Consider the following 47085-nt stretch of genomic DNA (forward strand, 5'->3'; position numbering starts at 1 on the left):
TGCAACAAGACCGTCGGTAGATGTGCAGTCTGTTCCTCGTTTCGTTGCGCCTCGATCCTCAATGCCTCGCAAGCGATACAGCTTGGTAGAAAAACCAACCCAAACCCGTGCTTGACTGCGCGAGAAGTCCCGGTACAAGGGGGAGGCCGMAGGCCGGAGGACATTCGCGGAGCAAGGTACCCCGTCGGCGGGAGCGCGCCCTGAACTGAGCAGCAGCAGCGCCCGAACCAAGGCACCAGCGCAAGACTCAGCCCGGCTGTGCAATCAGCGCCAGCGCATCGGCAATGGACTGGCTGTCTTCGGGACGCACCAGCTTCGCGACCTGCTGGCCGTCGCGCATGAACACCAGCGTGGGCCACAGCCGCACGTTGAACGAGCGGCCCAGCGGTCGTCCGCTGCCGTCCTCGACCTTGATGCGCGGAATGTCCGGGTACTTGGCAAAGGCCTCGGCGATATGAGGTTGGGCGGCCTTGCAGATGCCGCACCAGTTGGTGCCGAACTCGACCACCGCCGGGCCCTTCAGGGCATCGATCTCGGCGCGGTCGGGCTGCTCGGTCTTGTATTCGGAAGTCATGGGATCCGGCTCCTTGTGGACTGGCTTGCTTGATGCCATTGCAGCAGAAACGTCGCGGGCTTGCTGGCGGCAGGGGCTTGGTTTTTCCAGGCCTGCTTTTCAGGCCGGCTGCAGGCCGTGCGAAGCGAGCAGCGCGGGCAGTTCCCGCATGTCGCTGAACACCTGCAGCGCGCCGACGCTGCGCAGAGCCTCGGGGCCGCTGTGGCCCGATTCGCCGGTGCTGTAGCCGAACACCGTGGCACCCGCAGCCACGCCGGCCATCGCGCCCGTGACGGTGTCCTCGACCACCGCGCAGCGCTTCGGATCGACACCCAGCGCCTCGGCAGCGGCCAAGTAAACGTCGGGGTAGGGCTTGGAGCGCGGCATCTCGTGGCCGCTGAAGATGCGGCCTTCGAAACACTCGAGCAGACCGACCTTCGCCAGTTGCAGTTCGACCTTGTGGCGGTCGGCGCCCGAGGCGCAGGCGATGCGGCCCCGGAGCCGCGCATGAATTTCGCGAATGGCCGCGGGGGCGTGCGCAATGGCCGCGAGGTCGCGCTCGAGCGCTTCGTTGCGGCGGGCCCTGAAGGCCTTGAGCCAGTCTTCGGTGATCCTGACGCCGGTCTTCGATTCGATGAGCGCGGTTTCGTCCTTCACGGCCTTGCCGGTGAAGGTGTTCATCGACTCTTCGGTGGTCAGGTGCCAGCCGAGTTCGCCGAGCATCTCGGCGAGCACGCGGTTGGTGATGGGTTCGGAATCGACGAGGACGCCGTCGCAGTCGAAAAGGACGGCGTCGAAGGGGAATGGGGTCATTGCGCGGAGGGGTTCGGGGGAATCCCCCATGGTAGCAATGACCCCGGCCGGGCTCAGGACGCGGGCTGGATCGGGATGTAGATCTCGCCGCCGCCCGCCATGAACTCCCTGGACTTCTGCGCCATTCCTTCGGCCATGGCTTCCGCCTCGGCCACGCCCTTCTTCGCCGCGTACTCGCGCACTTCCTGCGTGATCTTCATGGAGCAGAACTTCGGTCCGCACATCGAGCAGAAATGCGCCACCTTGCTCGAATCCTTGGGCAGGGTCTCGTCATGGAATTCGCGCGCCGTGTCGGGGTCCAGGCCCAGGTTGAACTGGTCCTGCCAGCGGAATTCGAAGCGCGCCTTGCTGAGCGCATCGTCTCGCGAGCGCGCGCCCGGGTGCCCCTTGGCCACGTCGGCCGCATGCGCGGCGATCTTGTAGGCAATGATTCCCTGCTTGACGTCGTCGCGGTCGGGCAGGCCCAGGTGCTCCTTGGGCGTCACGTAGCAGAGCATTGCGGTGCCGGCCCAGCCGATCATCGCGGCGCCGATGGCGCTGGAGATATGGTCGTAGCCCGGCGCGATGTCGATGGTCAGCGGGCCGAGCGTGTAGAACGGCGCCTCGTGGCAGTGCTTGAGCTGCTCGTCCATGTTGGCCTGGATCATGTGCATCGGCACGTGGCCGGGCCCCTCGATCATGGTCTGCACGTCGTGCTTCCATGCGATCTGCGTGAGCTCGCCCAGCGTGCGCAGTTCGGCAAACTGCGCTTCGTCGTTGGCGTCGGCGCCCGAGCCCGGGCGCAGGCCGTCGCCGAGCGAGAAGCTCACGTCGTAGGCCTTCATGATGTCGCAGATGTCCTCGAAGCGCTCGTAGAGAAAGCTCTCCTTGTGGTGCGCGATGCACCACTTGGCCATGATCGAGCCGCCGCGCGAGACGATGCCCGTCATGCGGTCGGCCGTCAGGTGGATGAACGGCAGCCGCACGCCGGCATGGATGGTGAAGTAGTCGATGCCCTGCTCGGCCTGCTCGATCAGCGTGTCGCGGAAGATCTCCCAAGTCAGGTCCTCGGCCACGCCGCCCACCTTCTCGAGCGCCTGGTAGATCGGCACGGTGCCGATGGGCACGGGACTGTTGCGCACGATCCAGTCGCGCGTGGTGTGGATGTTCTTGCCGGTGGAAAGGTCCATCACGTTGTCGGCGCCCCAGCGGATCGCCCACACGAGCTTTTCCACTTCTTCCTCGATGCTCGAGGTGACCGCCGAGTTGCCGATGTTGGCGTTGATCTTGACCTTGAAGTTGCGGCCGATGGCCATCGGCTCCACTTCAGGATGGTTGATGTTGGCCGGAATGATGGCGCGGCCGCGCGCCACCTCGTCGCGCACGAACTCGGGCGTGATGATGCGCGGAATGCTCGCGCCCATCGGGTTGCCGGCCACGCGCTTGGCGCGCTCCTCGTTGGCGAGGTATTCGGCCATCCACTCGCGCTTGCCGTTCTCGCGCAGCGCCACGTATTCCATCTCGGGCGTAATGATGCCGCGGCGCGCGTAGTGCATCTGCGTGACGTTGGCGCCCGCCTTGGCGCGGCGCGGCGTGCGCTGCAGCGCCGAGGCGCCGGCGCGCAGTTCGGCCAGGCGCTGGGCATCGTGGTCGTGCGCGTGCTTCAGGCCCTCGTCGAGCGCCTGGTGCGAGCGGCCTTCGTAGCTTTCGGTGTCGTTGCGCTCGGCGATCCAGGCGCCGCGCACGCCGGGCAGGCCGCGGCGCACGTCGATCTCGACCTTGGCATCGGTGTAGGGGCCCGAGGTGTCGTAGAGCGACACGGTCTCGCCGTTGGTCAGCAGCACGTCGCGCACCGGCACGTTGAGGTCGGGCCGGCTGCCCGGGATCAGGCACTTGTGCGATGCGGGAAAGGGCTCGCGCGTGAGCGAGAGCAGGGAGGTGAACTTGTCTGGGGCATTCATGCGGGGCACTCCTTGTTGAGGGAAAGGGTGCTCCGCAATCGCTCTGAGGACTTTGGGCCGCCACGTTGGTGGGTGGGTGGCGGGACCGGAGTCGGGGAGTGCAGCTCTTCTTACGCCGGTATGACCCGGATCAAGTTCGCGGGTCGGCACTTTGCCATCTCAGCACGCCACATGCGTGCACCCCGGAGCGGGGACTATTGTGCGGGCCGTGGCCCGGTGCGTCAACCGGGGGTCTGCAGATCGCCTTCGAGGTAGAACCAGCGGTCGCCCTCGCGCACGAAGCGGCTGCGCTCGTGCAGGCGCGTGGCGGCGCCGGTGCTGCTGCGCTGGCGGGCGACGAATTCGACCTCGGCATGGTCGGCGTCCAGCACCGAGCGCGAGCGGATGTCCAGGCCCAGCCACTTCACGCCGGGTTCGAACTCGATCGACGCCGGCCGCGTCGACGCATGCCAGGTGGCAAGCAGGTAGGGGCCGCGTTCCAGCACGAAGGCGGTATAGCGCGAGCGCATCAGCGATTCGGCGTCGGGCGCGGGCGTGCCCTCGAAGTCCTCGAGGTAGCGGCCGCAGCACAGGGCATAGCCGATGGGCTTGTCTCGGCGGTCCGTGCGGCCGCAGGGGCAAGGTCCGGTGGGGGGAACAGTGGCGCTCATGAAGGCCTCTATTGGAACATCCTCCGGGCCCTTCGACCGATGGGGCAAGCCCGGGGCGCCGTCCAGGAGCCTTCCGAGCGCCCGGTTCAGGCCATTGCGCGCTGGATCAGCAGCTTCTGGATGTCCGAGGTGCCTTCGTAGATCTGGCACACCCGCACGTCGCGATAAATGCGCTCGAGCGGAAAGTCGTTCACGTAGCCATAGCCGCCCAGCGTCTGGATCGCGGCGCTGCAGACGCGCTCGGCCATTTCGCTTGCGAACAGCTTGGCCATCGCGGCTTCCTTGAGGCACGGGCGGCCGGCGTCTCGCAGGCTGGCAGCGTGCCAGATCAGCTGGCGCGCGGCTTCGAGCTGCGTGGCGCACTCGGCCAGCCTGAAACCGACGGCCTGCTGGTCGAAGATCGCCCCGCCGAAGGCCTGGCGTTCCTTGGCATAGGCCAGCGCCACGTCGAAGGCGCTGCGCGCCATGCCCACGCTCTGCGCCGCAATGCCGATGCGGCCGCCCTCGAGCGCGCCCAGCGCGATCTTGTAGCCCTCGCCCTCGGCGCCGATGAGGTTTTCCACCGGGATGCGGCAGCCGTCGAAATTGATCTGCGCGGTGTCGCTGCTGTGCTGGCCCAGCTTGTCCTCGAGCCGCGCCACGCTGTAGCCCGGCGCATCGGTGGGCACGATGAAGGCGCTCATGCCGCGCTTGCCCGCGCCCTTGTCGGTCACCGCGATGACGATGGCGACCTGGCCGTTCTTGCCGCTGGTGATGAACTGCTTCACGCCGTCGATCACGTAGCCATCGCCGTCCTTGCGCGCCGTGGTGCGCAGGCTCGATGCATCGCTGCCGGCCTGCGGCTCGGTGAGGCAGAAGGCGCCGAGCATCCGGCCCTGCGCCAGCGGCTCGAGCCACTGCTTCTTCTGCTGCGCATTGCCGTAGCGCATGAGGATCGCGTTGACCGGGCAGTTGGTCACGCTGATGGCGGTGCTGGTGCCGCCGTCGCCGGCCGCGATTTCTTCCAACACCAGCGCGAGCGTGAGGTAGTCGAGGCCCGCGCCGCCGTGCTCCTCGGGCACGCAGATGCCGTAGGCGCCGAGCGCCGCGAGGCCCTGGTGGGCTTCCTTCGGGAAGCTGTGCTCGCGGTCCCACTTGGGGGCGTTGGGCCAGAGCTCGGCCTGCGAAAAATCGCGCACCGCGTCGCGGATGGCTTCCTGGTCGGCACTGAGCAGCATGGCGTTGTCTCCTGTCCTTTTTCTTGCTTACTTGCCGGCGCCCAGGTCCATGATGAGCCGCGCCGCCATGTACAGGCGCCTTGGAATCGCGCTGATGTCGACGTACTCGGCCTTGTCGCTGTGGTAGCCGAAGCCCGGCAGGCCCAGGCTCTCGATCACGGGCTTGCCCGAGAGCGCCGCGTAGGCCGCGTCGGTGCCGCCGCCGGTGCGCTCTTCCACGCCCAGCGTGCCGCCGGCTTCCTTGTAGTAGGCCACGGCCTTGTCGACCAGCTTCTTGCCGCCTTCGCCGGCGTTGAAGGCCGGACGGCCGCGCGTGACCACCACCTTGACATCGGATTCGGGCAGCTTCTTCTGCTGCGCCTTTTCTTCGAGCGTCTTCATGGCGGCCTCGAAGTCCTCGTTCTGCGCATAGCGCACGTCGGCGTTCAGCGTGGCACTGGCCGGAATGATGTTCGACACGTTGCCGGCCTTGGACATGGTCCAGTTGAAGCGCAGGTGCCTGGCCTTGTCGTCGATGCTCATGGTGCGCAGCACGAGGTCCGACGCCTCGACCAGCGCGTTCACGCCCAGGTCGGGCGCGGCGCCCGCATGCGAGGCCTTGCCGGTGATGTTGACCTGCACGTAGGCAATGCCCGAAGTGCCGAGCGAGAGCTTTTCATCGCCCGCGCTCGTGGGTTCGAACGAGAGCACGTAGTCGGCCTGCTTGGCTTCTTCCTGGATCAGGTCGCGCGAGCCGAAGGAGCCTTTTTCCTCGTCGGTGTTGAACAGCACGGTGATGGTGCCGTAGTCGCGCACGCCGTAGTCCTTGAGCAGCTTCAGCGTGTGCAGGATGACGGCGTTGCCGCCCTTGTCGTCGGCAATGCCGGGGCCGTAGGCCTTGTTGCCTTCGATGCGGAACGGCGCCTTGGCGAGCGTGCCCTTGAGGTACACGGTGTCCATGTGCGACATCAGCAGCAGGTTCTTGCCGCCCCGGCCCTTGAGCTTGCCGACGATGTTGTCGCCCACCACGAGGCCGGCCGACTTGCTGCGCGTGACGGTGAAGCCAAGATTCTTGAGCTCGCCCTCGAGGTAGTTGCCCGCGGCCGCAATGCCCTCGGCATCGCCCGTGCCGGTTTCGATGTTGACCAGCTGCTCCAGCGTCTTGAGCACGGCGGGCTGCGCATCGGTGGCGGCCTGGAACAGCACGTTGTCGCGCTTCTGCGCCCAGCCGGCGGCTGGCGCCAGCAAGGCGGTGGCCAGCAGGGCTGCGAGCATGGTGCGTTGATTGAATGGGCGCATGAAGAATCTCCTGGCGTCTGTCTGCAGTATTCGTAGAGAGAAAACCACGAAGCGCCCCGGCAAGGGGCGCTTGCGGCGTTTGTTTTTTGTTAAAGCAACTCGAGTGCCACCGCGGTGCCTTCGCCCCCGCCGATGCACAGCGTGGCCACGCCGCGCTTCTTGCCGCGCGCCTTCAGCGCATGGATCAAAGTGACCATGATGCGCGCGCCGCTGGCGCCGATCGGGTGGCCCAGCGCGCAGGCGCCGCCGTTCACATTGACGATCTCGTGCGACACGTCGAGCTCGTGCATCAGCGCCATCGGCACCACCGCGAAAGCCTCGTTCACTTCCCACAGGTCCACGTCCTTGACGGTCCAGCCGGTCTTCTTGAACAGCTTGGCCACGGCGCCGACCGGCGCGGTGGAGAACCACTCGGGCTGCTGCGCATGCGTGGCATGGCCGACGATGCGGGCGATCGGCCTGGCGCCGATCTTCTTGGCGTGCGACTCGGTCATCATCACCAGCGCGGCAGCGCCGTCGTTGATCGACGAGCTCGATGCGGCGGTGATGGTGCCGTTCTCTTTCTTGAACGCGGGCTTGAGCGTGGCGATCTTGTCGAGCTTGACCTTGCCCGGGCCTTCGTCGATGGAAATGACGGTGTCGCCGCCGCGGCCCTTCACGGTGATGGGCGTGATCTCGTCCTTGAACGCGCCGGATTCGGTGGCGGCCTTGGCGCGCTGCACGCTGGCAATGGCAAACGCATCTTGCTGCTCGCGCGTGAACTTGTACTTGGCGGCGCAGTCCTCGCCGAAGGTGCCCATCGAGCGGCCCGGCTGGTAGGCGTCTTCCAGACCGTCGAGCATCATGTGGTCGAAGATGCGGTCATGGCCCATGCGGTAGCCGCCGCGGCCCTTGAGCATAAGGTAGGGCGCGTTGGTCATGCTCTCCATGCCGCCGGCCACCATCACCTCGTGCGTGCCGGCCAGCAGCAGGTCGTGCGCGAGCATCGCGGCCTTCATGGCCGAGCCGCACATCTTGCTGAGCGTGACCGCGCCCGCGCTGTCGGGCAGGCCGCCCTTGTAGGCCGCCTGGCGCGCCGGCGCCTGGCCCTGGCCGGCCATCAGGCAATTGCCGAACAGCACTTCGCCCACGCTGTCGGGCGCGATGCCGGCGCGCTCCACGGCGGCCTTGATGGCGGCGCCGCCGAGGTCGTGCGCGGCAAGGGAAGAGAAGTCGCCCTGGAAGCTCCCCATGGGGGTGCGGGCGGCGCCGACGATGACGATGGATTCAGGCATGGTGATCTCCTTCGGAAAAGTGGAAAGAAAAAAGGAAGCGGTCGTTGCCGACCGGGGCTCGATCAGAAATGGGTCGCATGGCCCTCGTGCGGAAAGCGCTGCGACTCCTCGTACGGGAACACGTCGAGCATCTGGCCGGCCCGGATGCGTTCCTTGTGGTGCTGCCAGAAGGCAGCGTCGAGCAGGTCGGCATGGTGCGCCATGAAGGCTTTGCGCACCGCGTCGTTGCCGAGCAGGAAAGGCTCGAAGGTTTCCGGGAACACGTCCTTCGGGCCCACCGAATACCAGACCTCGCCGCTCATCTCGTCTTCCTCGTTGCGCGGCGCGGGCACCTTGCGGAACTGGCAGTCGGTGATGTATTCGATCTCGTCGTAGTCGTAGAAGACCACCTTGCCGCCGCGTGTGACGCCGAAGTTCTTCCACAGCATGTCGCCCGGAAAGATGTTGGCCGCCACCATGTCCTTGATGGCGTTGCCGTACTCGACCACCGCGTGCTCGAGCTGCTCCTGCGCGCGCTTGGCGTGGGCCGGGCTTTCGGGGTTGGCGAGCGTGTCGAAGGCCTCCTGCAGGAAGATGTTGAGCGGGATCATGCGGCGCTCGATGTAGACGTGCTTGAGCACGAGCTCCATCTCCCCGTTGCCGTCGCGGTCGCCGATCTCGAGCTGGCTGGGCGCGAATTTGCGGATCTCGTCGATCAGCTCGGGCTCGAAGCGGTCGAGCGGAAAACCAACGTCGCTGTATTCGAGCGTGTCGGCCATGCGGCCCACGCGGTCGTGCTGCTTCACGAGCATGTACTTGCCCTTGATCTGCTCGCGCGTGGTGTCCTTCTGCGGCGGATAGAAGTCCTTGATGACCTTGAACACGAACGGGAACGACGGCAGGTCGAACACCAGCATGACCATGCCCTTGATGCCGGGCGCGATGCGGAAGCGGTCGCTCGAGTAGTTCAGGTGCGAGAGGAAGTCGCGGTAGAACAGCGTCTTGCCTTGCTTGGCAAGGCCCAGTGCGTTGTAGATTTCGGCGCGCGGCTTGCGCGGCATGAGCGAGCGCAGGAACTGCACGCAGGCCGAGGGCACTTCCATGTCGACCATGAAGTAGGCGCGCGCAAAGCTGAAGAGCATCTGCAGGTCGTCCTCGCCGAAGAGCGCCGCGTCCACGTAGAACTTGCCATGGCTGTCGTGCAGGATCGGCAGCGAGAACGGGAGTTCGACGAAGCCGTTCATGATCTTGCCGACCACGTAGGCGCCCTTGTTGCGGTAGAACAGCCCCGAGAGCACCTGCAGCTGGAAGTTGGCGCGCAGCTTCACCTGGTGGAAGCGCCCCATGATGGCGTGCGCCACGCGCTCGGCATCGCGCCGCTTGTTGGCAAAGCCGCCCTGCAGGCCGTAGTCGTCCAGCATCTGCTCGATGGTGTCGGCCAGCGTGTCGTGCGAGGGGTAGTAGGGCCTGTACGTGGGCGCGCCGCGCGGCTCGATGTACTCGGTGCTGATGGCCGGGCGAACGAAGATGAAGTCGTTCTGGAAGTAGGCCCGGTGCAGGATCTTCGTGGTCACCGAATTGAAGAAGCTCTCGGCCAGCTCGGGCTGGTGGTGGTCCACCAGCAGGCCGATGAAGTGCAGCTTGACCTGGTGCCACACTTCCATCGGCTGGTCGCCGGCCTTGAACTCTTTCTCGAGCCGGGCCACGGCCTCGTTCACGCGCATGTCGTAGAACTCGATGCGCTCGCGCTGCGCGCGCTGCTGGCCGTGCCAGTCGGCCGTTTCGAAGCGGTGCTTGGCGCGCGCCGACTCGGCGCGGAACAGGGTGTAGTGGCGATTGAACCCGTCGATCATCGCCTTGGCGATGTCGTAGGCCAGCGGTGAATCGAGACGCTGCGGGAACATGGGTTCAGCCGGTTTTCGTTCCGGTGCTCTCGATGGCCTGGGCAACGGCCGCGGCGGCATCGATGCCTTCGGTCCCGTCGGCCCCGGCCTGCGCCGACGGCGAGGCTCCCGCGGGCTTGCTCCACTTGTAGCGGATGCGCTGCACCGCGGCCTTGTAGACCGCGTCGAGCGGCCTGGCGCCATCCACGTTCAGGCCCAGGTCCTGCAGCAGGCCGTCGTGCACGCCGAAGGTCCAGCCGTGGATCTTGACCTTCTGGCCGCGGCCCCAGGCATCGACCATGACGGTGCTGACGGCCACGTTGACCACCTGCTCGGCCACATTGAGCTCGCACAGCGCATCGACGCGCACGTCCTCGGGCAGGGAATCGAGCATCACGGCGTGGCGGTCGCGCACGTCCTGGATGTGGCGGATCCAGTTGTCGGCCAGGCCGATGCGCTTGCCGCTGAGCGCCGCCTTCACGCCGGCGCAGCCGTAGTGGCCCACCACCATGATGTGCTCGACCTTCAGGTGCTCGACCGCGAACTGGATCGCCGAGAGCGCGTTGAGGTCGGAGTGCACCACGATGTTGGCGACGTTGCGGTGCACGAACACCTCGCCCGGCTCCAGGCCGGTGATCTGGTTGGCGGGCACGCGGCTGTCGGAACAGCCGATCCACATGTAGCGCGGCGTCTGCTGCTTCACCAGGCCGGTGAAGAAGCCGGGCCGGTCGCGTTCCATCTGTGCGGACCAGGCACGGTTGTGGGCAAACAGGTCATCAAGATTGTCGGACATGGGCGTGATTGTCGATGAGTCGTGGTGGTTCGGTCGGGATCTCAGGCCGCTCTGGCCGCTTTCTGTGCCTTGGCCAGGGCCGCGCGGCCCTTTTTCTCGTGCTCGCGCACTTCCGCCAGGTTGGCCTGCAGCTCGGCCAGCTGCGCCTCGAGCTGGGCGCGGTGCGCACCCAGCACGCCGAGGAACTTCTGCAGCTGCGGCACGGTGTCGCGCGGGCTGTCGTACATGTCGAGGATGTCCCTGGCCTCGGTCAGGCTCAGGCCCAGGCGCTTGGCACGCAGCGTGAGCGTGAGCCGCGCCCGGTCGCGCGCGCTGTAGACGCGCTGCACGCCGGCGCGCTCGGGCGTGAGCAGCCCCATGTCTTCATAGAAGCGGATGGCGCGCGTCGTGAGGTCGAATTCCTTCGCGAGCTGGCTGATGGTGAAGGTTTGCGCGGACATTGGACTGGGATCTGCCGAAAAAAGCCGTCTGGAGGGGCGTTGCGGCGGCGACAGCAGGATGGCCCCGCTCTGCCTACAATGATGCCCTCAACCCATGACGTTTACGTAAACGTCAATCTTACATGAACCTCCTCGAACGCGAACTCCACTACCCCCTGGGCGACACCCTGCCCGCCCCCGGCGAAGCACTGGAAGTCGCGCCGGGCGTGCGATGGATCCGCATGCGGCTGCCGTTCGCGCTCGACCACATCAACCTCTGGCTGCTGCGCGACAGCCTCGACGGCGTCGAGGGCTGGACCGTGGTCGACTGCTGCATCGCGCATGACGAAGCCCGCGCCCAGTGGGAGCAGGTGTTCGAAACGCAGCTGCAGGGCCTGCCGATCCTGCGCGTGATCGTCACCCACATGCACCCCGACCACATCGGCCTGGCCGAATGGCTGTGCACGCGCTGGAACGCGCCGCTGTGGATCAGCTCGACCGACTACCACGTGGCGCGCGTGCTGAGCACCGCCGGCGACACGCTGGCGGGCGGCGACGCGGCGGCGAGCTTCTTTGCCTCGCACGGCCTCGTCGACCCCGAGGCGGTGGCCAAGATCCGCGCCCGCACCAACTACTACGCCAACATGGTGCCCTCCGTGCCCGACCGCTTCACGCGAATGATGGACGGCGACACCGTGGCCATCAACGGCCACGCCTGGCGCTGCATCAGCGGCTACGGCCATGCGCCCGAGCACATCGCGCTGTACTGCGACGATCTCAAGCTGCTGCTGGGCGGCGACATGATGCTGCCGCGCATCTCGACCAACGTGAGCGTGCATGCAGGCGAGCCCGAAGCCAATTCGCTGCGGCTCTTCCTGGACAGCATCGACAAGTTCAAGGCGCTGCCGGCCGACACGCTGGGCCTGCCCTCGCACGGCAAGCCATTCACCGGCATTCACCGCCGCGTCGACCAGCTGCAGGAGCACCACCGCGACCGCCTGGCCGAACTGCTCGAAGCCTGCACCGCGCGCCCGCTGACCGCGGCCGAGGGCCTGCCGATCCTGTTCAAGCGCGAACTCGATCTGCACCAGATGACCTTCGCCATGGGCGAGACCGTGGCCCACCTGCACCTGCTGTGGTTCGCGGGCCAGGTCCGGCGCGAGCTCGGCGAGGACGGCATCTACCGCTTCGGACCCCGCAGCGCCACGGCCCGGGCACTTTAGACTCGGTGGATGGACACGCTGGCTGAGCTGCGCGCGGGCCGGCTGGCAGGCGCAAGACGAATCGACCTCTCGTGCGGACTCACCGAGTTTCCGCGCGAGATCTTCGACCTGGCCGATTCGCTCGAGACACTGAACCTCTCCGGCAATGCGCTCGACGCATTGCCCGACGACCTCGGCCGGCTGCACCGCCTGCGCGTACTGTTCTGCTCCGACAACCGCTTCACGCGGCTGCCCGAATCCATCGGCCAGTGCCAGGCGCTGGAGATGGTCGGATTCAAGGCCAACCGCATCCGCACCGTGCCTGCCGCCGCGCTGCGGCTGCCGGCGCTGCGCTGGCTGATCCTCACGGACAACCAGATCGAGACCCTGCCCGAGGCGCTGGGCCAATGCACCGCCATGCAGAAGCTCATGCTGGCCGGCAACCGGCTGCGTGCGCTGCCGGAATCGCTGGCGGCCTGCGGCCGGCTCGAGCTGCTGCGCATTTCGGCCAACAACTTCGAGGCGCTGCCCGCATGGCTGCTGGCGCTGCCGCGCCTGTCGTGGCTCGCGGGTGCAGGCAACCCCTTTGACATGCAGGCCGAGCAGGCAGCCATCGCCGCGCAGTCGGTGCCGCATGTCGACTGGCGCGACCTGGCGCTGGGACAGAAGCTCGGCGAAGGTGCATCGGGCGTCATCCACCAGGCGGTGCTGGGCCCCGCGTCGCGGCCGGTGGCCGTCAAGCTGTTCAAGGGCGCAGTCACCAGCGACGGCTGGCCGCACAGCGAGATGGCCGCCAGCATCGCGGCCGGCGCGCATCCGACACTGATCGCCGCACAAGGCCGGATCGATGGACATCCGGATGGCACCCAGGGCCTGGTCATGGCGCTGGTGGATCCGTCTTTCCGCACGCTCGCCGGCCCGCCGAGCCTCGCGTCCTGCACGCGCGACGTCTATGCGGCCGATGCGCAGTGGACTTCCGCCGTGGCATTGCGCATGGCCCGCGACATCGCTTCCGCCATGCGGCACCTGCATGCGCGCGGCATCCTGCACGGCGACCTCTACGCGCACAACATCCTCTGGAACGCGCAAGGCGGCGGACTGCTCGGCGATTTCGGTGCGGCCTGGATGACGGGCGCACTCGACACGGCGCAAGCCCAGGCACTGCAGCGGCTGGAGATGCGCGCCTTCGGCTGCCTGCTGGAAGAACTGCTCGAGCGCTGCAGCGACGCGCCGCCGCACATCATCGTGGTGCTGAAGGACCGCTGCCTGCAGGCCGATGCGTCCGCGCGGCCCTCGTTCGCCGAGGCCTTGGCGCTGCTCGAGGGCGAGCTCTCGCCATGACGGGCCAGCGCCTGCCCCTGCCCACGCGCGACGGCGTCGGCCCGAGCTGCGTCGGCCTTCCGCAAGGCGCATGGCCCACCATCGCCGAGTTCCTGATCGAACGCTTTCCGGCAATCACGCGCGAGGCCTGGCTGGCCCGCATGGAAGCCCGCGACGTGGTCGACGAGCACGGCGTCCCCGTGACCGCGCAGCGCCGCTACCAGGCGCCATTGCGCGTGTACTACTACCGCACGCTCGATGCCGAGGTGCGCATCCCCTTCGACGAGCAGGTGCTGTTCCAGGACGACCAGCTCGTGGTGGCGGACAAGCCCCCTTTCCTGCCCGTGACCCCCACCGGCAAGTACCTGCAGGAGAGCCTGCTGGTGCGGCTCAAGCGCAAGCTGAAGCTCGACGACCTGGTGCCGCTGCACCGCATCGACCGCAGCACCGCGGGGCTGGTGCTGTTCTCGGTGCGTCCCGAAACGCGCGGCGCCTACCAGGCCATGTTCCCCGAGCGCCGCATCGACAAGCACTACGAGGCCGTGGTGCCGTGGCAGCCCGGCGTGTCGTCGGTGCCCGGCACCTACCGCAGCCGGCTGGTCGACGACGACCATTTCATGCGCGTGAAGGAAGAGGCCGGCGAGCCCAATTCGGAAACGCGCATCGCCGTGGAACAGGCGGCGGGCGGCCATGCCCTGCTGAGGCTCTCGCCCGTCACCGGCCGCAAGCACCAGCTGCGGGTGCACTGCATGGCGCTGGGCATGCCGATCGTCAACGATCCGTTCTATCCCACGCTGCTGCCGCCCGACAGCGACGACTTCGACAAGCCCTTGCAGCTGCTGGCCAAGTCGGTGGCGTTCCAGGATCCGGTGAGCGGCGAGCTGCGCCGTTTCACGAGCCCGCGCAGCCTGGCACTGCCGCCAAGGTGACGCCCCGCGGGCACGCCGCGCACTAAGCTCGTTTCCTGAAATCTTTCATTCAGGAGACACCTGCACCATGGACACCACCCAACTCTTCTCGCTGAAGGGCCGCAGCGCCTTGATCACTGGCGGCTCGCGCGGCATCGGCCGCATGATTGCCGAGGGCTTCCTGGCCCAGGGCGCGCGCGTGTACATCTCCGCCCGCAAGGCCGCAGCCTGCGACCAGGCCGCCAAGGAGCTTTCGGCCTTCGGCCATTGCGTGTCGCTGCCGGCCGACGTGTCCACGCTGGAAGGCGCGCAGGCGCTGGTCGCTGCCTATGCGAAGCATGAAGACGCGCTCGACATTTTGGTCAACAACGCGGGCGCGGCCTGGGGTGCACCGTACGACGAATTTCCCGAGAGCGGCTGGGACAAGGTGGTGGACCTGAACCTGAAGACGCCCTTCTTCCTGACCCAGGCGCTGACGCCGATGCTCAAGAAGGCGGCGACCGACCACCTCGCGAAGGTGATCAACATTGCGTCCATCGACGGCATCTCGGTGAATCCGCAGGAGACTTATTCGTACGCGGCGAGCAAGGCCGGCCTGATCCAGCTCACGCGGCGCATGGCGCTGCGGCTCGCGCAGGAGCGGATCGTGGTGAGCGCGATCGCGCCCGGGGCGTTTGCCTCGGACATGAACAAGCTCGCGCGCGACCATGGCGATGAAGTGAAGGAGCGGATTCCCGCGGGGCGCATCGGGGTGCCGGAGGACATGGCGGGGGCGGCCATTTATCTCGCCTCCCGGGCGGGGGACTATGTGATGGGGTCTACGCTGGTGGTGGATGGGGGGGTTACGCACGCGCGGTGATTTTTTTGAGGTGGGGGGCCGGGTCTCGCCCCGGCGGGCGACTCACTTTCTTTTGCTTCGCCAAAAGAAAGTAAGCAAAGAAAAGGCGACCCTACTGTCTGCGTCCCTCCGCTTCGCTACGGGCAACCTGCGGTGCTCGATTACGGCGGGGGTCCGCAGAACTCGCTTCGCTCAAACAGCTGCGGCCCTGATCCCGCCTCCATCTGCGCTCCTCGGCGCATACAGAAGGGGTGGGAGCGGGCAGCCTTCGCTTCGCTCGGCCCCAATATCCAACAGCCAATAACAACAGCCCAACCACCGCGGCGCTGCGCGCCGCGGTGGCTTGGTGGCCGAGCGAAGCAAAGGCCCGTGTGGTTTGCCCTCCCCTCTGTATGCGCCGAGGAGCGCAGCGTTTCGCGGATCAGGGCTCGCAGCTGTTTGAGCCGAAGGCGAGTTCTGCGAGACCCCGCGAAACGCGAGCACCGCAGGTTGCCCCGTAGCGCAGCGAAGGGGTCGCAGACAGTGGGGTCGCCTTTTCTTTGCTTACTTTCTTTTGGCGAAGCAAAAGAAAGTGAGTCCGCCGCCGGGCGGAATCCCGGCCCCGGAAAACAAAAAAACAAACCTCAAGACCACCGAGGCACAGCCTCATCCTTGAGCTGCCGCCGCAGCAGGTCATAGTCCGGCACCACGCTCTCCACCGTATCCCAGAACCGCTGCGAGTGGTCCATCACCCGCAGGTGCGCCAGCTCGTGCGCCACCACATAGTCGATCACCGGCAGGCGAAAGTGGATCAGCCGCCAGTTCAGCCGGATCGACCCATCCGCGCTCGCGCTTCCCCAGCGAGTCGCGGCATTCGACAGCGACAGCTTCTGCCACCGCACCCCCAGCCGGGGCGCGAAATGGTCGAGCCGCTCGATGAACAGCCGGCGCGCCTGCCGCATGAGCCAGGCTTGGGCGGCATCGCGGATCTGCGAGGCCTCGGCGTTCTGCGCCACGGCCAGGCGCAAAGTGCGCGGGCCGGCGGCGTCATCGCTTGCATCGAGCGTGCCGCCGACGCTTGCAAAGCCGTGCTTCGGATCGAGGCGGATCACGACCGTCTCGCCCATGAAGGGAAACTCCGCGCCGTCCTTCCAGTCGATGCGCGTGGCCTCGACGCGTGCGTGGCGCTGCTGCGTCTCCAGCAGCTTGCGCAGGATCCAGCCGGCCTTTTCCTGGATGGCGGCATCGACGTCGCGCAGCGTGACCCAGCGCGGCGCGCGCACCGACAGGCCTTCGGCGCCCACCACGAAGCCGATGGTCTTGCGCTTGCCGCGCTTGAACTCGTAGGCCACGCGCGCCGATCCCAGCACCGCTTCGCGCGTGGCCTCAGGGTGCACGAAGCTTGCGAGCGCGAGCGTGTCGCGCAGCGGGACGGCGGGCTGCGCGGGACCGGCGTCCCCGGCCCTGCCTGTTGGCTGCGCATCGGCGACCGGGGGTGCGGGCACGGCCGGCGGCGCCGCCTTTTTCCGAACCTTCTTGCCGCGCGGCTCGCTCGGCTTGGCCGGCGCAAACTCGTTGCCCAGCCCTTCGAACAGGTCCATCGTGAACTGAAGCAGTCCCCGCATCTCGGGCTCTTTCTTTTCTTCTACTTCAGCGCCTCTTGCGGCGCCTGCGGCAGCGGCAGGCTGTCGCGGTAGGCCTCGGGATCGAGCCGGCGCATCTCGGATTCGATCCAGGCCTCGACCTCGCGCATCAGCTCGTCGGGCTTGCGGCCCACGCTGGGAATGGCCGGGCCGATCGACACGTCGACCACGCCGGGACGCTTGATGAAGGCCTTGCGTGGCCAGACCTTGGCCGAGGTGACGGCCACCGGGATCACCGGCACGCCGGTCTCGCATGCGAGGCGCGTGCCGCCGCTCTTGTAGGTGCCCTTCTGGCCGCGCGGAATGCGGGTGCCCTCGGGAAACATGATGATCCAGATGCCCTGCGCCAGCAGCTTGCGGCCCTGGTTCACGACCTTGTTGAAGGCCTGCGCGCGCTGGCTGCGGTCGATGTGGATCATGTCGAGCCGGGCCATCGCCCAGCCGAAGAAGGGCACGTAGATCAGCTCCTTCTTGAACACGAAGGCCAGCGGATGCGGCATCAGCGTGGGCATCAGGAAGGTCTCGAAGGTCGACTGGTGCTTCACCAGCAGGACCGCGCCGGCCAGCTTGTCGGCGGGCAGGTTTTCCATGCCGGTCACGCGCGTCTGGATGCCCAGCAGCACGCGCGCGCCGCCGATGGCCCAGCTGAGCCACTGCACCGCCATCCAGTAGAGCGGAATGCCGCGCTTCCAGAGCGAACTGACGCACATGATGATGCCCCAGGGCACCACGGTGACGAGCATCCACAGGGCATGGACAACGGAACGGATAAAAGCCATCAGACAGCCACCTGCAGTGCAGCCTGCGCTTCGCGCGCAAGCAAAAAGTCGACAAAGGCGGCGAGGTTCTCGTGAACCACGGTGTTCGCCGGGTATTCGGGAGGCAGCGGATCGACGCCGCGGCAGGCCGCGCCCATGCCGGTGAGCAGCAGGTGCGGCTCGCAGCCGGCGGCCGCGCCGGCCTGCAGGTCGCGCAGGCTGTCGCCCGCGGTGGGCACGTCCTTCAGGTCGATGCCGTAGCGGTCGGCAATCTGGCGGAACAGGCCCGGCGCGGGCTTGCGGCAATCGCAGCCCTCATCGGGGCTGTGCGGGCAATAGAAGACCGCATCGACCCGACCGCCCACGGCCGCGAGCATCTTGTGCATCTTGGCGTGCATGGCATTGAGCGAGGCCATGTCGAACAGCCCGCGGCCCAGGCCCGACTGGTTGGACGCGATCACCACGTGCCAGCCCGCATGGTTGAGCCGGGCCACGGCCTCGAGCGCACCGGGCAGCGGCGTCCACTCGATGTCGCTCTTGACGAAGTCTTCGCGGTGCACGTTGATCGTGCCGTTGCGGTCGAGGATGACGAGTTTCATGGCAGTGCCGCCCATCGTGAGGTCGCCGGGGGGATGATCAAGCAGCCAGCCGCTCGAGCTGCGCCACGCGGTTCATCGCGGCGTGCAGCGACATCAGCAGGCCCAGCCGGTTCAGGCGCAGGTCGGCCTGTTCGGCGTTGACCATCACGCCGTCGAAGAACGCATCGACCGGCTCGCGCAGCGCGGCCAGGGTCTGCAGCGAAGCGGTGTAGTCGCCGGCATCGAACTGGGCGTTGGCCGCGGGCACGACCTCGGCCATGGCGGCATGCAGCGCCTTCTCGGCGGGCTCCTTCAGCAGCAGCTCGCTGACGTGCGCGTCGGCCTCAGGCGCCTTCTTGAGGATGTTGCCGATGCGCTTGTTGGCGGCGGCCAGCGCGGCGGCCGCGGGCAGTGCGGCAAAGGCGCGCACCGCCGCCAGCAGCTTGGGCACTTCGCCCAGGCGCTGCGGCCGCGGCGCCAGCACGGCGTCGACTTCCTGCGCGCTGGCGCCCTGCTCGCGCAGGCTGCCGGCCAGGCGGTCGAGGATGAAGTCCTGCAGCTCGGCCGTGGCCTTGCCGGTGTCGAAGCCGTCGATGTCCTTGAACTGCGCGGCGGCGTCCTGCAGCAGCGCGTCGAGCTTCAGCGGCAGGTCTTTCTCGATCAGCATGCGGATCACGCCGAGCGCATGGCGGCGCAGCGCGAAGGGATCGCGGTCGCCGGTGGGCAGGTTGCCGATGCCGAACATGCCGACCAGCGTCTCGAGCTTGTCGGCCAGCGCGACCACCAGGCCCACACTGTTGCGCGGCAGCTCGTCGCCGGCAAAGCGCGGCTTGTAGTGGTCTTCGATCGCGTCGGCCACCTCGGCAGAGAGGCCGTCGTGCAGCGCGTAGTAGCGGCCCATGGTGCCCTGCAGCTCCGGGAACTCGCCGACCATGTCGGTCACCAGGTCGGCCTTGGCCAGCTGCGCGGCCTGCACGGCATGCGCGATGAGCGCGGCGCCGCCGAGCTTTTCGGCGATGCCGCGCGCAATGCGCATCACGCGTTCGACGCGCTCGCCCTGGGTGCCGAGCTTGTTGTGATAGACCACCTTGCCCAGCGATTCGACGCGCGAGGCCAGCGACTTCTTGCGGTCCTGGTCGAAGAAGAACTTGGCGTCGGCCAGGCGCGGACGCACCACGCGCTCGTTGCCGCCGACCACCGCGCTCGCATCTTCCGGGCTGATGTTGCTGACCACCAGGAACTTGTTGGTGAGCCGGTTCGAGGCGTCCAGCAGCGGAAAGTACTTCTGGTTGGCCTTCATCGTGAGGATGAGGCACTCCTGCGGCACCTCGAGGAATTCGCGCTCGAAGCTGCAGACCAGCACGTTGGGCCGCTCGACCAGCGCGGTCACTTCGTCGAGCAGCGCGTCATCGTGGATGGGCACGGCAGCGCCGCCGACCCGCACGGCCGCGGCCGCGAGCTGGCGCGCGATCTCGGTGCGGCGGGCTTCGAAGCTCGCGATGACCGCGCCCTCGTCCTGCATCTGCAGCGCATAGCTGTTGGCGTCGCGCAGCACGACCGGATCGACGGCCGCCTCGAAGCGGTGGCCGTGGGTCTCGCGGCCGGCCTTCAGGCCGAGCGCCTCGACTGGCACCACGGCATTGCCATGCAGCGCCACCAGGCCATGCGCGGGGCGCACGAAGCTCACGCTGCTCCAGCCGGGCAGCTCGCAGCCGCTTTCGAGCTGGTAGCTCATCACCTTGGGAATCGGCAGCTTGGCAATGGCTTCGGCCAGCGCCTTCTGCAGGCCTTCGGCCAGCGTTGCGCCCTTGGCGGTGCTTTCGTAGAACAGCGCTTCGGCCTTGCCGTCCATCGCGCGCTTGAGGCCGGGCACGGCCGAGGCGTCGGCGCCCAGCGCGGCCAGGCGCTTCAGCAAGGCGGGCGTGGGCTGGCCCGAGGCATCGAGTCCCACGGCCACGGGCATGAGCTTTTGCGAGACGGCCTTGTCGGCGGCGCGCTCGGCCACGTGCGTGAGGTGCGCAGCGAGGCGGCGCGGCGACGCGTAGGCCGTGAGCACCGAGGCGGGCTCGGCGAGCCCCTGGGCCACGAGCTGGTCGCGCAGCACGCCGGCGAAGGCATCGCCGAGTTTCTTCAGCGCCTTGGGCGGCAGCTCTTCGACGAAGAGTTCGACCAACAGGTTCTTTTGCACGCTCGTCATCGCTCAGGCCGCCTTCTTCGTGATTTGTGCAACCCACTCGCGAGGCGCCATCGGAAAACCGAGCCGCTCGCGGCTCTCGTAGTAGCTCTGCGCCACGCTGCGCGCGAGGTTGCGGATGCGGCCGATGTAGGCCGCGCGCTCGGTCACGCTGATGGCGCCGCGCGCGTCGAGCAGGTTGAAGCTGTGCGCGGCCTTGAGCACCTGTTCGTAGGCCGGCAGCGCGAGCTGCTCGGTCATGAGGTGCCTGGCCTGCTTCTCGTGCGCCGCGAAGGCGGTGAACAAAAACTCGGCGTCGCTGTGCTCGAAGTTGTAGGTCGACTGCTCGACCTCGTTCTGCTTGTAGACGTCGCCGTAGCTCAGGCCGTCGGTCCAGGTGAGGTTGTAGACGTTGTCCACGCCCTGCAGGTACATGGCCAGGCGCTCCAGGCCGTAGGTGATCTCGCCGGTGATCGGCTTGCAGTCGATGCCGCCGACCTGCTGGAAATAGGTGAACTGCGTCACTTCCATGCCGTTGAGCCAGACTTCCCAGCCCAGGCCCCAGGCGCCGAGCGTGGGATTCTCCCAGTCGTCTTCGACGAAGCGGATGTCGTTTTTCTTCAAGTCGAAGCCCAGCGCCTCGAGGCTGCCGAGGTACAGCTCCAGGATGTTGCTGGGCGCCGGCTTGAGCACCACCTGGTACTGGTAGTAGTGCTGCAGGCGGTTGGGGTTCTCGCCGTAGCGGCCGTCCTTGGGGCGGCGGCTGGGCTGCACGTAGGCGGCCTTCCAGGGCTCGGGGCCGAGTGCGCGCAGGAAGGTGGCGGTGTGCGAGGTGCCCGCGCCCACTTCCATGTCGTAGGGTTGCAGCAGCGCACAGCCCTTGTCGGCCCAGTACGACTGCAGTTTGAGAATGATTTGCTGGAAGGTCAACATGAAGCAGGCCGGCGTGACCGGGCGTTGGACGGTAGCGCGATGAAGCACCGCGAAAGCAGACGATTTTACGGGCGGAGGGCCGCTCTCCCACAGCAAGCCGGCATGCCGGCCGCCTGCGCGGACCGGCCGGCCGTGCGACAACCGCGGGTCAGGGGCGCGCACCGTGCTTTTCCCGGGCTTCCTGTCCCCCGCGCCCGAACTTTCGCAGCCCGCCGGGCTCTTCCCCTCCTTTTTCCGGTTTCCATCGACATGCAGCCGTCTCCCCTCGGTCCGAACTCCCCCTTGTTCGTCGTTCTCAACGCCGGTTCCGGCAGCGCGGACGCCGCCGAAACCCGCGAAATCATCGAGCAAGGCTGCGCCGCGGCCGGCCGCAGGCTGCGCATCTTCCTGGTCGACGAACGCACGACGGTGCAGGCGCTGGCGCGCGAGGCGGTGGAGCGCGCCCGCGCCGTGGACGGCGTGGTGGTGGCCGCGGGCGGCGACGGCACCCTCAACACGGTGGCGCGGGCCACGCTCGGCAGCGGGCTGGCCTTCGGCGTGCTGCCGCAGGGCACCTTCAACTATTTCAGCCGCGCCCACGGCATTCCGCGCGACACGGCGCAGGCGCTGCAGGTGCTGCTGGACGAGCAGCCGCGGCCGGTGCAGGTGGGGCTGGTCAACGACCGCATCTTCCTGGTGAACGCCAGCATGGGCCTGTATGCCGAACTGCTGGAGGAACGCGAAAGCTACAAGGTGCGCTACGGCCGCAGCCGCTGGGTCGCGTTCTTTGCCGGCCTGCTCACCGTGATGCGCGGCCACCGGCACTGGAACCTGCGCATCGCCTCGCACGGGGTGGAGCGCGACATCCGCACGACCACGCTTTTCGTGGGCAACAACCCGCTGCAGCTGCTGCAGGTGGGCATCGCGCATGCCGATGCACCCGAGAACGGCCAGCTGGCCGCCGTGGCGCTGAAGCCGGTGGGCGTGCTGGCCATGCCCGGCCTGCTGGTGCGCGGCGCGCTCGGCCGGCTGGGGAACGCCGACGAGGTGCTGAGCTTTCCGTTCGAGTCGATGACGGTGAAGGCCGGCCGCCTGCACCCGCCGCGCCGCGTCAAGGTGGCCACCGACGGCGAGATCGCCTGGGCCGAGATGCCGCTGCTGTTCCGGGTCTCGCCCGAACCGCTGTGGCTGGTACGGCCCGACGTCGCGCCCGAGTTGGAGGCCGCCAAGCAATGAGCTGCCTGCTGCAGATCTCCGATACGCATTTCGGCACCGAACAGCCCGAGGTGATGGCCGCGCTCGAGCGGCTCGCGCAGGCCCTGGCGCCGCAGGTGGTGGTGCTCTCGGGCGACATCACGCAGCGCGCCACGCGCAGGCAGTTCGCGGCCGCACGCGCCTTCGTCGACCGGTTGGCCGCACCGGCCGTGATAGCGATTCCGGGCAACCACGACATTCCGCTGTTCCAGCTGGGGGCGCGCCTGTTCTCGCCTTATGGGCGCTACGCCGGCGCCTTCGGCACCGACCTGGAGCCGGTGTTCGAATCCGCCGACTGGCTGGTGGTGGCGGTCAACACCACGCGCTGGTGGCGGCATGCGGACGGCGAGGTCTCGCCGGCGCAGATCGAGCGGGTGGCAGCGCGGCTGGCGGGCGCCCTGCCTTCGCAACTGCGCGTGGTGGTCACGCACCAGCCGGTGATGGTGACGCGGCAGGAAGACATGCGAAACCGGCTGCACGGGCGCGAAGCCGCCGTCGCGCGCTGGTGCGCAGCCGGCGCGGACCTGATCCTGGGCGGCCACATCCACCTGCCGTTCGTGCGTTCGCTGCACGGTGCGTACGCCGGCTGCCCGCGCACCGCATGGGCGGTGCAGGCCGGCACGGCGGTGTCGTCGCGCGTGCGCGCGGGCCATCCCAATTCGGTGAACGTGCTGCGCCTGGGCGCGCCGGAAGACGGCCGCGTGTGCCAGGCCGAGCGCTGGGACCATTCGGCCGCCGACAAGGCCTTCGTGTGCGCCAAGGTTTTGCAGCTTCCGCTTGCCAGCGCCGGGGCGCCCGCTTAGGGTGCGCCGCATGCCGATGGAAGCCCCTGCACTCGTTCTTCTCGCCCGCCAGCTGGGCGAGCATTCACTGGCCTGGTTCGCCGGCGCCTTCGCCGTCTCGGTGCTCGGCGCCGGCCTGGCCTGCCGGGCATTGCAGCGGCGGCGCCTCAGGAGATCGTCGAACGAAGAACCCGATGAACCGCGGCTGGCCGCCGGGCTGGCCATCGGCTTCCTCTCGATCCTCGGGGCGGCCAGCCTGGTGGCATACATCGCATCGAAGCTCGGCGACGGGCGCCTGCTGGGCCTGGCCGACCAGGCGCTGGCCGATGCCATCGGCGAGCACCTGCCGTGGGCGGCGCTGGTGGCTTTCAGCTGGCTCACGCACCTGGGCGATGCCGAACTGCTGGCGCCGGTGTGCGTGGTGGTGGCGCTGCTGCTGTGGCGCCGCGCGCACCACGGCCTGGCGCTGGGCTGGGTCATGGCGCTCGGCGGCATCGTGCTGCTGAACCCGGCGCTCAAGCGCATCTTCGCGCGCGCGCGGCCGCTGCACGACCACGGGCTGGCGCTGGAGACGAGCTACAGCTTCCCGAGCGGCCACAGCGCGGGCGCGATCGTGAGCTACGGCATGCTGATGTACTTGGCGCTGCGCCTGCTGCCGGCGCGCTGGCATGTGCCGGCGGCCATGGCGGCCGCCGCCGCCATCGTCACCATCGCGTGCAGCCGCGTGTTCTTGCAGGTGCATTTCGCAAGCGACGTGGCGGCCGGCCTGCTGACCGGCCTGGCCTGGCTGCTCGTGTGCGTGGGCAGCCTCGAATACGCGCGGCACCGCAAGCGCCGCGCCGCGCGCTAGGGCGGGTCAATACTCCCAGAAGATGCGCTGCAGTTCTTTCGTGTCGCTGGTCTTGGTCAGCGCCACCATCGCCAGGATGCGCGCCTTCTGCGGACGCAGGTCGTGCGCCACCACCCAGTCGTACTTGTCGTCGGGCTGTTCGGCATTGCGGATCACGAAGCCGTCGGGCACGCGCGAGCTGCGGATGATGATTGCGCCGTCGGTGCGCGCCTTCTGCAGGTTGGGCACGATGCGGTTGGCCACCGAGCCATTGCCCGTGCCGCCGTGGATGATTGCCTTCACGCCGCTCTTGGCCAGCGCGTCGATGGCGATGGACGAGACGCCCTCGTAGCCCATCGCGATCTCGACCGGCGGCAGCGCGGTGATGGCGTCGATGTCGAACTCCGAACTCATGGTGTGGCGCTTGACCGGCGCGCGGAACCAGTAGTTCTTGCCCTCGACCACCATGCCGAGCGGGCCCCACTGGCTCGAGAAGGCGCTGGTCTTGATGTTGACGTTCTTGCTCACGTCGCGGCCGCTGTCGATGTTGTCGTTCATCGTCACGAGCACGCCCTTGCCCGCCGCGTCCTTGCTGCCGGCCACGCTGACGGCGTCGTACAGGTTGAGCGCACCGTCGGCGGAAAGGGCCGTGCCCGGGCGCATCGAGCCGACCACCACGATCGGCTTGCTGGTGTGCACGGTGAGCGTGAGGAAGTAGGCGGTTTCCTCGAGCGTGTCGGTGCCGTGGGTGATGACGATGCCGTCCACGTCCGCCTGCTTCGACAGCGCCGAGACGCGCTTGGCCAGCGTCAGCAGGTTGTCGTTGGTCAGGCTTTCGGAAGCGACCTGGAACACCTGCTCGCCGCGCACGTTGGCGATCTTGGAGAGCTCGGGCAGGCCGGCGATCAGCTTCTCGACGCCGACCTTGGCGGCCGCGTAGGTGGCGCTGTTGACGGCCGAGGCGCCGGCGCCCGCGATGGTGCCGCCGGTGGCCAGGATCACCACATTGGGCAACGCCTGCTGGGCTTGCGCCAGGGCGCTGGCCGCGAGCAGTGCGGCACCGGCCGCGAAGGCGCGGAAACGGGGGGAAAGGTACATGAAGGAACTCCTTTGTTGGGACGAAATTCTGGAAGCGGCGAGAAGATACATGAACCGTGCCCGCATGCCCTCCGCTTCCATGCCGGCATGGCATGCGGCCATGCGCCAAGGATTACCATCGCCGGGCGCACCGCCGCATATCCGCCATGCCATGAACGCCGATCCCGCCGCCCTGTCCCCCAGCACCGCCCAGGAAATGCCCGCCCCCGACGGCCCGCTGTCGCGCGCGCGGCCGGGGCGCGAACGCATCATGGCGGCGATCCGCACCGCGGCCGTGGCCGAGTTCAGCCTGCATGGCCTCAAGGGCACCTCCACCCAGGCCATTGCCGCGCGCGCCGGCCTCACCAAGCCCCAGCTGCACTACTACATCGCCGGCAAGGAAGAGCTCTACGAAGAGCTGCTGATGCAGGTGCTGCATGCCTGGAAGGTGGTGTTCTCGTTCGAGGACGCCAGCGACCCGGCCACCGTGCTGGGCGACTACATCCGCAAGAAGCTCGACCACGCCTTCGACAACCCCGAGATCTCGCGCATCTTCACGCGCGAAGTGCTCGACGGCGGCCGCAACCTCGACCGCTACTGGCCCAACGCGCAGGCCTGGACGCAGAAGAAGGTCGACATCATCAACGGCTGGATCGCGCGCGGGCAGATGCGCCCGCTCGATGCGCGCCTGCTCCTGATGCACATCTGGGCCATGACCCAGAGCTACGCCGACTATGCGATCCAGACACGCGTGATGCTCGGCCTGCCGCCCGACGCGCCGATCGACCGCGAGCCGATCGCGCGCGAGCTGGTGGCCTTCGTGCTGGGCGGCTGCGGCATCGGCAGCCAAGCCTAGCCGCAGGCCTTCGTCAGACCATGCTGACCCGGCCGGTCGCCAGGTCGTAGATTCCGCCGACGACCTTGACCGCGCCGCTCGCGGCCATGCCGCCGAGGATGGGCGCCGACGTGGCCAGGCGCGCCACGCTCTGGCGCACGTTCTGCTCGGTGGCCGCCTGCAGCAGCGAGGCGGGCTCGCGGCGCGATGCGGCTTCCACGGCCGGGCGGATCGACGCGACCAGCCCCGGCAGGTGCCCGGGCAGCACGGCGTTTTCCTGCAGCACCTTGATGGTGGCCGAGATGGCGCCGCAGTTGCTGTGGCCGAGCACCATGATGAGCGGCACGTCGAGGAACTTGGCCGCGTATTCCATGCTGGCGATGCCATCGTCGTTGACGAAGTTGCCGGCCAGCCGCACCACGAAAAGATCGCCCGGGCCCTGGTCGAAGGCCAGTTCGGGCGCCACGCGCGAATCCGCGCAGGCAAGGATCGCCGCGAACGGCTTCTGGCCCGAGGTGCGCGCCACGCGGCCCACGCTGAAATCGCGCTGCGTCTGCCGGCCCTGCGAATAGCGCAGATTGCCCTGCACCAGCCGCTGGAGCGCGGCATCGCCGCCGATGCGGTTGTCGGGCAGCGGCGTGTCGGCCGCGAACGCATCGGCGCCGGACGCCAGGGCGGCCAAAGCGGCCGCGCCGCCCAGCAGCCGGCGGCGCGAGGTTGCCGGCAGCGCGGCGGAAGATTGGCAGTCACACATGAGGAACTCCGTTCTTGGTGGTTGTCGAGTTCGCCGGGTCTCCCGGCAGGAAATGCCGGGCTTTCGCACTGGCGCGCGAATTGTTACGCTATGTATCGAGAACAACAAAGTCCAAACATTGCATGGATTTCCTGCCGCCGCCCGAGCTGGCGCTTTCGATCTCCTACGAAGCCCGCGCCCAAGCCGTGGCGCTCTATTGCGACGCGATCGTGCGCATGCACTGGGGCGAGCGGCTCATCAACAAGATCTTCGGCCGCGCGATGCAGTCGCACGCCGCGGGCCGCATCGTGGTGCAGCACTACCGCTGGAAGGAAGAGGGCGCCGAGCGCCCCACGCTGGCGCTGCTGCAGCGCCACGCGAGCCGCGGCACGCGCACGCTGGCCAGCTTCGTCGCCGTGCTGCGGCTCACGGGCATGGTGGCGGCCGAGGCCGATCCCGGCGACCGCCGCGTGCGCTACCTGGTGCCGCAGGAGCGGCTGATTGCCGGCCTGCGCGCCTGGATCGCCCACCACCTGCGCTGCTGCGAGGCGCTCGGCCTGCTGGGCGCCGGCCATGCCGACAGGCTGACGGACGACGCCGCCTTTTTCTCGGCCTTCGTGAGCCGCGCCGGCACCATCCTGGACCAGGTGGCGCTGCACCGCGGCCGCTTCGGCGGCTGGAGCTGGTTCGACGAGCGCGACGGCGGCGGCCGGGTCGCGATGCTGCTGCTGCGCGACCACTTCAAGGCCAACCCAGTGGCAGGCTCGCCCCCGGCGGCCTTCCCGCTGCGCGCACGCGAACTCGCCGAGGGACTGGGCCTGTCGCACTCGCACGTGCGCGGCATGCTGAAGGAGGCGACGGAGGCGGGCCACCTGGCGCATGACGCGGGACGCGCGCAGCTGCGGCTCACGCCGCGCTTCCTGGACGAAGCGACGAGCTGGCTGCTGCACTTCCTGTCGTGGTTCGCCGATGCCGCGCATGCGGCGCGGCGGGCCGGCTGAGGCCGCCGCCGGCCGCGTTCAGGCCGCGCCCGCCTCCCAGGTGCGGCCTGCCGGATCGGCCAGCGCGAGCCGCATGGTCTCGATGAAGCGGCGCAGGCGCGCCGGCTGGAAGCGCGACGGCGGATAGATCAGGTACACCGGCAGCGGCGCCACATGCCATTGCGGCACCAGCTGCACCAGCCGGCCGGCGGCAATGTCCTCGTTCACCAGCCAGGCCGAGGCCATGCAGGCACCCAGGCCCATGCGCGCCGCGCTTTGCAGCGCATAGAGGCTGTCGGTGCTCATGCGCGGGCGGATCGGCACGCGCGCGACCTCGCCGCTCGGGCGGTGCGTGAGCAGCACCTCATTGCGATAGAAGGTGCGCAGCGCGAGCCACGGCAGTTCGGCCAGCTCCGACGGATGCGCGGGCGGCGCGCGCCCAGCCAGCACCGAGGGCGCGGCGACCACCACGCGCGGCACTTCCGAGAGCTTGAGCGCCACCGCCAGGGTGTCGGTCACCTCGCCGACCTGGATCGCGCAGTCGACGCCTTCGGCGATGAAGTCGGGCCGGCGGTCGTTCAGCAGCCATTCGACCGACACGCGCGGATAGGCCCGGAGGTAGTCGGCCAGCGGACCGACCAGCAGCAGCTGGCCCAGCGCATGCGGCGCCACCACGCGCAGCGTGCCTTCGGGCTCGTCGCCCACGCCGCGCAGGTCGGCCTCGAAGGCGTGCCAGTCGGCGAGCAGCTCCCGGGCGCGCTCGTAGCAGCGCTCGCCATCCTCGGTGAGCTTCATGGCGTGCGTGGACCGGCGCAGGAGCCGCACGCCCAGCGAGCGCTCCAGCGCCTGCAGGCGGCGGCTCACGGTGGGCTGCGTCGCGCCCATCTGGAGCGCGGCGGCCGAAAGGCTGCCGGCCTCGACGATATGGACGAAGGTCTGCATCAGTTCGATGCGGTCGGCGGCGGGAGAGGAGAGAGTCGACATGGCTTGCTTTATTCGCTTGGCGTATAGGCATTGTGCGATTCTCGAGACTACCAAGCCAAACCCTAAGCGTGCACATTTCAGTCATCGCTCGATATTCAAGGGTTAACACCATGTCTTCCATTCAAAATATGCATGCATCGGCTGGCGCCGCGCCGGAGGGGCGCAGCCTGCCGGGATCGCTGGTGCTGCTGCTGGCCACGGGTGCGGGCCTGTCGGTGGCGTCGCTCTACTACGCCCAGCCGATGCTCGGCGTGCTGGGCGCGGACATCGGCGCCTCGCCCCGCTCGGTGGGGCTCATTCCCACGCTCACGCAGCTGGGCTACGCACTCGGCATCCTGCTGCTGGCGCCGCTGGGCGACCGCTTCGACCGGCGCCGCATCGTGCTGGCCAAGGCGGCCGCGCTGTGCGCCGCGCTGCTGGTGGCCGGCGCCGCGCCGTCGATCGGCGTGCTGCTCGCGGCCAGCCTGGCGATCGGCCTGGCGGCCACCATGGCGCAGGACATCGTGCCCGCGGCCGCCACGCTGGCACCCGAGGCCTCGCGCGGCAAGACGGTGGGCACGGTGATGACCGGGCTGCTGCTGGGCATCCTGCTGTCGCGCGTGGTGAGCGGTTTCGTGGCCGAGCACTTCGGCTGGCGCGCGATGTTCATCGCGGCCGCGGCCAGCATCGCGCTGATCGGCGCGGCCGCCTGGCGCGGGCTGCCGCGCTTCCGGCCCACCACGCACCTGGCCTACGCCGCGCTGCTCGGCTCCCTGGGCACGCTGTGGTCGCGCCACGGCATGCTGCGCCGCGCCGCGCTGGCCCAGGCGCTGCTGGCGGTGGGATTCAGCGCGTTCTGGTCGACGCTGGCCGTGATGCTGCATGGCGCCCCCTTCCACCTGGGCAGCGCGGCGGCGGGCGCCTTCGGCCTGGCCGGCGCGGCCGGCGCGCTGGCGGCGCCGCTGGCCGGCCGGCTGGCCGACCGCCGCGGGCCCGAGCTGGTGACGCGGCTGGGCGCCGGGCTGGCGGTGCTGTCGTTCGCGGCCATGGGCCTGGCACCGCTGATGGCGCCGCAGGCGCAGCTCTGGCTGCTGGCGCTGGCCGCGGTCGGCTTCGACCTGGGCATGCAGGCGGCGCTGATCGCGCACCAGACCATCGTCTACGGCATCGAGCCCGGTGCGCGCAGCCGGCTCAACGCGGTGCTGTTCACCAGCATGTTCATCGGCATGGCGGCCGGCTCGGCGCTGGGTGCGCTGGCGCTCGCGCAGTGGGGCTGGGCCGGCGTGACCGGGCTGGCGACCGCCACGGCCGCCGCGGCGCTGGCGGTGCGGCTCTGGCCGCGCAAGGCCAGGTAGCGTCGGCTCACCTTGAGCCCGCTGCGCAGCACGGCTTGAATTCGACGGTGGGGCCGAAGGCAGTGTCGATGACCCGGGTACGCGATTCCGCCTGCAGGTCTTCTCCGCCGCCGCCACCGGCCGCCGCGGCGCCGATGCGCCGCACTTCCTCGGACTGCGCCTCGTCGAGCGGCGCCTTGCCATGGGCGCGCGGCAGCATGACGTAGACGGCGAAGAGCGCGGCGTTCACGACGAGCGCCAGCGCGATCACCTTCTCGTAGACGGAAGAAATGCTCTGTGCATGGCGCGGTTGCATATGGCTCTCCTGCGCATCGGTGCGCACTGGCGGCAAACATAGGCGATCGGCGCCGCCGCCGCGTCCTCCGAAGCAATGACGGCCCCCCCCCGAGCCCCACTCCGGTGCATCCGGACTGGCACGTCGCTTGCATAACCTGACCACTTGCTCTGATTAAGCGGTCAAATTCATGCGCGTGCTCGTCGTCTACTGCCATCCGGTCGAAACCAGCTTCCACGCCGCCCTGCACCAGGAGGTGCTGAAGAACCTGCGCGCGGCCGGGCACGAGGTGGACGACTGCGATCTGTACGCCGAAGGCTTCAACCCGGTGCTCTCGCGCGAGGAGCGGCTCGGCTACCACGAGGTGCCGGGCAACCAGCTGCCGCTCAAGCCCTATGTGGAGCGGCTGCTGTGGGCCGAGGGCATCGTGTTCTGCTTTCCGACCTGGTGCTTCGGCCTGCCGGCGATGCTCAAGGGCTACTTCGACCGGCTCTTCATGCCCGGCGTGGCCTTCGACATCAGCGATCCGGCCAACGTGAAGCCGATGCTCACGCACATCAAGCGCATCAGCGCCGTGGTCACCTACGGGCGGCCGCGCTGGATGGCCTGGTACATGGGCGACCCGCCGCGCAAGATCGTCACGCGCTACATGCTGCGGCTCACGGGCCGCCGCGCCCGCGTGGACTACCACGCCCACTACCACATGAACGTGGCGAACGAGCCCCAGCTCAAGCGCTTCATGGCACGGGTCGGCGCCGCGATGGCGCGCTTCGCATGAAGGCGCCCGCGCTGCTCGGCAATGCGCGCCTGCCGCGCTGGCTGCTGCCGGCCGGCTGGCCAGAGCGCGACGGCGTGCCGGTGCTGGCGCGCATCGCGCTCGAGGCCGGCCGCGTGCAGTCGGTGCGGCCCGCTTCCGACCCGGACGAGCCCGACCCTGAAGCATGGGACCTGGCCGGCACGCTGGTGCTGCCGGGTTTTGTCGACGCCCACACGCACCTGGACAAGGCCTTCACGCTGCCGCGCATGAAAAAGGTGCAGCCCGGCCTGCTCGGCGCCATCGACGCCATGCTGGCCGACCGCGTGCACTGGAACGCCGCCGACGTGCACGAGCGCGCCGCGCGCGGCCTGCAGTGGGCCTGGGAATGCGGCACCACGCATGTGCGCACGCATGTCGACTGGTGGGAGCCCGACACGGTGCCGCTGGCCTGGCCCGTGATGGCCGAGCTCGCGCAGGAATGGGCCGGCAGGGTGCGGCTGGAGCAGGTCAGCCTCATCAAGCTGCCGCTGTTCGAGGACGCCGCGCAGGCCCTGCGGCTTGCCAGGCAGGTGAAGGCCACCGGGCCGCATGCGCTGCTTGGCGGCTTCGTGCCTTCCACCAACTGGAGCGAGAACGCGCTGCGCAACCTGCTGGTGGCGGCGCAGGCCTGCGACCTCGACGTCGACCTGCACGTCGATGAAGAACTGAATGCGTCGGCGGCCGGCCTGCAGGCCACCGCGCGCATCCTGCGCGAGATCGGCTTCGAAGGCCGCGTGGTCTGCGGCCACGTCTGTGCGCTGGCCGCGCAACCCGAGGCGGAGGCCCTTGCCACGCTCGATGCCGTCGCACGCGCGCCGGTCACCATCGTCTCGCTGCCCGCCACCAACCTGCTGCTGCAGGACGCGGTGACGGGCCGCACGCCGCGCCTGCGCGGCCTCACGCTGGTGAAGGAAGCGCGCGAACGCGGCATTCCGCTGCTGTTTGCGAGCGACAACGTGCAGGACCCGTTCTGCCGCCTCGGCAGCTTCGACCCGGTCGAGGCGCTGGGCACGGCCGCGCTCGTCGCACAACTGCCCGATCCCTTCGACGACTGGTCGCAGGCGCTGTGCCGCGGCGACTGGCTGCAGCGCGCCCCCGCCACGGCGGCGCCCACGCTGGTGGGCGCCAAGGCCGACCTCGTGCTGTTCACCCAGGCCGACCGCCATGGCTGGCCTTCGCGCAGCGCCACCCGCGTGGTGCTGCGCGAAGGCCGCGTCACGCATGGCGATGCGGCGCCCTTCCTTCCCCGCTGACGAACAAAGGAACCCCATGCTCCACGGCTACATCCCGCCCCACCGCTTCCTGCCCTACCTGAGCTGGACCGAAATCGCGGCACTGCCCGACCGCGAGAACACCGTCATCGTGCTGCCCTGCGGCGCCATCGAGCAGCACGGCCCGCACCTGCCGTGCTCGGTCGACAGCGTGATCGCCTCGGGCGTGATGGGCAAGGCGCTCGAGAAGCTGCCGGCCGAGGTGCGCGCCTTCGCGCTGCCCACCATCACCTACGGCAAGTCGGAAGAGCATTTGCACTTTCCCGGCACCATGACGCTCACCGGCACCACGCTCTTGTCGACCGTCACCGAGATCGGCGAGTCGGTCTACCGCGCCGGCTTTCGCAAGCTGCTGTTCGCCAACGGCCATGGCGGCCAGCCGCAGGTGCTGGAGATGGCGGCGCGCGAGTTGCGGCTGCGCCATGGCGACTTCGTGGTGGTGCCGCATGGCGTGTCGCGCCTGCCGAACGCATCGAGCAGGCAGATCAGCGAGCAGGAAAAGAAGCTCTCGATGCACGCCGGCCATTCCGAGACCGCGCTGATGCTCGCGCTGGCGCCCGACACCGTGCACATGGAGCGCGCGGCCGCCAACTTTCCGCCGCCGTTCCCGATCAAGCTGCTGTCGGCCGATGGCCGCCCGGCCTGCGCCTGGACCGCGCGCGACTTCGGCCCGAGCGGCGTGATCGGCGACCCGACCAGCGCCACGCGCGAACAGGGCCAGGAGATCCTGGACACGCTGTCCGACAGCTGGGTGCAGGCATTGACCGAGCTGCATGCGCTGCGCTGGGTGGTGCGCGAGGAAGCCACCTGGGAGCGCGGCCACCAGCAGGGCTTCATCCAGCAGTCCTTCGAGGCCGCCTGAGGCGCGCTACTTGCATCGGTTTCATCGCTTTTTTCCACCCGTTCCTTCACCAGCCTTCGAGAGGTTCCCACCATGCGCTCCTTCGCTCTTTCCATGGCCGGCGCCGCCGCGCTCGCACTGTTCGCCGCGGCCGCACCGGCCCAGGCGCAAGACAAGTTCACCTACATGACCAACTGGTATGCGCAGGCCGAGCATGGCGGCTTCTACCAGGCGGTGGCGCTGGGCATCTACAAGAAGCACGGCCTGGACGTGACCATCAAGATGGGCGGTCCGCAGGTCAACATCACACAGATGATGGCCGCGGGCCAGGCCGACTGCATCATGGGTTCGAGCGACATCCAGATGATGCAGGTGCGCGAAGGCGGCGTGCCGGTGGTCAACGTGGCGGCCTTCTTCCAGAAGGACCCGCAGGTGCTGATCGCGCACGACGACGTCAAGAAGTTCGAGGACCTCAAGGGCAAGACGCTGCTGATCGGCGCGCAGGCCAACCGCGGCTACTGGCCGTGGCTCAAGGCCCGGTTCGGCCTCAAGGACGAACAGACGCGCCCCTACACCTTCAACATCCAGCCCTTCGTGGCCGACCCGAACGCCGCGCAGCAGGGCTACCTGACCTCGGAGCCCTACGCGATCCAGAAGGCCGGCGTGAAGAGCACCGTGCTGATGTTCAGCGACCACGGCTTCCCGGCCTACGCCACCACCGTGTCGTGCATGGAAAAGACCGTGAAGGACCGCAGCAAGCAGGTGGAAGCCTTCGTGAAGGCCTCGGCCGAAGGCTGGAAGAGCTACCTCGCCGATCCGGCGCCCGCGAATGCGCTGATCAAGAAGGACAACCCCAACATGACCGACGACCAGCTGGCCTACAGCGTGGCCAAGCTCAAGGAAATGGGCATGGTCACTGGCGGCGATGCGGCCAAGCTCGGCATCGGCGTGATCACCGATGCGCGTTCCAAGGCGAGCTACGACTTCCTCGTGGGCGCCAAGCTGCTCGACCCGGCAAAGGTGGAACTCGCCAAGACCTACACCACCGAGTTCGTCAAGGACGCCAAGGTTTTGCCCTGAGCCATCCACCCATGAACCGCATCGAACCCCACACCCTCGCGCCGCCCGCGGCGCCTGCCGTGCCCGCGGTGGAAGTGCTCTCGGCCGAGAAGACCTACCCCAACGGCACGCAGGCGCTGCTGCCGGTGGACCTGTCGATCGCCGAAGGCGAATTCGTCACGCTGCTCGGGCCTTCGGGCTGCGGCAAGAGCACGCTGCTCAAGATGGTGGCGGGCATGCTCGAGCCGAGCGACGGGCGGCTGCTGGTGTGGCGCAAGCCGGTGGCGGAGATCCACAGCTGCCCGCACAAGCTGTCCTTCGTGTTCCAGTCGGCCACGCTGATGCCGTGGGCCAGCGTGCGCACCAACGTGCGGCTGCCGCTCGACCTGGCCGGCGTGCCGCGCAAGGAGGCCGACGCGCGGGTGGTGGAATCGCTCGCGCTGGTGGGGCTCGAGAAGTTTGCCGATGCACTGCCGCGCGCGCTCTCGGGCGGCATGCAGATGCGCGTGTCGATCGCGCGCGGCCTGGTCACGCAACCCGACCTGCTGCTGATGGACGAGCCCTTCGGCGCGCTCGACGAGATCACGCGCCACAAGCTCGACGCCGACCTGCTCGACCTCTGGCGCAAGAAGAAGCTCACGGTGATCTTCGTGACGCATTCGATCCACGAGGCGGTGTTCCTGTCGACCCGCGTGGTGATGATGGCCGCGCGGCCGGGCCGCGTGGTGGAGCAGTTCCACATCGACGAGCCCTACCCGCGCACCCCCGACTTCATGGTGACGCCGGAATTCGCGCGCCACGCCAGGCGCCTGCAGGACAGCCTGCTGCGCGCGAGCCAGGGCGACGAGGAGCACGCACGATGAAAAGCCCGCCCCTCCTGAGCCAGCCGCGCGTGCAGCGCGTGCTCTATCCCCTGCTCATCGGCGTAGTGCTGGTCGCGCTATGGCAATGGATGGTGGTGGCCATGGAGCTGCCGCCCTACCTGGTGCCCTCGCCCTTCCTCATGGTGCAGACGCTCGTGACCGACTGGGCGCCGCTCGGCAGCGCGCTCCTGGTCACGCTCAAGATCACGCTGCTGTCGTTCCTGCTGGCCACCGTCGCCGGGGTGCTGATCTCGTTCCTGTTCGTGCAGAGCAAGCGCATCGAGACCGCGCTCTTTCCGTATGCGGTGCTGCTGCAGGTCACGCCCATCGTGGCGGTGGCGCCGCTCATCATCATCTGGGTGAAGAACCCGGTGGCGGCGATGACGGTGTGCGCCGCGCTGGTGGCGCTGTTCCCGATCATCAGCAACACCACGCTCGGCCTGCGCAGCATCGACCCCGACCTGCAGAGCTACTTCAAGCTCAACCGCGCGACGCGCTGGCAGCAGCTGGTGCGGCTGCGCATCCCGAGCGCGCTGCCGTACTTCTTTGGCGGGCTGCGCATCTCGAGCGGCCTGGCGCTGATCGGCGCGGTGGTGGCCGAATTCGTGGCCGGCACCGGCGGCTCGGGCGCGGGCCTGGCCTACCAGATCCTCCAGGCCGGCTTCCAGCTGAACATCCCGCGCATGTTCGCGGCCCTGCTGCTGATCTCGCTGACCGGCGTCGCGCTCTTCGTGCTGATGGCCTGGCTCACCAAGCTGGCGCTGGGCTCGTGGCACGCGAGCGAACTTTCCCAGGATTGAACCTTGACCATGACCGCCTCCATTTCCGCCATCGAAGAGCTGCGGCTCGAACTGCCCGGCCTCGACTGGATCACCGACGAGGGCCGCGTCACGCGCCTGTCGCAGGACTTCTCGTGGTTCAGCCCCGTGCTCAACCGCCAGTTGAAGGACAAGCGCGCCGACGTGGCCGTGCGTCCGCGCACCGAGGACGAGATCCGCGCCGTGGTCGGTGCCTGCGCGCGCCGCGGCGTGCCGATCACGCTGCGCGGCAGCGGCACCGGCAACTACGGCCAGACCACGCCGCTCGCGGGTGGCGTGGTGCTCGACATGACCGGCTACAACGCCTTCCTGTGGGTGCAGCCCGGCGTGGCCCGCGCACAGGCCGGCATTCGCCTGGGCGAGCTCGAGAAGCAGACCCGGCCCTCGGGCCAGGAGATGCGCAGCATGCCTTCCACCTATCGCAGCGCCACGCTCGGCGGCCTGTTCGGCGGTGGCTTCGGCGGCGTGGGCTCCATCAACTACGGGCCGCTGGGCGCGCCCGGCAATGTGCTGGGCATCCGCGCGATGACCATCGAGCCCGAGCCGCAGGTGATCGAGTTGCGCGGCGCCGAAGCCATGCGCATGCACCACCTCTGGGGCACCAACGGGCTGGTGCTGGAACTGGAAATCGCACTGGCGCCGGCGCATCCCTGGCTCGAGACGCTGGTGACTTTCGACAGCTTCGCGGATGCATTGCACTTCGCCGACAAGCTCGCGAATGCGCCCGGCATCGTGAAGCGGGAGATCGCCTTCTTCGCCGCGCCGATCTCGGACCACCTGGCACAACTCGCGGCGCACCTGCCCAAGGGCTGCCACACGGTGCTGTCGCTGGTGGCCGAATCCTGCGAGCCGGCCATGCTGCAGCTGGCCGAGGCGCACGGCGGCACCGTGAGCTACCGCAGGACCGCGGCCGAGGTGCAAAAGAGCAACCGCACGCTGATGGAGTTCACCTGGAACCACACCACGCTGCATGCGCTCAAGGTCGATCCGACGCTCACCTACCTGCAGAGCGGCTTCGTGCCGGGCCGGCACGTCGAGCAGATCATCGAGATGGAGCAGCTGCTGGGCGGCGAGGTGATGATGCACACCGAGTTCATCCGCAACGTGGCCGGTCTCATGACCTGCAGCGGGCTGCAGCTGGTGCGCTTCAGCACCGAGGAGCGGCTCGCCGAGATCATCGGCATCCACCGCGCGCGCGGCGTGCACATCAACAACCCGCACGTGAACATCGTGGAGGACGGCAAGGCGGGCGGGCCGCTGCCGCCCGAGGTCATCGAGATGAAGAAGCGCTTCGACCCGATGGGCCTGCTGAACCCGGGCAAGCTGCGCGACTGGCCCGTGAAGGCGGTGCCGGCGGAGGTCTGACGACGACGGGGACGCCGCCGGGTCAGCCCTGGCGCCGGCGCAGCACGAAGGCGATGGCCATGATGGCGATCGCCGCAATCCACAGCGGCCACAGCCCGAACGGCGCGACCCAGCGCGCAAAGGGCGTGAGCCCCGTGCGGCCTTCGACCGAGGCCTCGAGCACGCCGCGCGTGAGCCGCGGCAGCTGGTGCGTGACGCGGCCTTCGGCATCGATGACCACCGTGGCGCCGGTGTTGGTGGCGCGCACCATCGGCCGCGCGAATTCGAGCGAGCGCATGCGCGAGATGGCCAGGTGCTGGTCGATGGCCACCGAGTTGCCGAACCACGCGATGTTGCTCACGTTGAGCAGGATGGTCGGCGCCGTGGCCTCGTCCTTGAAGTTGGCGCCGATCTCGTCGCCGAACAGGTCTTCGTAGCAGATGTTCGGCGCAATGCGCTGGCCCTGCCAGGCAAAGGGCGCCTGCGCCAGGCCGCCGCGCGCGAAGTCGCCGAGCGGGATGTTCATCATGCGGATGAACCAGCGAAAGCCCGGCGGAATGAATTCGCCGAACGGAACCAGGTGGTGCTTGCTGTAGCGGTAGGGCTGCGCCGCACCGGGCTCGAAGCCGAGCACCGCGTTGCTGTAGGTGCCCTGGGCGCCCAGCGGCAGGCCGACGATGGCCGCTTGCGTGCCCTGGCTGTAGCGCGCCTGGATCGCCTCCAGGTAGCCCTCGGGCAGTTGCTGCGGCAGCAGCGGCAGTGCGGTTTCGGGGGTCACCACGAGCGAGGCCTTGGCATCGCGCAGCTGCTCTCCATACCAGCGCAGCGCCAGGTCGATGCCGCCGCCCGGAATGAATTTTTCGTCCTGCGGGATGTTGCCCTGCAGCAGCGCGAGCTGCAGCTTGCCGCTCGAACCCCTGGCGCCCTGCGCGTCGCCGGACAGCGGTGCCACGAGGTGCGGCGCGACGAATGCAGCGGCGACCAGCGCCAGGGCCTGTGCAAGCGCGATGCTGCGCGCCGGCCGGGTCAGCGCCACCAGCGCGGCCACCAGCGCAGCCACCGCGCCGATGCCGTACACGCCGATCCACGGCGCCCAGGCCGCCAGCGGCCCCTCGACGTGCGCATAGCCGCCGGCGCCCCAGGGAAAGCCGGTGAACCAGCTGCCGCGCACGAGCTCGGCCAGCGTCCACAGCGCGGCGAACACCAGCGCCCCGGCCACCGGCCCGCGCGGCCCGCGAACGACGAACCAGGCGCAGGCCGCCGCGTAATAGAGCCCGAGCGCGGCCGCGAGCGAAAGCACCGCAATGGCCGCGAGCGGCGCCGGCAGCCCGCCGTAGGTGTGCATCGAAATGAAGAGCCACCAGAAGCTGCCGGTGAGCCAGGCGGTCGAGAAAAGCCAGCCATGCAGCCCGGCGCGGCGCCAGCCCGCACCCTCGGCGCGCAGCCAGTCCAGCAGTCCGACGAGCACCGCCAGCGAAACAAGCTGCAGCCACCACAGCGGCCGGCCGTTCGCGGGCCAGGCAATGGCCGCGGCCTGGGCGAGGCCCGCGAAGGCAAAGCCCAGCAAGCGCAGCAGGCCCACGGCGGAAAAGGCGGGAGACGTGCGGAGCGTGGCCGCTGCCGGCAGCGGCATCAGTCGGCCGCGTCGCTGCCGCGGGCCGGGGACACCTTGAACCAGCGCACGGCCCCGCCCTTGGTGTGCAGCACCACGAAGTCGAAGCCGCCGATCGCGTGGTGCTCGCCGCGCTTGGGCACGTGCCCCATCTCGTGCGCGATGAGCCCGCCGATGGTGTCGAAGTCTTCGCTCAGCTGCTCTTCGTCGAAGACGATGCCGAAGGCCTCGGCCACGCGCTCGATCGGCGTGTCGCCCGAGACGCGGTAGGTGTGGTCGGCCAGGCCGAAGATGTCGCCCTCGTCCTCGGCAATGTCGAACTCGTCCTCGATCTCGCCGACGATCTGCTCGAGCACGTCCTCGATGGTGATGAGGCCGGCCACGCGGCCGAACTCGTCGATCACGATCGCCAGGTGGTTGCGGTTGCCGCGGAACTCGCGCAGCAGGTCGTTCAGGCCCTTGCTCTCGGGGATGAAGGTCGCGGGCCGCAGCAGCGCGCGGATGTTGAGCCCCGGCGCGCGCTGCAGCTTGAGCAGGTCTTTCGCGAGCAGGATGCCGATGATGTTTTCCTTCTCGCCCTCGTACACCGGGAAGCGCGAGTGCGCGGTGTCGATGACCAGGTGCAGCAGCGCGTCGAAGGGCGCGTCGATGTTCACCAGGTCCATGCGCGGCGCCGCGACCATCACGTCGCCGGCCGTCATGTCGGCCATGCGCAGCACGCCCTCGAGCATGACGCGCGATTCGGCGCCGATCACCTCGTTGTCCTCGGCGTCCGCGAGGGTTTCGATCAACTCGTCGCGCGAGTCGGGACCGGGGTGGATGAATTCGGCCAGCTTCTGGAGAAAGCCGCGCTTGTCTTCCCGTTCGACGGGTGCGCGTTCAGGGTGAGGGTCGGCCACTGCGGGAGGCGTAGTTGAAGAGATACAAGGATACCGGATTGCGCGTGACAGGCTCTACCGCCTGGCCGCCAGGGGCGCTTTTCAGGTATTCAGGGGGCAGACTTGCTGCGCGCGTCCCGCATGCCGCTGCGCACTTCCTGCAGGCTGGCCAGGAAGGCCCAGAACTGCTTGGCGCGGGTCTTGAGGTGGTAGTCGACCGCTGCGTACTGCTCGAGCGCGATCTCGCTCATGCGGCTGTCGAAGGTGGCGCTCGGCAGTTGCAGGTGGGCTTCGGATTCCGAGCCGCTGCGCACCACGGTGGCGCCGGCGTTGCGGGCGATCTTCAGCATGGCGGCGTTTTCGCTCAGCGCATGGATGAAGAGCATGCCCACGCCTTCGTTGCGCGCCACGACCACGGCCCGCTCGAACAGCCGCGCGCCGTAGCCGCGGCCCCGCGCATGCGCCGCCACCGACACGCCGAATTCGGCGCAGTCGCTGTGCTGCGCGTCCGGCGCGAACGCGAGGTGGGCCATCGCGATCAGGTCGAGCCGGCGGTTGTAGATGCCGAAGAGCTCGTCGCGCTCGAAATCGAGCCCGTCGACGTAGCGCTGCACCTGCTCGTCGCCCGCGGCGTAGCCGAAGCGCAGGTAGCGGTCGTGCGGCGTGAGCGCCAGCAGGTGCTGGGCGATGCGGTCGCGCTCGCGCGGGCCGATCGAGCGGATCGGCACCATGACGGGTTGCGGCGCAGAGGCTGCGCGCGGTTGCGCCTCAACCATCGGCGCCTTCAGGAAAGAGCCGAGGCCGAGAGACGCCTTCAGGAGGGTCTTGGCGGTAAGCATGGCTCAAATATAAGGGTTTTCCCTTAAACACCAAGCCTGCAGGGGTACTTTCGGGCGACATTTGTGAATCAATACCAGAGAGCGTGTCGTTCACGCAACCATCAGCTGGCTAAACCGGCACGGCTGTTGTGGCCTTGACACGGTCGAGCACGAAGCTGGTCTTGCAATCCTCCACGCTGGGGTGCTTGAGCAGGGTGTCCATGATGAAACGGCTGTAATGCCCCATGTCGGCGACCACCACGCGCAGCAGGTAGTCCATCTCGCCGGTGAGCGCCGCGCACTCGACCACTTCGGGCCAGGTCTGGACGCTGGCGCGGAACAGGTCCATGGGGTTGCGCTTGTGGGTTTCGGTGTGCTTTTCGAGGCGCACATTGAGGTAGGCGGTCAGCCCCAGGCCAATGACTTCGGGGCGCACAAGCGCGACGTAGCGGTCGATGACGCCGCTTTCCTCCAGCCGCTTGACGCGCCGCAGCACGGCGCTCGGGGAAAGGCTGACCTGCTCGGCGATCTGGTCGTAGGTGGCGCGCCCGTCTGCTTGCAGCGTGCGCAGAATGAGCCTGTCGATCTTGTCTAATGCTTCCATGGCGGCATTTTCGCAGTTTTACTGCGCCACGCATCTCCTCGGCGCCCAATAACGCTGAAAACGTGAGTGGCATCCGCTCTACAGTGCAGCACTGGTCGTTCTCGCCCACCCGTTCGCTATTTCCTTCATTCGAACCCCACTTCTGGAGACCCCCATGAGCCACACCGACGCGCCCCCCTTCACGCCCTGGGAGAACCCCATGGGAACCGACGGCTTCGAATTCATCGAATACGCGGCGCCGGATCCGGTCGCGATGGGCAAGGTGTTCGAGCGCATGGGCTTCAAGGCCGTGGCGCGGCACCGCCACAAGAACGTGCTGCTGTACCGCCAGGGCACGATCAATTTCATCGTCAACGCCGAGCCCGACTCCTTCGCGCAGCGCTTTGCGCGCGAACACGGCCCGAGCGTCTGCGCCATCGCCTTCCGCGTGCAGGACGCCAAGCAGGCCTACGAACGCGCGATCTCGCTCGGCGCATGGGGCTTTGCCGACAAGGCGGGTCCGGGCGAATTGAACATTCCCGCCATCAAGGGCATCGGCGACAGCCTGATCTACCTGGTCGACCGCTGGCCCGGCAAGAACGGCGCGAAGCCGGGCGACATCGGCAACATCGGCTTCTACGACGTCGACTTCGAACCGTTGCCGGGCGTGGCCTCGCAGGATGCGCTGGCGCCCAAGGGCAACGGCCTGACCTACATCGACCATCTCACGCACAATGTGTACCGCGGCCGCATGAACGTCTGGGCCGGCTTCTACGAGAAGCTCTTCAACTTCCGCGAGATCAAGTACTTCGACATCGAAGGCCAGGTCACGGGCGTGAAGAGCAAGGCCATGACCAGCCCCTGCGGCAAGATCCGCATCCCCATCAATGAAGAGGGCAAGGAGCAGGCCGGCCAGATCCAGGAGTACCTGGACATGTACCGCGGCGAAGGCATCCAGCACATCGCGATGGGCTCGGACAACCTGTACGAGACCGTCGACGCGCTGCGCGCCAACGGCGTCACCCTGCTCGACACCATCGACACCTACTACGAGCTGGTCGACAAGCGCATTCCCGGCCATGGCGAAAGCGTGGCCGAGCTGCAGAAGCGCAAGATCCTGATCGACGGCAAGAAGGACGCGCTGCTGCTGCAGATCTTCAGCGAGAACCAGCTCGGCCCGATCTTCTTCGAGTTCATCCAGCGCAAGGGCGACGACGGTTTCGGCAACGGCAACTTCAAGGCGCTGTTCGAAAGCATCGAGCTCGACCAGATGCGCCGCGGCGTGCTGTCGGCCGCAAAATAAGCGCCTTTTTCACTGGCCAGGAGCCTCCATGCGCAGCACGTTCTCGATCGGCTTGACCCTCACTGCGGCAACCGCCGCTGTTCTTCTTTCGGGCTGCGCCATGGCGCCGGCCGCCCCGGCGGGCGGCTCGCACCTCGACGCGGTGCAGAAGGCGGCGGTGCTGCGCATCTGCACGCCGGGCGACTACAAGCCCTTCAGCTTCCAGAAGGCCGACGGCGCGTTCGAGGGCATCGACGTCGATCTCATGGCGGGCTTCAGCGCCAGCCTCGGCGCCAAGCCCGAATGGGTCAAGACCACCTGGGCCAACCTGCTGCCCGACCTCGGCGCCGGCAAGTGCGACATCGCCGTGGGCGGCGTTTCCGTGACCACCGACCGGCAAAAGCGCGCCTTCTTCAGCGCGCCCTACATGGTGAACGGCAAGGCGCCCATTGCGCGCTGCGCCGACGTTGCCAAGTACCAGAGCGTGGCCGACATCGACAAGCCTTCCACCCGCGTGATCTTCAATCCGGGCGGCAGCAACGAGCGCTTTGCGCGCGCCAACTTCAAGCAGGCCAAGCTCACGCTGCACGGCGAGAACGTGACGATCTTCGACGAGATCCTTGCCAACCGCGCCGACGTGTTCGTGACCGAATCCGCCGAAGCCATCACGCAGCAGAAGCTCAAGCCGGGCCTGTGCGCGATCAACCCCGACAAGCCGCTGCAATACGGCGAAATGGCCTGGATGCTGCCGCGCGACGACGTGGCCTTCAAGGCCTACGTCGACCAATGGCTGCACCTGCAGCAAGCCGGCGGCGACTTCCAGCGCGTGATGGACCGCTGGCTCAAATAAACCGAAAGAGCATTCCCATGGACACCCCTGCAGCAGCCGCTGTCGTCACGCCCGCCGTCTACGGCGCTTCGGACCGTCCGCCGCGCGGCGACTACTCGCGCGGCGGGGCGGTGCTTGCCGACTACACCTGCCCGCAGGACTGGGCCAGCTACACGCCGGCCGACCACGAGACCTACCAGCGGCTCTACGAACGCCAGGCCGCGCAGCTGCCGGGCCTCGCCTGCGACGCATTCATCAAGGCGCTGCCGCTGCTGGGCGTGAAGGACCGCATCCCTCGCTTCGAGGAGATCAACGAGCGGCTGCACCGCGCCACCGGCTGGGAAATCGTGGCGGTGCCGGGGCTGATTCCCGAGCTGCCGTTCTTCACCTTGCTCGCAAACCGCAAGTTTCCGGTGACCGACTGGATCCGCAAGCCCGAGGAGTTCAACTACATCGTCGAGCCCGACGTGTTCCACGACCTGTTCGGCCATGTGCCGATGCTGTTCGACCCGGTCTTTGCCGACTACGTGCAGCGCTATGGCCAGGGAGGCATCAAGGCGCATGAGCTCGGCGCGGGCGAGAAGCTCGCGCGGCTGTACTGGTACACGGTCGAGTTCGGCCTGATCCGCCAGCCCGACGGCCTGCGAGCCTACGGCGCCGGCATCCTGAGTTCCGTCGGCGAACTGCAGCACGCCGTGCGCAGCGACGAGCCGCACCGGCTGCCGCTCGACCTGCTGCGCACCATGCGCACGAGCTACAAGATCGACACCTACCAGAGCAACTACTTCGTGATCGAGAGCTTCGCGCAGCTCTTCGACCTCACGGCTCCCGACTTCACGCCGCTCTACCAGGCGCTCGACGCCCTGCCCGACATTCCGGCCGGGGTGCTGCTGCCGGGCGAGTCCGGCCGGGCCTGAACGCTCCTTTCGAAGTGATTGCGGCGGCATGCATGCGCTGCGGTTCACTATCGCGTGCGCGACAGCGCATGCCCTGCTCCTAGGACAAGCCCGCTGGCGGCCAGATGTGTCTGGCTCCCACAATCCGCGCAAAAGGAGCTTGCATGCAGACATCCGCGCGACAGAACTATCCGGCCGGCGTGCCGCACGAGATCGACCCCGGGCAGTACCGGTCCCTGCCCCACATGTTCGACGAGGCCTTCGCCCGCTATGCCGATCGGCCGTTCTCGGTTTGCATGGAGCGCTGGATGTCGTATGGCGAGCTCGACACGCTGTCGAAGGCCCTGGGCGCGTGGCTGCAATCGCTGGGCCTCGAGCCCGGCGCGCGGGTCGCCATCATGCTGCCCAACGTGCCCCAGTTCGCGGTCACGATGTGCGGCGTGCTGCGCGCCGGCTACACCTGCGTCAACGTCAATCCGCTCTACACGGCGCGCGAGCTCGAGCACCAGCTCAAGGATTCGGGCGCCACGGCCATCGTCATCCTCGAGAACTTCGCCGCGACGCTGGAACAGGTGATCGAGCGCACGCCCGTCAAGCACGTGGTCATCACTTCGATGGGCGACCTGCTCGGCGGACTCTATGGCGCCTGGATCACGGTGGCGGTCCGCCACCTGGCGAAGATGGTTCCGCCGTACAAGCTGCCGCTGGGCAACGGCCGCAGCGTCACGCCGTTTTCCAAGGTCATCGAAGAAGGGCGCGGGCGCGCGCTGGCGCCGGACCAGAGCACGCTCGATTCGATCGCGTTCCTGCAATACACCGGCGGCACCACGGGTTTGTCCAAGGGCGCGGTGCTGACCCACCGCAACATCGTCGCGGCCACGCTGCAGGCGGAGGCCTGGTTCACGCCGGCGCTGTCGCGGGCGGGCGACCTGGCCAAGGTCAACAGCATCGCGGCGCTGCCGCTCTATCACATCTTCGCGCTCACGCTTTGCCTCCTGGTCATCCGCCAGGGCTCGCACATGACGCTGATTCCCAATCCGCGCGATTTCGGCAAGTTCATTGCGGTGCTCAAGAAGCGGCCCTTCCACATGCTGCCCGCGGTGAACACGCTCTTCAATGCGCTCTTGATGCACCCCGGGTTCAAGTCGATCGATTTCTCCACGCTGTTCGTTTCGCAGGCGGGCGGAATGGCCGCCTCCGAAGGCACGGCACGGCGCTGGTTCGAGGCCACCGGCTGCCCGATGATCGAAGGCTGGGGCATGAGCGAGACCTGCGCGATCGGCACCAACAACCCGGTGTCGAACACCAGCTTCACCGGCACCATCGGCTTGCCGCTGCCCAGCATCGAGATCGCCATCAAGGACGACGAAGGCAACTCCCTGCCCGTCGGCACGCCGGGCGAGCTCTGCATCAAGGGGCCCAACGTCATGACCGGCTACTACAACCAGCCCGCCGAGACCGCCGCTGCCTTCACGCCCGATGGCTTCATGCGCACCGGCGACATCGCCGTCATGCAAGAGGATGGTTACAGCCGCATCGTCGACCGCAAGAAGGACATGATCCTGGTGAGCGGCTTCAACGTCTTTCCGAACGAACTGGAGAACGTCATTTCGCTGTGTCCCGGCGTCGTCGAGTGCGCGGCTGTCGGTGTGCCCGACGAAAAGCAGGGCGAGGCGATCAAGGTTTTTGTCGTGCGCAAGGATGCGGCGCTCACCGAGGAAGCCGTGCTGCAATACTGCAATGGACAGCTCACCGGCTACAAGCGGCCCAAGCACATCGAATTCCGCGACTCGCTGCCGAAGACCAATGTCGGGAAGATCCTGCGGCGCGAGTTGCGCACCAGCGCGGGCGCCTGAATGAACGATCGCGCCGCGGCCGGGCTGCCGGCGAATCTGGTGGTCTTCGAGCGCGGCTGGCTGTCGTCGAACAACATCCTGTTCACCGGGGCCGGCGAGACCACGCTGGTCGACACCGGGTACTGCACGCATGCCGATCAGACACTGGCACTGGTCGAATCGGCACTGGGCGGCCGGCCACTCGACCGCATCGTGAATACGCATCTGCACAGCGACCATTGCGGCGGCAACGCGGCGCTGCAGCAGCGCTACCCGGCGGTCCGGACAGACATTCCGCCCGGCGAGGCGGCGTTGGTGGAGCGGTGGGATGAGCGCGGGCTGAGTTTTCTTGCGACGGGACAGACCTGCCCGCGGTTCCGGTTCACCGGCCTCTTGCGGCCCGGGACCGAATGCATGCTCGGCGGCATCCCGTGGCAGGTGCATGGCGCGCCTGGCCATGATCCCCACTCGATCATCCTCTTCGATCCCGCTTCACGGACGCTGATCTCGGCGGACGCCCTGTGGGAAAGCGGCTTCGGCGTCGCCTTTCCCGAACTCGTGGGCGAACCGTCATTCGGCGATCTGGCTGTGACGCTGGATCGGATCGAGGCGCTGGGGCCGCTGCAGGTGATCCCGGGCCATGGTTCGGTCTTTGGCGATGTCGGCAAAGCCTTGGCCATGGCGCGCCGCCGGCTCGAGGGTCTTCAGCGCGACCCCGTGAAGCATGCGCGGCACGCCATCAAGGTGCTGATGAAGTTCAAGCTGCTGGAGGTGCAGTCCATTGCCCTTGACGACTGGAAAGCCTGGGTCCGCAGCACGTCGTATGTGGATATCGTTCGTTCGCGCTTCTTTGCCGACGTGGAATTGGAGCAACTGGCCGGGGACGTCTTGCACGAACTGATCGGCGCAGGTGCGGCGGAGATGGACTCCTCGGGCATCCGCAATATCTGATCTTTGTCTGCTGGAATAAAAAAAGCGCGCCACCGAAAGATGACGCGCTTTTTAAAGCTGCAAAGAAAAAAGCCCAACACACCGTGTTGGGCTTTTCCTGGCTGTAAGAGCCTGACGATGACCTACTTTCACACGGGAACCCGCACTATCATCGGCGCTGACGCGTTTCACTGTCCTGTTCGGGATGGGAAGGAGTGGTACCACGTCGCTATGGTCA

Annotated in this window: 45 protein-coding genes, 1 rRNA gene and 1 riboswitch; of the genes, 22 read left to right on the forward strand and 24 right to left on the reverse strand. The window is 68.0% G+C overall.

Features of this window, described 5'->3' with window-relative positions; genetic code table 11:
- Positions 1-247 precede the first annotated feature (247 nt).
- From AC1DMS_RS30795 to AC1DMS_RS30840, 10 genes are all read right to left on the reverse strand, one after another.
- Positions 248-574 (reverse strand): thioredoxin family protein, encoded by a 327-nt coding sequence (locus tag AC1DMS_RS30795; RefSeq protein ID WP_015867487.1) that lies wholly within the window; start codon positions 572-574, stop codon positions 248-250.
- Positions 575-673: 99 nt separating this feature from the next.
- The gene (locus AC1DMS_RS30800) at positions 674-1366 is read right to left on the reverse strand and encodes an HAD family hydrolase (RefSeq protein ID WP_412511975.1); all 693 of its coding nucleotides are present in this window, start codon (positions 1364-1366) and stop codon (positions 674-676) included.
- A gap of 53 nt (positions 1367-1419) precedes the next feature.
- Entirely contained in the window at positions 1420-3306 is a 1887-nt protein-coding gene (gene thiC, locus AC1DMS_RS30805; protein WP_412511976.1) for a phosphomethylpyrimidine synthase ThiC, read from the reverse strand.
- Between the two features lie 90 nt (positions 3307-3396).
- A riboswitch (TPP riboswitch) is annotated at positions 3397-3501 on the reverse strand.
- A gap of 26 nt (positions 3502-3527) precedes the next feature.
- Complete coding sequence (locus tag AC1DMS_RS30810; RefSeq protein WP_015867490.1) at positions 3528-3956, reverse strand: YchJ family protein; 429 nt, start codon at positions 3954-3956, stop codon at positions 3528-3530.
- 86 nt (positions 3957-4042) lie between these two features.
- Positions 4043-5173: an acyl-CoA dehydrogenase family protein gene (locus tag AC1DMS_RS30815; RefSeq protein ID WP_278875237.1), complete on the reverse strand. Its 1131-nt coding sequence runs from the start codon at positions 5171-5173 to the stop codon at positions 4043-4045.
- Positions 5174-5200: 27 nt separating this feature from the next.
- Positions 5201-6451, reverse strand: a complete 1251-nt coding sequence (locus AC1DMS_RS30820; protein ID WP_027730153.1) for a glutamate carboxypeptidase — start codon at positions 6449-6451, stop codon at positions 5201-5203.
- Between the two features lie 89 nt (positions 6452-6540).
- Positions 6541-7725 (reverse strand): acetyl-CoA C-acyltransferase, encoded by a 1185-nt coding sequence (locus AC1DMS_RS30825; protein WP_412511977.1) that lies wholly within the window; start codon positions 7723-7725, stop codon positions 6541-6543.
- Positions 7726-7787: 62 nt separating this feature from the next.
- Positions 7788-9608, reverse strand: a complete 1821-nt coding sequence (aceK, locus tag AC1DMS_RS30830) for a bifunctional isocitrate dehydrogenase kinase/phosphatase (RefSeq protein WP_027730152.1) — start codon at positions 9606-9608, stop codon at positions 7788-7790.
- Positions 9609-9612: 4 nt separating this feature from the next.
- Complete coding sequence (gene can, locus AC1DMS_RS30835; protein ID WP_412511978.1) at positions 9613-10380, reverse strand: carbonate dehydratase; 768 nt, start codon at positions 10378-10380, stop codon at positions 9613-9615.
- 41 nt (positions 10381-10421) lie between these two features.
- Positions 10422-10820 carry a MerR family transcriptional regulator gene (locus AC1DMS_RS30840; RefSeq protein ID WP_015867496.1) on the reverse strand — a complete coding sequence of 133 codons (399 nt, stop codon included), beginning with the start codon at positions 10818-10820 and terminating at the stop codon, positions 10422-10424.
- A 122-nt stretch (positions 10821-10942) separates the two neighbouring features.
- Between AC1DMS_RS30840 and AC1DMS_RS30845 the strand changes: the two genes are divergently transcribed.
- The 4 genes from AC1DMS_RS30845 (at position 10943) to AC1DMS_RS30860 (ending at position 15088) form a co-directional block, all read left to right on the forward strand.
- The gene (locus AC1DMS_RS30845) at positions 10943-12022 is read left to right on the forward strand and encodes an MBL fold metallo-hydrolase (RefSeq protein ID WP_027730151.1); all 1080 of its coding nucleotides are present in this window, start codon (positions 10943-10945) and stop codon (positions 12020-12022) included.
- Between the two features lie 9 nt (positions 12023-12031).
- Positions 12032-13342, forward strand: coding sequence for a leucine-rich repeat-containing protein kinase family protein (locus AC1DMS_RS30850; protein WP_436037179.1), 1311 nt, complete (start codon positions 12032-12034; stop codon positions 13340-13342).
- The gene (locus AC1DMS_RS30855; RefSeq protein ID WP_436037181.1) at positions 13339-14250 is read left to right on the forward strand and encodes a pseudouridine synthase; all 912 of its coding nucleotides are present in this window, start codon (positions 13339-13341) and stop codon (positions 14248-14250) included. Before AC1DMS_RS30850 ends, AC1DMS_RS30855 begins: the two co-directional genes overlap by 4 nt.
- Positions 14251-14317: 67 nt before the next feature.
- Positions 14318-15088 carry an SDR family oxidoreductase gene (locus AC1DMS_RS30860; protein WP_015867500.1) on the forward strand — a complete coding sequence of 257 codons (771 nt, stop codon included), beginning with the start codon at positions 14318-14320 and terminating at the stop codon, positions 15086-15088.
- Between the two features lie 602 nt (positions 15089-15690).
- Here AC1DMS_RS30860 and AC1DMS_RS30865 read toward each other — a convergent pair.
- From AC1DMS_RS30865 to glyQ, 5 genes are read right to left on the reverse strand one after another with little or no spacing between them, the layout of a single operon-like run.
- The gene (locus tag AC1DMS_RS30865) at positions 15691-16647 is read right to left on the reverse strand and encodes a M48 family metallopeptidase (RefSeq protein WP_436037683.1); all 957 of its coding nucleotides are present in this window, start codon (positions 16645-16647) and stop codon (positions 15691-15693) included.
- 44 nt (positions 16648-16691) lie between these two features.
- Positions 16692-17468 carry a lysophospholipid acyltransferase family protein gene (locus tag AC1DMS_RS30870; protein ID WP_015867502.1) on the reverse strand — a complete coding sequence of 259 codons (777 nt, stop codon included), beginning with the start codon at positions 17466-17468 and terminating at the stop codon, positions 16692-16694.
- The gene (gene gmhB, locus AC1DMS_RS30875) at positions 17468-18061 is read right to left on the reverse strand and encodes a D-glycero-beta-D-manno-heptose 1,7-bisphosphate 7-phosphatase (RefSeq protein WP_015867503.1); all 594 of its coding nucleotides are present in this window, start codon (positions 18059-18061) and stop codon (positions 17468-17470) included. Before gmhB ends, AC1DMS_RS30870 begins: the two co-directional genes overlap by 1 nt.
- Positions 18062-18083: 22 nt before the next feature.
- Positions 18084-20222: a glycine--tRNA ligase subunit beta gene (glyS, locus tag AC1DMS_RS30880; RefSeq protein WP_436037184.1), complete on the reverse strand. Its 2139-nt coding sequence runs from the start codon at positions 20220-20222 to the stop codon at positions 18084-18086.
- A 3-nt stretch (positions 20223-20225) separates the two neighbouring features.
- The gene (gene glyQ / locus AC1DMS_RS30885) at positions 20226-21131 is read right to left on the reverse strand and encodes a glycine--tRNA ligase subunit alpha (RefSeq protein WP_062367296.1); all 906 of its coding nucleotides are present in this window, start codon (positions 21129-21131) and stop codon (positions 20226-20228) included.
- 249 nt (positions 21132-21380) lie between these two features.
- Between glyQ and AC1DMS_RS30890 the strand changes: the two genes are divergently transcribed.
- Genes AC1DMS_RS30890 through AC1DMS_RS30900 form a run of 3 tightly spaced genes read left to right on the forward strand, consistent with a single transcriptional unit; the run spans position 21381 to position 23996 of the window.
- A complete protein-coding gene (locus tag AC1DMS_RS30890; protein ID WP_062367295.1) occupies positions 21381-22346 on the forward strand; it encodes a diacylglycerol/lipid kinase family protein in 966 nt (321 codons plus the stop codon).
- Positions 22343-23167: a metallophosphoesterase family protein gene (locus AC1DMS_RS30895; protein ID WP_436037186.1), complete on the forward strand. Its 825-nt coding sequence runs from the start codon at positions 22343-22345 to the stop codon at positions 23165-23167. Before AC1DMS_RS30890 ends, AC1DMS_RS30895 begins: the two co-directional genes overlap by 4 nt.
- 10 nt (positions 23168-23177) lie before the next feature.
- The gene (locus AC1DMS_RS30900) at positions 23178-23996 is read left to right on the forward strand and encodes a phosphatase PAP2 family protein (RefSeq protein WP_436037188.1); all 819 of its coding nucleotides are present in this window, start codon (positions 23178-23180) and stop codon (positions 23994-23996) included.
- A gap of 6 nt (positions 23997-24002) precedes the next feature.
- Here AC1DMS_RS30900 and AC1DMS_RS30905 read toward each other — a convergent pair whose 3' ends face one another.
- Positions 24003-25073 carry an asparaginase gene (locus AC1DMS_RS30905; RefSeq protein ID WP_015867509.1) on the reverse strand — a complete coding sequence of 357 codons (1071 nt, stop codon included), beginning with the start codon at positions 25071-25073 and terminating at the stop codon, positions 24003-24005.
- 151 nt (positions 25074-25224) lie between these two features.
- On the opposite strand from AC1DMS_RS30905, the gene AC1DMS_RS30910 reads away from it, so the two are divergent.
- Positions 25225-25908, forward strand: coding sequence for a TetR family transcriptional regulator C-terminal domain-containing protein (locus AC1DMS_RS30910; RefSeq protein ID WP_015867510.1), 684 nt, complete (start codon positions 25225-25227; stop codon positions 25906-25908).
- A gap of 13 nt (positions 25909-25921) precedes the next feature.
- Here AC1DMS_RS30910 and AC1DMS_RS30915 read toward each other — a convergent pair whose 3' ends face one another.
- Positions 25922-26641 carry a carbonic anhydrase gene (locus AC1DMS_RS30915; protein WP_015867511.1) on the reverse strand — a complete coding sequence of 240 codons (720 nt, stop codon included), beginning with the start codon at positions 26639-26641 and terminating at the stop codon, positions 25922-25924.
- 122 nt (positions 26642-26763) lie between these two features.
- Between AC1DMS_RS30915 and AC1DMS_RS30920 the strand changes: the two genes are divergently transcribed.
- Positions 26764-27621, forward strand: coding sequence for a hypothetical protein (locus AC1DMS_RS30920; RefSeq protein ID WP_015867512.1), 858 nt, complete (start codon positions 26764-26766; stop codon positions 27619-27621).
- An 18-nt stretch (positions 27622-27639) separates the two neighbouring features.
- Here the strand turns inward: AC1DMS_RS30920 and AC1DMS_RS30925 are convergent, their stop codons facing one another.
- Complete coding sequence (locus AC1DMS_RS30925; RefSeq protein WP_436037192.1) at positions 27640-28584, reverse strand: LysR family transcriptional regulator; 945 nt, start codon at positions 28582-28584, stop codon at positions 27640-27642.
- A gap of 110 nt (positions 28585-28694) precedes the next feature.
- On the opposite strand from AC1DMS_RS30925, the gene AC1DMS_RS30930 reads away from it, so the two are divergent.
- A complete protein-coding gene (locus tag AC1DMS_RS30930; RefSeq protein ID WP_015867514.1) occupies positions 28695-29918 on the forward strand; it encodes an MFS transporter in 1224 nt (407 codons plus the stop codon).
- A gap of 7 nt (positions 29919-29925) precedes the next feature.
- Here AC1DMS_RS30930 and AC1DMS_RS30935 read toward each other — a convergent pair whose 3' ends face one another.
- Positions 29926-30213, reverse strand: coding sequence for a hypothetical protein (locus tag AC1DMS_RS30935; RefSeq protein ID WP_015867515.1), 288 nt, complete (start codon positions 30211-30213; stop codon positions 29926-29928).
- Between the two features lie 169 nt (positions 30214-30382).
- On the opposite strand from AC1DMS_RS30935, the gene AC1DMS_RS30940 reads away from it, so the two are divergent.
- The 7 genes from AC1DMS_RS30940 to AC1DMS_RS30970 all read left to right on the forward strand — a co-directional run bounded on the left by AC1DMS_RS30940 (position 30383) and on the right by AC1DMS_RS30970 (position 37205).
- Positions 30383-30970: an NAD(P)H-dependent oxidoreductase gene (locus AC1DMS_RS30940; protein WP_436037195.1), complete on the forward strand. Its 588-nt coding sequence runs from the start codon at positions 30383-30385 to the stop codon at positions 30968-30970.
- Positions 30967-32241 carry an amidohydrolase family protein gene (locus tag AC1DMS_RS30945; RefSeq protein ID WP_436037197.1) on the forward strand — a complete coding sequence of 425 codons (1275 nt, stop codon included), beginning with the start codon at positions 30967-30969 and terminating at the stop codon, positions 32239-32241. The genes AC1DMS_RS30940 and AC1DMS_RS30945 overlap by 4 nt, the downstream gene beginning before the upstream one ends.
- Before the next feature lie 16 nt (positions 32242-32257).
- Complete coding sequence (locus AC1DMS_RS30950) at positions 32258-33121, forward strand: creatininase family protein (RefSeq protein ID WP_015867518.1); 864 nt, start codon at positions 32258-32260, stop codon at positions 33119-33121.
- Positions 33122-33193: 72 nt separating this feature from the next.
- Positions 33194-34180, forward strand: a complete 987-nt coding sequence (locus AC1DMS_RS30955) for an ABC transporter substrate-binding protein (protein WP_015867519.1) — start codon at positions 33194-33196, stop codon at positions 34178-34180.
- Between the two features lie 11 nt (positions 34181-34191).
- Positions 34192-35022 carry an ABC transporter ATP-binding protein gene (locus AC1DMS_RS30960; RefSeq protein ID WP_436037200.1) on the forward strand — a complete coding sequence of 277 codons (831 nt, stop codon included), beginning with the start codon at positions 34192-34194 and terminating at the stop codon, positions 35020-35022.
- Entirely contained in the window at positions 35019-35822 is an 804-nt protein-coding gene (locus tag AC1DMS_RS30965; RefSeq protein WP_015867521.1) for an ABC transporter permease, read from the forward strand. The genes AC1DMS_RS30960 and AC1DMS_RS30965 overlap by 4 nt, the downstream gene beginning before the upstream one ends.
- A 9-nt stretch (positions 35823-35831) precedes the next feature.
- Complete coding sequence (locus AC1DMS_RS30970) at positions 35832-37205, forward strand: FAD-binding oxidoreductase (RefSeq protein ID WP_436037202.1); 1374 nt, start codon at positions 35832-35834, stop codon at positions 37203-37205.
- Between the two features lie 22 nt (positions 37206-37227).
- On the opposite strand, the gene lnt is transcribed toward AC1DMS_RS30970, so the two are convergent.
- The 4 genes from lnt to AC1DMS_RS30990 all read right to left on the reverse strand — a co-directional run bounded on the left by lnt (position 37228) and on the right by AC1DMS_RS30990 (position 41096).
- On the reverse strand, positions 37228-38817 hold the full coding sequence (gene lnt / locus AC1DMS_RS30975; protein ID WP_436288090.1) for an apolipoprotein N-acyltransferase: 1590 nt from the start codon (positions 38815-38817) through the stop codon (positions 37228-37230).
- On the reverse strand, positions 38817-39695 hold the full coding sequence (locus AC1DMS_RS30980; protein WP_015867524.1) for an HlyC/CorC family transporter: 879 nt from the start codon (positions 39693-39695) through the stop codon (positions 38817-38819). The genes lnt and AC1DMS_RS30980 overlap by 1 nt, the downstream gene beginning before the upstream one ends.
- Before the next feature lie 89 nt (positions 39696-39784).
- Positions 39785-40513: a GNAT family N-acetyltransferase gene (locus AC1DMS_RS30985; RefSeq protein WP_015867525.1), complete on the reverse strand. Its 729-nt coding sequence runs from the start codon at positions 40511-40513 to the stop codon at positions 39785-39787.
- A 109-nt stretch (positions 40514-40622) separates the two neighbouring features.
- Positions 40623-41096 carry an Lrp/AsnC family transcriptional regulator gene (locus AC1DMS_RS30990; protein WP_015867526.1) on the reverse strand — a complete coding sequence of 158 codons (474 nt, stop codon included), beginning with the start codon at positions 41094-41096 and terminating at the stop codon, positions 40623-40625.
- A gap of 154 nt (positions 41097-41250) precedes the next feature.
- Here AC1DMS_RS30990 and hppD point away from each other — a divergent pair, with 154 nt between their 5' ends.
- The 5 genes from hppD (at position 41251) to AC1DMS_RS31015 (ending at position 46868) form a co-directional block, all read left to right on the forward strand.
- Positions 41251-42378: a 4-hydroxyphenylpyruvate dioxygenase gene (hppD, locus tag AC1DMS_RS30995; RefSeq protein WP_015867527.1), complete on the forward strand. Its 1128-nt coding sequence runs from the start codon at positions 41251-41253 to the stop codon at positions 42376-42378.
- 28 nt (positions 42379-42406) lie between these two features.
- Positions 42407-43207, forward strand: coding sequence for a transporter substrate-binding domain-containing protein (locus AC1DMS_RS31000; protein WP_015867528.1), 801 nt, complete (start codon positions 42407-42409; stop codon positions 43205-43207).
- Between the two features lie 17 nt (positions 43208-43224).
- Positions 43225-44103, forward strand: coding sequence for a phenylalanine 4-monooxygenase (gene phhA / locus AC1DMS_RS31005; RefSeq protein WP_015867529.1), 879 nt, complete (start codon positions 43225-43227; stop codon positions 44101-44103).
- Positions 44104-44246: 143 nt separating this feature from the next.
- Positions 44247-45938: an AMP-binding protein gene (locus AC1DMS_RS31010; RefSeq protein WP_015867530.1), complete on the forward strand. Its 1692-nt coding sequence runs from the start codon at positions 44247-44249 to the stop codon at positions 45936-45938.
- The gene (locus AC1DMS_RS31015) at positions 45939-46868 is read left to right on the forward strand and encodes an MBL fold metallo-hydrolase (RefSeq protein WP_478182090.1); all 930 of its coding nucleotides are present in this window, start codon (positions 45939-45941) and stop codon (positions 46866-46868) included.
- A 109-nt stretch (positions 46869-46977) separates the two neighbouring features.
- Here the strand turns inward: AC1DMS_RS31015 and rrf are convergent.
- Positions 46978-47085: ribosomal RNA gene (gene rrf, locus AC1DMS_RS31020) — 5S ribosomal RNA — on the reverse strand; the annotation flags it as partial.

It is taken from the genome of Variovorax sp. 05T418 (assembly GCF_056396385.1).

Excerpts from the sequence above, each read along its gene's own strand:
- AC1DMS_RS30795 (WP_015867487.1), bottom strand. The coding sequence starts at position 574 with ATGACTTCCGAATACAAGACCGAGCAGCCCGACCGCGCCGAGATCGAT.
- AC1DMS_RS30800 (WP_412511975.1), bottom strand. The coding sequence starts at position 1,366 with ATGACCCCATTCCCCTTCGACGCCGTCCTTTTCGACTGCGACGGCGTC.
- thiC (WP_412511976.1), bottom strand. The coding sequence starts at position 3,306 with ATGAATGCCCCAGACAAGTTCACCTCCCTGCTCTCGCTCACGCGCGAG.
- AC1DMS_RS30810 (WP_015867490.1), bottom strand. The coding sequence starts at position 3,956 with ATGAGCGCCACTGTTCCCCCCACCGGACCTTGCCCCTGCGGCCGCACG.
- AC1DMS_RS30815 (WP_278875237.1), bottom strand. The coding sequence starts at position 5,173 with ATGCTGCTCAGTGCCGACCAGGAAGCCATCCGCGACGCGGTGCGCGAT.
- AC1DMS_RS30820 (WP_027730153.1), bottom strand. The coding sequence starts at position 6,451 with ATGCGCCCATTCAATCAACGCACCATGCTCGCAGCCCTGCTGGCCACC.
- AC1DMS_RS30825 (WP_412511977.1), bottom strand. The coding sequence starts at position 7,725 with ATGCCTGAATCCATCGTCATCGTCGGCGCCGCCCGCACCCCCATGGGG.
- aceK (WP_027730152.1), bottom strand. The coding sequence starts at position 9,608 with ATGTTCCCGCAGCGTCTCGATTCACCGCTGGCCTACGACATCGCCAAG.
- can (WP_412511978.1), bottom strand. The coding sequence starts at position 10,380 with ATGTCCGACAATCTTGATGACCTGTTTGCCCACAACCGTGCCTGGTCC.
- AC1DMS_RS30840 (WP_015867496.1), bottom strand. The coding sequence starts at position 10,820 with ATGTCCGCGCAAACCTTCACCATCAGCCAGCTCGCGAAGGAATTCGAC.
- AC1DMS_RS30845 (WP_027730151.1), top strand. The coding sequence starts at position 10,943 with ATGAACCTCCTCGAACGCGAACTCCACTACCCCCTGGGCGACACCCTG.
- AC1DMS_RS30850 (WP_436037179.1), top strand. The coding sequence starts at position 12,032 with ATGGACACGCTGGCTGAGCTGCGCGCGGGCCGGCTGGCAGGCGCAAGA.
- AC1DMS_RS30855 (WP_436037181.1), top strand. The coding sequence starts at position 13,339 with ATGACGGGCCAGCGCCTGCCCCTGCCCACGCGCGACGGCGTCGGCCCG.
- AC1DMS_RS30860 (WP_015867500.1), top strand. The coding sequence starts at position 14,318 with ATGGACACCACCCAACTCTTCTCGCTGAAGGGCCGCAGCGCCTTGATC.
- AC1DMS_RS30865 (WP_436037683.1), bottom strand. The coding sequence starts at position 16,647 with ATGGACCTGTTCGAAGGGCTGGGCAACGAGTTTGCGCCGGCCAAGCCG.
- AC1DMS_RS30870 (WP_015867502.1), bottom strand. The coding sequence starts at position 17,468 with ATGGCTTTTATCCGTTCCGTTGTCCATGCCCTGTGGATGCTCGTCACC.
- gmhB (WP_015867503.1), bottom strand. The coding sequence starts at position 18,061 with ATGGGCGGCACTGCCATGAAACTCGTCATCCTCGACCGCAACGGCACG.
- glyS (WP_436037184.1), bottom strand. The coding sequence starts at position 20,222 with ATGACGAGCGTGCAAAAGAACCTGTTGGTCGAACTCTTCGTCGAAGAG.
- glyQ (WP_062367296.1), bottom strand. The coding sequence starts at position 21,131 with ATGTTGACCTTCCAGCAAATCATTCTCAAACTGCAGTCGTACTGGGCC.
- AC1DMS_RS30890 (WP_062367295.1), top strand. The coding sequence starts at position 21,381 with ATGCAGCCGTCTCCCCTCGGTCCGAACTCCCCCTTGTTCGTCGTTCTC.
- AC1DMS_RS30895 (WP_436037186.1), top strand. The coding sequence starts at position 22,343 with ATGAGCTGCCTGCTGCAGATCTCCGATACGCATTTCGGCACCGAACAG.
- AC1DMS_RS30900 (WP_436037188.1), top strand. The coding sequence starts at position 23,178 with ATGCCGATGGAAGCCCCTGCACTCGTTCTTCTCGCCCGCCAGCTGGGC.
- AC1DMS_RS30905 (WP_015867509.1), bottom strand. The coding sequence starts at position 25,073 with ATGTACCTTTCCCCCCGTTTCCGCGCCTTCGCGGCCGGTGCCGCACTG.
- AC1DMS_RS30910 (WP_015867510.1), top strand. The coding sequence starts at position 25,225 with ATGAACGCCGATCCCGCCGCCCTGTCCCCCAGCACCGCCCAGGAAATG.
- AC1DMS_RS30915 (WP_015867511.1), bottom strand. The coding sequence starts at position 26,641 with ATGTGTGACTGCCAATCTTCCGCCGCGCTGCCGGCAACCTCGCGCCGC.
- AC1DMS_RS30920 (WP_015867512.1), top strand. The coding sequence starts at position 26,764 with ATGGATTTCCTGCCGCCGCCCGAGCTGGCGCTTTCGATCTCCTACGAA.
- AC1DMS_RS30925 (WP_436037192.1), bottom strand. The coding sequence starts at position 28,584 with ATGTCGACTCTCTCCTCTCCCGCCGCCGACCGCATCGAACTGATGCAG.
- AC1DMS_RS30930 (WP_015867514.1), top strand. The coding sequence starts at position 28,695 with ATGTCTTCCATTCAAAATATGCATGCATCGGCTGGCGCCGCGCCGGAG.
- AC1DMS_RS30935 (WP_015867515.1), bottom strand. The coding sequence starts at position 30,213 with ATGCAACCGCGCCATGCACAGAGCATTTCTTCCGTCTACGAGAAGGTG.
- AC1DMS_RS30940 (WP_436037195.1), top strand. The coding sequence starts at position 30,383 with ATGCGCGTGCTCGTCGTCTACTGCCATCCGGTCGAAACCAGCTTCCAC.
- AC1DMS_RS30945 (WP_436037197.1), top strand. The coding sequence starts at position 30,967 with ATGAAGGCGCCCGCGCTGCTCGGCAATGCGCGCCTGCCGCGCTGGCTG.
- AC1DMS_RS30950 (WP_015867518.1), top strand. The coding sequence starts at position 32,258 with ATGCTCCACGGCTACATCCCGCCCCACCGCTTCCTGCCCTACCTGAGC.
- AC1DMS_RS30955 (WP_015867519.1), top strand. The coding sequence starts at position 33,194 with ATGCGCTCCTTCGCTCTTTCCATGGCCGGCGCCGCCGCGCTCGCACTG.
- AC1DMS_RS30960 (WP_436037200.1), top strand. The coding sequence starts at position 34,192 with ATGAACCGCATCGAACCCCACACCCTCGCGCCGCCCGCGGCGCCTGCC.
- AC1DMS_RS30965 (WP_015867521.1), top strand. The coding sequence starts at position 35,019 with ATGAAAAGCCCGCCCCTCCTGAGCCAGCCGCGCGTGCAGCGCGTGCTC.
- AC1DMS_RS30970 (WP_436037202.1), top strand. The coding sequence starts at position 35,832 with ATGACCGCCTCCATTTCCGCCATCGAAGAGCTGCGGCTCGAACTGCCC.
- lnt (WP_436288090.1), bottom strand. The coding sequence starts at position 38,817 with ATGCCGCTGCCGGCAGCGGCCACGCTCCGCACGTCTCCCGCCTTTTCC.
- AC1DMS_RS30985 (WP_015867525.1), bottom strand. The coding sequence starts at position 40,513 with ATGCTTACCGCCAAGACCCTCCTGAAGGCGTCTCTCGGCCTCGGCTCT.
- AC1DMS_RS30990 (WP_015867526.1), bottom strand. The coding sequence starts at position 41,096 with ATGGAAGCATTAGACAAGATCGACAGGCTCATTCTGCGCACGCTGCAA.
- hppD (WP_015867527.1), top strand. The coding sequence starts at position 41,251 with ATGAGCCACACCGACGCGCCCCCCTTCACGCCCTGGGAGAACCCCATG.
- AC1DMS_RS31000 (WP_015867528.1), top strand. The coding sequence starts at position 42,407 with ATGCGCAGCACGTTCTCGATCGGCTTGACCCTCACTGCGGCAACCGCC.
- phhA (WP_015867529.1), top strand. The coding sequence starts at position 43,225 with ATGGACACCCCTGCAGCAGCCGCTGTCGTCACGCCCGCCGTCTACGGC.
- AC1DMS_RS31010 (WP_015867530.1), top strand. The coding sequence starts at position 44,247 with ATGCAGACATCCGCGCGACAGAACTATCCGGCCGGCGTGCCGCACGAG.
- AC1DMS_RS31015 (WP_478182090.1), top strand. The coding sequence starts at position 45,939 with ATGAACGATCGCGCCGCGGCCGGGCTGCCGGCGAATCTGGTGGTCTTC.